The organism is [Clostridium] symbiosum, from assembly GCA_036419695.1.
GTDB lineage: Bacteria > Bacillota > Clostridia > Lachnospirales > Lachnospiraceae > Otoolea > Otoolea symbiosa_A.
The window spans coordinates 4,036,859-4,094,529 of sequence record CP143946.1 but is presented as its reverse complement, the minus strand read 5'-3'; the positions used below and the strand labels follow the sequence as shown (position 1 = coordinate 4,094,529).

49 protein-coding genes (2 of these 49 running past the window's edge) are annotated in these 57,671 nt (G+C 49.1%); 39 read left to right on the top strand and 10 right to left on the bottom strand.

Features of this window, described 5'->3' with window-relative positions; translation table 11 throughout:
• From V3C10_18460 to V3C10_18375, 18 genes are all read left to right on the top strand, one after another.
• On the top strand, window positions 1-660 hold the 3' portion of the coding sequence (locus V3C10_18460) for a ketose-bisphosphate aldolase (protein ID WVP64660.1). Its footprint begins 159 nt before the window's first position; the window shows 660 of its 819 coding nt (coding positions 160-819); its start codon lies beyond the left edge, outside the window; the stop codon is at window positions 658-660.
• 56 nt (window positions 661-716) lie between these two features.
• Entirely contained in the window at window positions 717-1,733 is a 1,017-nt protein-coding gene (gene iolC, locus V3C10_18455) for a 5-dehydro-2-deoxygluconokinase (GenBank protein WVP61269.1), read from the top strand.
• 31 nt (window positions 1,734-1,764) lie between these two features.
• Window positions 1,765-2,853: a TRAP transporter substrate-binding protein gene (locus tag V3C10_18450; GenBank protein WVP61268.1), complete on the top strand. Its 1,089-nt coding sequence runs from the start codon at window positions 1,765-1,767 to the stop codon at window positions 2,851-2,853.
• Between the two features lie 37 nt (window positions 2,854-2,890).
• Window positions 2,891-3,391, top strand: coding sequence for a TRAP transporter small permease (locus V3C10_18445; protein ID WVP61267.1), 501 nt, complete (start codon window positions 2,891-2,893; stop codon window positions 3,389-3,391).
• Window positions 3,385-4,659 (top strand): TRAP transporter large permease, encoded by a 1,275-nt coding sequence (locus tag V3C10_18440; protein ID WVP61266.1) that lies wholly within the window; start codon window positions 3,385-3,387, stop codon window positions 4,657-4,659. Before V3C10_18445 ends, V3C10_18440 begins: the two co-directional genes overlap by 7 nt.
• 31 nt (window positions 4,660-4,690) lie before the next feature.
• Window positions 4,691-5,539 (top strand): SDR family oxidoreductase, encoded by an 849-nt coding sequence (locus V3C10_18435; GenBank protein WVP61265.1) that lies wholly within the window; start codon window positions 4,691-4,693, stop codon window positions 5,537-5,539.
• A gap of 161 nt (window positions 5,540-5,700) precedes the next feature.
• Entirely contained in the window at window positions 5,701-6,720 is a 1,020-nt protein-coding gene (locus tag V3C10_18430) for an alcohol dehydrogenase catalytic domain-containing protein (GenBank protein ID WVP61264.1), read from the top strand.
• Window positions 6,717-7,370 carry an HAD family phosphatase gene (locus tag V3C10_18425; GenBank protein WVP61263.1) on the top strand — a complete coding sequence of 218 codons (654 nt, stop codon included), beginning with the start codon at window positions 6,717-6,719 and terminating at the stop codon, window positions 7,368-7,370. Before V3C10_18430 ends, V3C10_18425 begins: the two co-directional genes overlap by 4 nt.
• 889 nt (window positions 7,371-8,259) lie before the next feature.
• Window positions 8,260-9,378, top strand: a complete 1,119-nt coding sequence (locus V3C10_18420; GenBank protein WVP61262.1) for a response regulator — start codon at window positions 8,260-8,262, stop codon at window positions 9,376-9,378.
• Window positions 9,368-10,927 carry a sensor histidine kinase gene (locus V3C10_18415; protein WVP61261.1) on the top strand — a complete coding sequence of 520 codons (1,560 nt, stop codon included), beginning with the start codon at window positions 9,368-9,370 and terminating at the stop codon, window positions 10,925-10,927. The genes V3C10_18420 and V3C10_18415 overlap by 11 nt, the downstream gene beginning before the upstream one ends.
• A gap of 264 nt (window positions 10,928-11,191) precedes the next feature.
• Window positions 11,192-12,268, top strand: coding sequence for an ABC transporter substrate-binding protein (locus V3C10_18410; protein ID WVP61260.1), 1,077 nt, complete (start codon window positions 11,192-11,194; stop codon window positions 12,266-12,268).
• A 114-nt stretch (window positions 12,269-12,382) separates the two neighbouring features.
• Window positions 12,383-13,900, top strand: a complete 1,518-nt coding sequence (locus V3C10_18405; protein WVP61259.1) for a sugar ABC transporter ATP-binding protein — start codon at window positions 12,383-12,385, stop codon at window positions 13,898-13,900.
• A 1-nt stretch (window position 13,901) separates the two neighbouring features.
• The gene (locus V3C10_18400; protein ID WVP61258.1) at window positions 13,902-14,963 is read left to right on the top strand and encodes an ABC transporter permease; all 1,062 of its coding nucleotides are present in this window, start codon (window positions 13,902-13,904) and stop codon (window positions 14,961-14,963) included.
• A complete protein-coding gene (locus tag V3C10_18395; protein ID WVP61257.1) occupies window positions 14,963-15,976 on the top strand; it encodes a sugar ABC transporter permease YjfF in 1,014 nt (337 codons plus the stop codon). Before V3C10_18400 ends, V3C10_18395 begins: the two co-directional genes overlap by 1 nt.
• 343 nt (window positions 15,977-16,319) lie before the next feature.
• Window positions 16,320-17,825 (top strand): L-arabinose isomerase, encoded by a 1,506-nt coding sequence (gene araA / locus V3C10_18390; GenBank protein ID WVP61256.1) that lies wholly within the window; start codon window positions 16,320-16,322, stop codon window positions 17,823-17,825.
• Between the two features lie 85 nt (window positions 17,826-17,910).
• Window positions 17,911-19,524, top strand: coding sequence for an FGGY-family carbohydrate kinase (locus V3C10_18385; protein WVP61255.1), 1,614 nt, complete (start codon window positions 17,911-17,913; stop codon window positions 19,522-19,524).
• A 125-nt stretch (window positions 19,525-19,649) separates the two neighbouring features.
• The gene (locus V3C10_18380) at window positions 19,650-20,348 is read left to right on the top strand and encodes an L-ribulose-5-phosphate 4-epimerase (protein ID WVP61254.1); all 699 of its coding nucleotides are present in this window, start codon (window positions 19,650-19,652) and stop codon (window positions 20,346-20,348) included.
• Window positions 20,349-20,411: 63 nt separating this feature from the next.
• On the top strand, window positions 20,412-20,534 hold the full coding sequence (locus V3C10_18375) for a hypothetical protein (GenBank protein WVP61253.1): 123 nt from the start codon (window positions 20,412-20,414) through the stop codon (window positions 20,532-20,534).
• A 244-nt stretch (window positions 20,535-20,778) separates the two neighbouring features.
• Here the strand turns inward: V3C10_18375 and V3C10_18370 are convergent, their stop codons facing one another.
• Complete coding sequence (locus V3C10_18370) at window positions 20,779-22,056, bottom strand: IS110 family transposase (GenBank protein ID WVP61252.1); 1,278 nt, start codon at window positions 22,054-22,056, stop codon at window positions 20,779-20,781.
• A 1,160-nt stretch (window positions 22,057-23,216) separates the two neighbouring features.
• Between V3C10_18370 and fsa the strand changes: the two genes are divergently transcribed.
• The 4 genes from fsa (at window position 23,217) to V3C10_18350 (ending at window position 26,293) form a co-directional block, all read left to right on the top strand.
• Window positions 23,217-23,873 carry a fructose-6-phosphate aldolase gene (gene fsa / locus V3C10_18365; GenBank protein WVP61251.1) on the top strand — a complete coding sequence of 219 codons (657 nt, stop codon included), beginning with the start codon at window positions 23,217-23,219 and terminating at the stop codon, window positions 23,871-23,873.
• A gap of 32 nt (window positions 23,874-23,905) precedes the next feature.
• The gene (locus V3C10_18360) at window positions 23,906-24,799 is read left to right on the top strand and encodes a transketolase (protein ID WVP61250.1); all 894 of its coding nucleotides are present in this window, start codon (window positions 23,906-23,908) and stop codon (window positions 24,797-24,799) included.
• Entirely contained in the window at window positions 24,789-25,739 is a 951-nt protein-coding gene (locus V3C10_18355) for a transketolase family protein (protein WVP61249.1), read from the top strand. The genes V3C10_18360 and V3C10_18355 overlap by 11 nt, the downstream gene beginning before the upstream one ends.
• Window positions 25,740-26,041: 302 nt before the next feature.
• Window positions 26,042-26,293: a BCCT family transporter gene (locus tag V3C10_18350; GenBank protein ID WVP64659.1), complete on the top strand. Its 252-nt coding sequence runs from the start codon at window positions 26,042-26,044 to the stop codon at window positions 26,291-26,293.
• 792 nt (window positions 26,294-27,085) lie between these two features.
• Here V3C10_18350 and V3C10_18345 read toward each other — a convergent pair.
• Entirely contained in the window at window positions 27,086-27,973 is an 888-nt protein-coding gene (locus V3C10_18345) for a DUF6282 family protein (GenBank protein ID WVP61248.1), read from the bottom strand.
• 414 nt (window positions 27,974-28,387) lie between these two features.
• On the bottom strand, window positions 28,388-29,248 hold the full coding sequence (locus V3C10_18340) for a MurR/RpiR family transcriptional regulator (protein WVP61247.1): 861 nt from the start codon (window positions 29,246-29,248) through the stop codon (window positions 28,388-28,390).
• Between the two features lie 396 nt (window positions 29,249-29,644).
• Here V3C10_18340 and V3C10_18335 point away from each other — a divergent pair, with 396 nt between their 5' ends.
• The 5 genes from V3C10_18335 to V3C10_18315 all read left to right on the top strand — a co-directional run bounded on the left by V3C10_18335 (window position 29,645) and on the right by V3C10_18315 (window position 35,651).
• Window positions 29,645-30,655: a CocE/NonD family hydrolase gene (locus tag V3C10_18335; protein WVP61246.1), complete on the top strand. Its 1,011-nt coding sequence runs from the start codon at window positions 29,645-29,647 to the stop codon at window positions 30,653-30,655.
• A gap of 103 nt (window positions 30,656-30,758) precedes the next feature.
• Window positions 30,759-31,574 (top strand): nitrilase-related carbon-nitrogen hydrolase, encoded by an 816-nt coding sequence (locus tag V3C10_18330; protein ID WVP61245.1) that lies wholly within the window; start codon window positions 30,759-30,761, stop codon window positions 31,572-31,574.
• 22 nt (window positions 31,575-31,596) lie between these two features.
• Window positions 31,597-33,144, top strand: coding sequence for a BCCT family transporter (locus tag V3C10_18325; protein ID WVP61244.1), 1,548 nt, complete (start codon window positions 31,597-31,599; stop codon window positions 33,142-33,144).
• A gap of 1,322 nt (window positions 33,145-34,466) precedes the next feature.
• Window positions 34,467-34,775 (top strand): hypothetical protein, encoded by a 309-nt coding sequence (locus V3C10_18320; GenBank protein WVP61243.1) that lies wholly within the window; start codon window positions 34,467-34,469, stop codon window positions 34,773-34,775.
• A gap of 132 nt (window positions 34,776-34,907) precedes the next feature.
• Entirely contained in the window at window positions 34,908-35,651 is a 744-nt protein-coding gene (locus V3C10_18315; protein ID WVP61242.1) for an AAA family ATPase, read from the top strand.
• Window positions 35,652-35,750: 99 nt separating this feature from the next.
• On the opposite strand, the gene V3C10_18310 is transcribed toward V3C10_18315, so the two are convergent.
• From V3C10_18310 to V3C10_18300, 3 genes are all read right to left on the bottom strand, one after another.
• The gene (locus tag V3C10_18310; GenBank protein ID WVP61241.1) at window positions 35,751-36,425 is read right to left on the bottom strand and encodes a class I SAM-dependent methyltransferase; all 675 of its coding nucleotides are present in this window, start codon (window positions 36,423-36,425) and stop codon (window positions 35,751-35,753) included.
• Window positions 36,426-36,575: 150 nt separating this feature from the next.
• On the bottom strand, window positions 36,576-37,955 hold the full coding sequence (locus V3C10_18305) for a HAMP domain-containing sensor histidine kinase (GenBank protein ID WVP61240.1): 1,380 nt from the start codon (window positions 37,953-37,955) through the stop codon (window positions 36,576-36,578).
• A gap of 13 nt (window positions 37,956-37,968) precedes the next feature.
• Window positions 37,969-38,643 (bottom strand): response regulator transcription factor, encoded by a 675-nt coding sequence (locus V3C10_18300; protein WVP61239.1) that lies wholly within the window; start codon window positions 38,641-38,643, stop codon window positions 37,969-37,971.
• Between the two features lie 204 nt (window positions 38,644-38,847).
• Here V3C10_18300 and V3C10_18295 point away from each other — a divergent pair, with 204 nt between their 5' ends.
• From V3C10_18295 to V3C10_18265, 7 genes are all read left to right on the top strand, one after another.
• Complete coding sequence (locus tag V3C10_18295) at window positions 38,848-41,097, top strand: hypothetical protein (protein ID WVP61238.1); 2,250 nt, start codon at window positions 38,848-38,850, stop codon at window positions 41,095-41,097.
• On the top strand, window positions 41,078-41,926 hold the full coding sequence (locus V3C10_18290; GenBank protein WVP61237.1) for a sugar ABC transporter permease: 849 nt from the start codon (window positions 41,078-41,080) through the stop codon (window positions 41,924-41,926). The genes V3C10_18295 and V3C10_18290 overlap by 20 nt, the downstream gene beginning before the upstream one ends.
• 31 nt (window positions 41,927-41,957) lie before the next feature.
• Window positions 41,958-42,848, top strand: coding sequence for a carbohydrate ABC transporter permease (locus tag V3C10_18285; GenBank protein ID WVP61236.1), 891 nt, complete (start codon window positions 41,958-41,960; stop codon window positions 42,846-42,848).
• Between the two features lie 65 nt (window positions 42,849-42,913).
• Window positions 42,914-44,638 (top strand): hypothetical protein, encoded by a 1,725-nt coding sequence (locus tag V3C10_18280; GenBank protein WVP61235.1) that lies wholly within the window; start codon window positions 42,914-42,916, stop codon window positions 44,636-44,638.
• A gap of 26 nt (window positions 44,639-44,664) precedes the next feature.
• Window positions 44,665-45,252, top strand: a complete 588-nt coding sequence (locus tag V3C10_18275) for a hypothetical protein (GenBank protein WVP61234.1) — start codon at window positions 44,665-44,667, stop codon at window positions 45,250-45,252.
• Between the two features lie 375 nt (window positions 45,253-45,627).
• Complete coding sequence (locus V3C10_18270) at window positions 45,628-46,497, top strand: tyrosine-type recombinase/integrase (protein ID WVP61233.1); 870 nt, start codon at window positions 45,628-45,630, stop codon at window positions 46,495-46,497.
• Between the two features lie 407 nt (window positions 46,498-46,904).
• Entirely contained in the window at window positions 46,905-47,390 is a 486-nt protein-coding gene (locus V3C10_18265; protein WVP61232.1) for a hypothetical protein, read from the top strand.
• Window positions 47,391-47,478: 88 nt separating this feature from the next.
• Here V3C10_18265 and V3C10_18260 read toward each other — a convergent pair whose 3' ends face one another.
• Window positions 47,479-48,723 (bottom strand): 4Fe-4S dicluster domain-containing protein, encoded by a 1,245-nt coding sequence (locus tag V3C10_18260; protein WVP61231.1) that lies wholly within the window; start codon window positions 48,721-48,723, stop codon window positions 47,479-47,481.
• A gap of 382 nt (window positions 48,724-49,105) precedes the next feature.
• Between V3C10_18260 and V3C10_18255 the strand changes: the two genes are divergently transcribed.
• Both V3C10_18255 and V3C10_18250 read left to right on the top strand, forming a co-directional pair.
• Entirely contained in the window at window positions 49,106-50,446 is a 1,341-nt protein-coding gene (locus tag V3C10_18255; GenBank protein ID WVP61230.1) for an APC family permease, read from the top strand.
• Between the two features lie 201 nt (window positions 50,447-50,647).
• On the top strand, window positions 50,648-51,328 hold the full coding sequence (locus V3C10_18250) for a helix-turn-helix domain-containing protein (GenBank protein ID WVP61229.1): 681 nt from the start codon (window positions 50,648-50,650) through the stop codon (window positions 51,326-51,328).
• 123 nt (window positions 51,329-51,451) lie between these two features.
• On the opposite strand, the gene V3C10_18245 is transcribed toward V3C10_18250, so the two are convergent.
• Both V3C10_18245 and V3C10_18240 read right to left on the bottom strand, forming a co-directional pair.
• Window positions 51,452-52,216, bottom strand: a complete 765-nt coding sequence (locus V3C10_18245; GenBank protein ID WVP61228.1) for an IclR family transcriptional regulator — start codon at window positions 52,214-52,216, stop codon at window positions 51,452-51,454.
• An 18-nt stretch (window positions 52,217-52,234) separates the two neighbouring features.
• A complete protein-coding gene (locus V3C10_18240) occupies window positions 52,235-52,660 on the bottom strand; it encodes a hypothetical protein (GenBank protein WVP61227.1) in 426 nt (141 codons plus the stop codon).
• A 367-nt stretch (window positions 52,661-53,027) separates the two neighbouring features.
• Between V3C10_18240 and V3C10_18235 the strand changes: the two genes are divergently transcribed.
• Together V3C10_18235 and groL are read left to right on the top strand one after the other, a co-directional pair.
• Entirely contained in the window at window positions 53,028-53,312 is a 285-nt protein-coding gene (locus V3C10_18235; GenBank protein ID WVP61226.1) for a co-chaperone GroES, read from the top strand.
• A 44-nt stretch (window positions 53,313-53,356) separates the two neighbouring features.
• Window positions 53,357-54,976, top strand: coding sequence for a chaperonin GroEL (groL, locus tag V3C10_18230; GenBank protein ID WVP61225.1), 1,620 nt, complete (start codon window positions 53,357-53,359; stop codon window positions 54,974-54,976).
• Between the two features lie 213 nt (window positions 54,977-55,189).
• Here the strand turns inward: groL and V3C10_18225 are convergent, their stop codons facing one another.
• Complete coding sequence (locus V3C10_18225) at window positions 55,190-55,960, bottom strand: IclR family transcriptional regulator (protein ID WVP61224.1); 771 nt, start codon at window positions 55,958-55,960, stop codon at window positions 55,190-55,192.
• Between the two features lie 1,064 nt (window positions 55,961-57,024).
• Between V3C10_18225 and V3C10_18220 the strand changes: the two genes are divergently transcribed.
• On the top strand, window positions 57,025-57,671 hold the 5' portion of the coding sequence (locus V3C10_18220) for an L-serine ammonia-lyase, iron-sulfur-dependent, subunit alpha (GenBank protein WVP61223.1). The gene runs 634 nt beyond the window's last position; the window shows 647 of its 1,281 coding nt (coding positions 1-647); it begins with the start codon at window positions 57,025-57,027; its stop codon lies off the right edge, out of view.

Sequence of the window (57,671 nt, the reverse complement as noted above, 5' to 3'; positions counted from 1 at the left end):
GTCGAATACATTGCCCCCATGATGGTGGAGGCGGCCAGAACGGCCGGAGTCAGAATCGCCGTCCATCTGGATCACGGAAAGTCTCCGGAGATGATAAAGAAAACGCTGGATTACGGATTTACCTCCGTTATGTTTGACGGTTCCGACGGGCCGCTTGAAGAGAATATCCGTCTCACCAATCTGATAGCGGAGGCGGCCGGGCCATACGGCGCCACGGTGGAAGCGGAGCTGGGAGTGGTGGGAGGAAATGAGGGTAATGGAGAACATCAGGTTCTGTATACGGATGCGGCGGAGGCGGAGAGATTTGCCCATGAGGCGAAGATGGATGCCCTGGCGATCGCGATCGGCAATGCACACGGCCATTACAAAGGAATCCCAAAGCTGAATTTTGATGTGCTCCGTGACATTGCGGGCAGAGTGGATATCCCTCTGGTGCTGCATGGAGGCACGGGAATCACGGATGAGCAGTTCCGGGAAGCGATTCACTGCGGAATCCGTAAAATCAATATTGCCACGGCCAATTTTGACGCCATGACAAAAGGGGCGGCCGATTATCTGGCCGGAAACGGAGAACACAATTATTTTGAACTGAATGAACAGATGGTGCGCTATGTATACAACAATGTCAAAAAGTGTATCTCAGTATTTAATAACCAGTAAGCGGCGGCGCCGGATTCAGAGAGTTCAGGCGCGCCGGAAGGCGGGAGGAGAAGAAAATGAAGTATGTTACATTTGATGAGAGCAGGAAGTATGATTTGATCCTTTTAGGACGCGTTGCGATTGACTTTAACCCTCTGGATTATAACAAACCGCTTTATGAGAGTGAGACCTTCAAAAAGTACGTGGGAGGATCCCCTGCCAATATCGCGGTGGGGATGGCGAGGCTGGGAAAAAAGATTGGATTTTTCTCAAAGGTATCCGATGACCAGTTCGGCACTTTCGTAGAACGCTATTTTGAAAATGAGGGGATTGACACCTCCCATATTTCAAGGTGCCGGAATGGAGAAAAGCTGGGGCTTACGTTTACCGAGATTCTCAGCCCGACGGAAAGCAGTATTCTAATGTACCGCAACTGTATCGCGGATCTTCAACTCAGTGTGGAGGACATCGATGAAGAATACATAAAGAGCACAAAAGCGATTTTGATTTCCGGAACGGCGCTGGCGGCTTCACCTTCCCGGGAGGCGGCGTTAAAGGCGGTTTCCCTGGCTAAGAAAAATCAGGTTCCTGTTATTTTTGATATCGATTACAGGGCTTACAACTGGAAGAACCATGATGAAATCGCGATTTACTATTCGGCGGTTGCATCCCAGGCAGATATCATTCTCGGCTCACGCGAGGAATATGACCTGACGGAAAGCCTGATTGCCCCGGGGAGAACAGATGTGGAGACGGCCGAGGCCTGGTGTGCAAAAGGGGCAAGAATTGTCGTAATCAAACACGGCAGGGAAGGTTCCACGGCCTATGCCTACGATGGCAACAGCTATTCAATCAAACCGTTCCCGGTCAAGGCATTAAAAGGCTTTGGCGGCGGCGACGGCTATGCAGCGGCATTTTTGTACGGGCTTTTAGAGGGAAAGGAACTGATTGACTGCCTGGAGATGGGCAGTGCCGAAGCGGCCATGCTGGTGGCGAGCCATGCCTGCAGCGCTGATATGCCGAGCGCCGAAGCGCTCATGGCTTTTATCAGGAAATGCAAAGACGAGTACGGCGAGATGGTGGCGAGAGCCTAAAATAAAGAGTAAAAATAAAAGGAGAAAAAACATGAGAAAAATGAAAAAATTCACAGGCATTGTTTTGGCAGCGGCTATGGCGGTTTCTCTGACCGCGTGCGGAGGCAGCGCCGGGACATCCGGCAATGCAAAGACTACGGAACAGGATAAGGAAAAGACGGAAACGTCTCAAACGGGATCGGATGTAACGCCGGTGGACGGTGTGGAGGAGTTGACGTTGACCCTGTCCCATCACTGTTCCGAGGATGATTCCAACCATGTTTATGCGGAGGCATTTGCCGACGCGGTTAACCAGTTGAGCGGAGGAAAAATGAAGGTGGACATCTACGCCAACGGCCAGCTGTTCGGCCAGGCCGATGCGCTGTCGGCCCTGTCCCAGGGAACGCTTGACATTGCCCTTTCCGACACGGCTCTTTTTGCAAACTATGATCCGGCCGGCGCCCTGTTCGATATGCCGTATCTGATTGATTCAAGGGAACAGGCGGTTAAAATGGTAAAGGATGAGGAAGTACTTTCTTTTATCCGTGACAAGATGTCGGAAAAAGGCGGTTTCCACGTGCTGAGCATTCAGCCGCTGTATTTTAGGAGTTCCCTGGTAAAGGACAAGAATGTCAACAGTTTTGACGGATTTAAAGGACTGATTATGCGTACCCCGGAGGCACCCCATACAATCGCCGCCTTTGAAGCATTCGGTGCAAACCCGACGGTTATCCCATCCGGCGAGGCATATACCGCTGTTCAGACCGGCGTTGCCGACGGGCTGGAGGGACATCCGGAATACGTTTACTTACAGAAGTTCTATGAGGTTGCCCAGAACTACGTACAGACAAAGCATGTATTTACGTTTACCGCATACTCCATGAGCCAGAAGGTCTACGACGATCTCTCGGATGCCCAGAAACAGGTTATCGATGAAGTTTCCGTGATGGCTCAGGACAAATTCCTGGAGTACACAGACACATTGTTTGAGGATTCCATGAAGAAGCTGGAAGACGAGGGGGTTCAGATTACAGAGGTGGATCTGGCGCCGTTTAAAGAGGCGGCTGGCCCTTATCTTCAGAAGTTTATCGCAGATAACAGCCTGCAGGATGTTTATGATAAGATTCAGAGCCTGAAATAACAATCGGAAGGAAGTGTCGGGGAAAGGGGGAAACGCTGTGTTAAATAAAATTTCAGATGCAATGCGGAAAATTACCAATATTATCGTGACGTTTCTGTTTATGGTGGTGGTTGCAGTTGTGTTTGCCCAGGTAGTGGCCCGTTATGTCGCCGGATCTTCGATCCGGTGGGCAGACGAGCTGGCCAGGTTTGCATTTGTCTGGCTGGTTTATCTGGGAGGTTCCATCACAATCCGGGAAGGGAGAAACGTATGTTTTGATTTGCTGCTGGAATCATGTAAAGGGAAAAGCTGGAAGGTGATGTTTACCATTGTCTGCGCGGCGTCTGCGGTCTTTCTTATATGCATGACATATCTGGGCGTTCTGGTCTGCCAGACCCAGATGGCGGAGAGTTCCCCCATCATGCACTGGCCCATGGCTGTTGTGTGCGCGGCAATCCCGATTGGCGGCGTCCTGATGTTTTTTGAGCAGATAAGTTATTATCTGGTTCATCTGAATGGGACGCGCGAGGAAGAAGGAGAGGGGGCAGGCGTATGTTAGTAACGGCATTTATACTGTTTTTCGTGCTTTTAATGCTGGGAGTGCCGATTGCATTTTCACTCGGCCTCGGCTCTGTAGTTGCGATTTTCATGGATGATAAGATTTCATCGATGCTGGTGGCACAGAAACTGTTTTCTTCCATCAACTCATTCAGCCTGATGGCAATCCCCTTTTTCATGCTTTCCGGCGAACTGATGGAGGCGGGCGGCATCTCCAAACGCCTTGTAAATATTGCAAAGGCATTTGTAGGCCATATCACCGGCGGTATCGGTATGGTGGATATCGGCACCAGCGTATTGTTTGCCGGAGTGTCCGGCTCGGCCGCCGCCGATACGGCTGCTGTCGGTTCCATGCTGATTCCTTCGATGCTTAAAAACGGATATCCCCGCGGACTCGCGGCGGTAATCCAGGCCTGCGCCGGTTCCCTGGGACCGATTATCCCGCCCAGCCTGACGATGATTATCTACTGTTCTTTAACGGGCCTTTCCATCGGCGAGTGCTTTATGGCCGGCGTTATTCCGGGACTGATTATCGGCCTCGGCGTTGCGGTTGTGACATATTTTTATGCCAAACATCTGGGGATACAGGGAGGGGAACGCGTTCCCTTTAAGGAGAGGATGACGGCGATTAAAGACGGCGTCCTGGCAATTATCATGCCCCTCATTATTATCGGCGGAATTGTTTCAGGCGTATTCACCCCTACGGAGTCGGGAGCGATTGCAGTCGTGTATGCCCTTATCATCGGCATGTTTGTATACAAAGAATTTACTTACCGGGATCTTCCGAGGATTTTCCTTAAGGCGGCTTCAATGACGGGGATGGCCCTTCTGATTGTGGCGGGAGCTTCGATCTTCAGCTGGCTTGTGGCTTACGAGAAATTTCCGAAAATGATTATCACATTCCTCACCGGTTTGACGGATAATAAATACATCATCATGATACTTTTAGTTCTGTTTTTACTGTTTGTCGGGATGTTTATTGAGACATTGTCCGCGACGATCATCTGTGCGCCGATTCTGATGCCGGTAGCCGCACAGTATGGAATCGATTCTATCCAGTTTGCCCTGATTATGGTTATCACCCTTGTCTATGCGGGAGTGACTCCGCCGGTTGGAGGCGTGCTGTTTATTACCATGGGAATTGCAAAGGCGAAGATGAAGGATGCCCTTCAATATCTGGCGCCGTACCTGGGAATTATCTGTGTGGTAATTCTTCTGCTGATTTTCGTCCCCCAAATCTCACTGGCGCTTCCAAGGCTGCTGTTCTAATCACCGATGCAATGAAAGAGGAGGATAGAGAATGAAACTTACATTAAATGTATCGCTGTCAGGGAAAACTGCCGTCATTACGGGAGCCGGAGGCGTTATCTGCGGATATATGGCAAAGGTGCTGGCGGCGGCCGGTGCCAACGTGGCTGTGCTTGATATTAACGAGGCGGCCGCGGAAAAAGTGGCGGATGAGATAGCGGCCGAAGGCGGGACTGCGCTGGCAGTCGGATGCGATGTTTTGTCTGCGGACAGCTTAAAAGAGGCGCACGGGCTTGTAACGCGTGCCTTTGGCCCCTGCCGGATTCTGATCAACGGGGCGGGAGGCAACAATCCCAGGGCGACAACGGACAGCGAGGGATTCAGACCATGCCAGATGGGACATGAAAAGACGTTTTTTGATATAGATAAAGAGAGCTGGAAGTTTGTTTTCGACCTGAATTTTACGGGCGCATTTCTGACAACCCAGGAATTCGCGGCGGATATGCTTGGAGAAGAACCATGTAATATTATCAATATTGCATCGGTAAACACCTTCCTTCCTCTGACGAAAATCCCGGCCTATGCGGCGGCAAAAGAAGCGGTCGGCAACTTTACGAAGTGGCTTGCCACCTATTTTGCAGAGACATCGATACGCGTCAACGCCATTGCCCCCGGCTTTTTATCTACCAACCAGACACAGGCCCTGTTCTATGAAAAAGATGGGGTGACGCCGACTGCACGCCTTAATAAGATTATTGAGGGAACCCCGATGAAGCGTCTGGGGAAACCGGAAGAGCTGTCGGGAGCGCTGCTGTTTCTGTTGGATGATGAGGCCGCATCGTTTATTACCGGCGCCATTCTTCCGGTGGACGGGGGATATACGGCCTACAGCGGTGTATAAACTGCCGGGGCGGAGGAAACTTAAAACATATTTTGCCATGCACGGCAGCGCGTGTGATGATGCCGGACGGGAACTTCATGCCAGGCGAAAACTTCATGCCGGACGGGAAATTCAGCGGGACATTATGGTGAAATGGGCGATATAAAGGAAGGTAATATACAATGAAAGCAATCATGATTGATAAGCCGGGAGAAATCCGCGTGGCGGAAATTCAGGATGCAGAGTGGAGGGAAGGGTGTGCGGTCATCGAGGTGAAGGCTCTGGGGGTCTGCGGTTCCGATGTCCACGCCTATGCGGGAAAGAGTCCGAACGTATCATATCCTCTTGTGATAGGGCATGAAACGGCCGGGATTGTCACGGAGGTGGAGGAAGGAAATTCCTATGGGATCAGAAAGGGCGACCGGGTCGTCCTGGATCCGTATCTTTACTGCGGTTCCTGCTATCCCTGTTCCCAGGGAAGAACGAACTGCTGCGAATCCCTGAAAGTTCTGGGAGTGCAGACCGGGGGCAGTATGAGCAGATATTTTACACACCCTCTGAGCCATATGGTGAAGGTGCCGGACTCCATGACATGGGAGGAACTGGCCGTGACCGAGCCTCTTGTCATTGCACTCCATGCGGTTCACAGCCTGAAACTGAAAGAGGGCGAGCACATCGCAATTATCGGAGCCGGGGCCATCGGCATGCTGGTGGGGATGGCGGCTCTGGCTTACGGAGGAATCCCCATTATGGTGGATATTGTGGATCAGAGGCTGGAACTGGCAAAGACTTTGGGTATAACGCATACCGTGAATTCCATGACGGATGATGCGGTTTCTTATATCAAAGAGATAACCGGCGGACGGATGGCGGAATGTGTATCCGAGGTTTCGGGTTCTGCGGCCGGAGTCAGGAATGCGCTGGACTATGCAGCGTCCACGGGAAGAGTGGCGCTTACCGGCTGGCCGAATAAGCCGGTAGAACTTCCCACTGCAGTGGTTACAAGAAAAGAGCTGCAGATTATCGGTTCGCGGACCGGAGTGACAAAGGAATTTGTGGAGGCGGCAGAGCTGATTTCTTCCGGCAGGGTTCCGGCGGCCAACATCATTTCAAAAGCAGTTTCCTTTGAGGAACTGCCGGAGGCGATTGCCCACCTGGACGCCTGCCCGGGAGACTGGCTGAAGCTGATAGCATTATTATGATAATAGAAGGCGTAATATTTGATATGGACGGCCTGATGTTCGACACGGAACGGCTCGGACTGGAGGGCTGGAAAAAAGCCGGCAGGATACTTGGATATCCTGTCGGCGAAGAAATGGTGGCCGGAATCAGGGGCTGCAACCGTGAGGATGCAAAACGGAAATTCAAAGCGCGCTACGGCGGGAATTTCGACTACGAGCAGGCTCTTCAGATACGGCTTAAATATGCCGAAGACAGGATAAGAGAACTGGGAATACCGGTCAAACCGGGACTTTACCAGCTGTTGGAAATTCTGAAAAATAAGAGAATCCCCATGGGCGTCGCCACCGGAAGCAGCCGGCAGACGGCATTGTCCAATCTGGAAAACGCCGGTATCCGGGAGTATTTTAATGTGATAGTCTGCGGGGACGAGGTGGAGCACGCAAAGCCGTGGCCGGATATTTTCATCAGGACGGCGGAGTGCCTGGGCACGGATTGCAGCAGAACGATGGTCTTCGAGGACAGCTCAAATGGGATTGAGGCGGCGTCACGCGCAGGCTGTATTCCCGTTATGGTGCCGGATTTGACGTGGCCGGATGATGCGCTCAGGGCAAAATGTTACCGGGTGATTGGGAATCTGGGTGAGGCCGGGGGATTTTTTGAGAGGAGATGAGAACGCCGCCGGGACGGCCGGGGGGCGGGATGGTGAGGGGAGGTTGTGAGTCTTCAGTCCCGGGCTGTAGGTTGTGGTGAGGGGGAATCCAGGAGAAAAAATTCCTACGGGGACTCGCTCCCGCTTGTGGAATACGCAGCGGATGCTAGATTCGGTAAAACCTCATCAAGCACCGGCGGATTCCAAGGTCCCCTTCGGAAAGTTTTCTCCTTCCTTCCCCGGGCAGGTTTTCGACGGGACTGAAGACGCGAAGGTTTTCGCCATCCCGAACCCCGGCCTGCGGCCGCTGATTTGTTCTTATTCCTTCAAAGGGGGAGGTATTGTCGCTGCCACTACATTACCTCGAATTCAATCCGAAATACCTTCAAAAGGTAAAAGGTTCACGACTACATAGTGGCCGCGACAAGACCTCCCTCCGCACTTGACGGAAGAGACAGTCAGCCCCTGAAGCCGGCGGACGGGGCAATCTCCTTGGCTGAGTCTTCAGTCCCGTCGACAACCTGCCCGGGGAAGGAGGAGAAAAACTTTCCGAAGGGGACCTTGAAGCCCGCCGGTGCTTAGCGAGAATGCTTTTTCCGAGCTTAGCATCCGCTGCGCGCTTCACCAGCGGGAGCGAGTCCCCGCAGGAATTTTTTTCTCCGGATTCTCCCTCACGACAATCTACCAACCGGGACTGAAGACTCATACACACCCTCCCACTCCCCCGTCCGCCGTCTTACAGAGGCGTCCTCGCATCTCAATTAAATCCCTATTTCCTTATCTGGCAATTCCTCCCTTCATATGATATGATGTAAAAAATAATACATGCATCCAGACACATGGGACGCATTTATAACATCTGCTTAAACATCATACCAGGCCCCAGCCGGGCCTGCCACAGGGGGGAATTATGATAAAAGTATTCTTAGTAGAGGACGAGGCCATCATACGCCGCGGGATACGTGACAATATCGACTGGAATGCCAACGGATTCGAATTTGTGGGGGAAGCGGGGGATGGAGAGTATGCCTATCCTCTTATTTTAAAGACGGAACCGGACATTCTTGTGACCGACGTGAAGATGCCGTTCATGGACGGACTGGAACTCAGCCGTCTTGTGAAAAAGGCGCTGCCCCAGACGAAAATTATTATATTAAGCGGTTATAATGAATTCGACTATGCCAAAGAGGCGATTAAAATAGGCATCAGCGATTATCTTTTAAAACCTGTTACGTCGGTAAATCTGATTGATGCGCTTAAGAAGGTGGCGGAAACTGTCCGGGAGGAGCGGGAGAAGAGCAGGCTCCTGGAACGGTATTTTGTCAGCTATGAGAAGTATACGGAATTCCTGGACAAGACGGATTACAGCGGGGTGGACCGGAAGCTGATAGAAGATTTTCTGAAACTGGGTTCCCTGGACGAGTGCGATCTTTTCGTGGATGAATACTTCCAGGCCGTGGGAGAACACAATTATAAGTCCCTCCTGCTCCGGCAGTATATGGTGATGGATATCTTCTACTGCGTCCAGGAATTCATGAAAGGAATCAACGTCCAATTGGAGGATGTGCCGGAGGAGCGCAGGGATATTAAACTGATTCCCAAGGCGATTGTGAGTGTGGAGACGACGCTGATGTATCTGAAGGATCTCTTTGTTTTTGCGCTGACGATGCGGGACAGGGTTTCGAACGACCGGTACGGCACGCTGATCCGGGAGGCCAGGGATTATATTGCGGAAAACTATGGGAAAAGCGATTTTTCCCTGAATATGATAGCCAACCATATCGGAGTCAGCCCGAGCTATTTCAGTTCCATCTTCAAGCAGGAGACGGGCCAGTCGTTTATCGAATATCTCACAAAGGTCAGGATCGACAAGGCCTGCGAGCTCTTAAAATGCACGACGCTCAGGACGGCGGAGATTGGGGAACGCGTGGGATATAATGATCCCCACTATTTCAGTTCGACGTTTAAAAAGATAACGGGACAGTCGCCGAAGGAATTCAAAGCAAAGGAAGTTAAAAATGATAACTGAGAACAGCAGCCGGGAGACGGCGAGTCAGTCTGAGGACAGGAGAACGGGCCTTAGGAAGGTGACACTGAAGATGCGTCTGACCCTTCTTCTGTTTGTCATAGCAATCCCCCTGACCGGGATGGTGCTGGGAATTCTCGTCATGATCCGCAATTATTCCAATTCGTATAAAAATATCATGGCTAATGTGAAGGTTGCCAATGAGTATAATCTTAAATTCAAGGAAGAGATGGAATACTCCATGTACCGCGTTATGATTGGTCTGATCGATGCGGGTCAGTTTGAGAACGGTGATATTATAGAAGGAGAAAGCCGGTATGCGACCGTAGTCAAGAATCCGGTGAATCTGATTAATTCCGCCCGGTATGCCTTTTCCAATACGGTGGAGCGGACGCCGGGATCGGACAGTGATATTAAAATCAGGGGAATTTTATCATGCCTGGATTCGCTGGAAAAAGCGGTGAACAAGATGATCGGGAATTCCAAGCTGGCCGGAACCTACGATGAAAATTTTAACATTTGGGAAAATGATATCCAGGGGCTCTGTTCCATGATTCAGGACTACATTACCCAGTACAACTACTATGAAATTCTTAAAATGGAAGATTTGCAGAAGGAGCTGGAGTTACATACAAAACAGATTGTAGGAGGATTTCTGGCGCTCCTGGCCGGAGTCCTGGTGGTCGGTTTTACGCTTTCGGTGATGATCACAAAGTCGGTGACAAATCCCATCAACAATTTAAAGCAGACGGCCGAACGGCTGGGACGCGGAGAGCTGGAGGCCAGGGCAAAGATGTGCGGCCTGGAAGAAATCAATGTGCTCGGCAGGACGCTGAACAGGATGAGCGACGAGATTGCAGGGCTGATGGAGAAGACGAGGCAGGAGCAGAAGAACCTCAGGGAGGCAGAGCTGAAGCTTCACCAGGAACAGATTAACCCGCATTTTCTCTACAATACGCTGGATTCCATTGTCTGGATGGCGGAGGGCGGCAATAACCGGCAGGTGGTGGAGATGACCACCGATCTGAGTGATTTCTTCAGGACGGTGCTCTCGGGCGGCAATGATTTTATCACGATAGCCGAGGAAGAGTCCCATATCCGCAGCTATCTGAAAATCCAGAAGATCAGATATGAGGACATTCTGGACTACAGGATCAATATTGAACCGTCAATCAAGGACAAGATTGTCCTTAAAATGATTCTCCAGCCGATTGTGGAGAATGCCCTGTACCACGGGATAAAAAATAAACGGGGAGGCGGTTCCATTACCGTGCGCGGCTACGAGGACAGGAACGGAATCGTCTTTGAAGTGGAGGACAACGGAATCGGAATGGACGAAAAGATGCTCCGCAGCCTGAGACAGAAGCTTAAGGGCAACGGCAATATCGAGGTCAGCAAAAAAGGCGGTTTTGGCTTGAATAATGTGGCGCAGCGGATTAGGATGTATTATGGGGAGGGAGCCGACATCACGGTTGAGTCGGAACCCGACGTGGGAACCTGCATCAAAGTGTACCTGGGAAGCTTTTTAAAAGAAAATCGAAAAAAATCATAAACTTTTCGAAAAAAATCACAAGTTTTTTCTCTTGACCGGGGGAAAATCCGGAAAAAGGATGGAAAACAGTGAAAAAATTTTAACCTTTTTCAAAAGATGCTCTGTTTATAAATTGCAGGGCATCTTTTATAATATAAACATAAAGATGATAAGTAAAAAATACTTTTCACTTTGAAAAGACGATGGACAGACAAGATTCTTTCCACCGGACGCAATGGAAAACAGCGACAAAAAGTAACCCAAAAACAAGGAGGAAGAAGTACTATGAAAAAAAGATTTTTATCAGCAGCTCTTACCGTGGCAATGGCAGTGTCCATGACAGCATGCTCCAGCAAACCGGCTGAGACAGCACCGGCAACCGAGGCGGCAGCACCTGCAGAGACTGAAGCAGCAGCCGCAGAAACAGAAGCAAAAGAGGCAGCAGCAGAGACAGGTGACAAAGAGCTCATCACAGTCGGATACGCACAGGTTGGCGCCGAGTCTGACTGGAGAACCGCTAATACAGAGTCTTTCAAATCTACATTTACGGAAGAAAACGGCTACAAGCTCATTTTTGACGACGCTCAGCAGAAACAGGAAAACCAGATTAAGGCAATCCGTTCCTTTATCCAGCAGGATGTAGATTACATCGTAGTAGCTCCTGTAGTTGAGACAGGATGGGAGACCGTTCTTGAAGAAGCAAAAGAAGCAGGCATCCCGGTTATTCTTTCCGACCGTATGATGCAGGTATCTGACGATTCCCTCTTTGAAGCATGGGTAGGCGGAAACTTCGTTAAAGAAGGCGAGACATGCGGAAACTGGCTGGCTGATTACTTAAAAGCACAGGGACGCGAAGGCGAAGACATCAATATCGTAACAATCCAGGGTACAATCGGCGCATCCGCTCAGGTTGGCCGTACAGAAGGTTTTGCAAACATCCTCAAAGAGCATTCCAACTGGAAAATGCTTGATATGCAGACAGGTGAATTCACACAGGCTAAGGGACAGGAAGTTATGGAGTCCTTCTTAAAGAGCTATGACGACATCGATGTTGTAATCTGTGAGAACGACAATGAAGCATTCGGCGCAATCGATGCCATCAAGGCAGCAGGCAAAACATGCGGACCAGACGGCGACATTATCGTAGTTGGCTTCGATTCTGTTAAGGCAGCATTTGAATCCATGATCGCAGGCGACTTAAACGCAACGTTCGAGTGCAACCCACTTCACGGACCACGTGTAGCTGAAATCATCCAGAAACTGGAAAAAGGCGAGACAGTTGAGAAGATTCAGTACGTAGATGAAGCATACTTCGATACAAGCATGGATCTTGAGAACATCTTAAAAGAAAGAGCATACTAATTAAACATATCTACATAGGCCAATATTGATTTAGTAATCAGGAGGCGTGGGGCCGGAGGCTTAGGTTTCCTCCCTGCGTCTCCTTTTGTGTGTAAAAAAGGAGGCAAAGCTTTTATGGAAAAGGATTCCGTTCTTGAAATGAGGCATATATATAAGACATTCCCAGGTGTAAAAGCTCTGCAGAATGTGGATTTCACCCTCAAAAAAGGTGAGATACATGCCCTGATGGGTGAAAACGGCGCTGGCAAGTCCACGCTGATTAAAGTTCTGACAGGAGTAGAGGAGTTTGAAACGGGGGAAATCATGATCGACGGCTGTGATCACACCATCATCAACCGCAGCCCTCAGGAAGCGCAGCAGAAGGGTATCAGTACCGTTTATCAGGAGATCAACCTCTGTCCGAACCTGACGGTAGCGGAAAATCTCTTTATCGGCAGGGAACCGAGAAGAGGGGGGCTGATCGACTGGAAGACCATGAACAGGAAAGCAAGTGAGCTGTTAGACAGCCTTGATATAAATGCAGATGTTACGAAGACGATTGACAATTACTCCATCGCGATCCAGCAGATGATCGCAATTGCCCGCGCCGTGGATATGTCGGCCAAGGTCCTGATCCTGGATGAGCCGACATCCTCACTGGATGACGGAGAGGTGGAGAAGCTTTTTGACCTGATGAGGAAACTCAGGTCGGAGGGGGTCGGGATCATCTTCGTTACTCATTTCCTCGAGCAGGTATATGCGGTATGCGATAAAATTACGGTGCTCAGAAATGGCCAGCTCGTAGGCCAGTACACAACGGCGGAGCTTCCGAGGGTACAGCTTGTAGCCAAGATGATGGGCAAGGACTTCGACGACCTGGCGGCTATTAAGGAGGAAAAAGGAGCCGAGATCGTACATGGCGAGGACGATATTGTCATTAAGGCGGCCGGACTCGGAAAGAAAGGTTACATAAAACCGTTTGACCTTGTGATCCATAAAGGCGAGGTAATCGGCTTTACCGGGCTGCTCGGTTCGGGAAGATCGGAGACGGTCAGGGTGATTTACGGGGCGGAGCGTTCCGACGAGGGAGAACTTTCCATCAAGGGAAAGAAAATATCGGCGAAACATCCGATTGCTTCAATGAATGAAGGCATGGCTTACCTGCCGGAGGATCGGAAGAACGAGGGCATCATCGCGGATTTGTCCGTCAGGGAAAACCTGATTATGGCCCTTCAGGCAAAGCGCGGCATGTTCCGTCTGCTCAGCAGAAAACAACAGGAAGAATATACGGATAAATATATCGAAATGCTCCAGATTAAGACGGCCAGCCGGGAAACTCCGATTAAATCGCTGTCGGGCGGCAACCAGCAGAAGGTAATTATCGGAAGATGGCTCCTGACAAATCCGGATTTCCTGATTCTCGACGAGCCCACCAGAGGTATCGACGTCGGCACCAAGACGGAGATTCAGAAGCTGGTTGTGAAACTGGCGGAAGAGGGCATGGCTGTGGTATTTATCTCTTCTGAAATTGAGGAAATGCTCAGAACCTGCGACCGCATGGTGGTAATGCGTGACGGCGCAAAGGTCGGGGAGCTGGACGGGGAAGAAATGAACCAGTCAACGATTATGTCAACCATTGCAGGAGGTCAGTAATATGAAAAATGATACTTTAAAGAAAATAACATCACAGCGGCTGTTCCTGCCGATTTTCTGCCTCGCTCTGGTGCTGCTCGTCAATGTCGTAACGACTCCGAACTTCTTTGCCATTTCACTCAGGGACGGGGTGCTCTACGGATACATTATCGACATTATCAACCGTGCTTCGGAGCTTGTTATTCTGGCAATCGGCATGACTCTTGTCGTTTCCTCATCGGCCGGAACCGATATTTCCGTCGGCGCCATCATGGCGGTGAGCGCGGCGGTTTGCTGTAATATCTTATCGGGCGGCGAGAGGGCGGCGACGGAATTTGCCAACCCGTTGTTTCTGGGATTTATCGCTGCCATTGCGGTAGGAATCCTCATCGGCTGCTTTAACGGATTTCTCGTTTCCAAACTGAATATCCAGCCGATGGTTGCGACACTGATTATGTTCACGGCGGGCAGAGGTATCGCCCAGCTGATTACAGACGGACAGATTACTTATGTCCGCGTCGACAGCTACAAAATTCTCGGTGCTTCCTTCCCAGGAGTTCCGGTTCCGACGCCGTTTATCGTGGCAATCGTAGTTGTGGCCGTGACATCGATTATACTTAAGAAGACGGCCCTCGGCATGTATATCCAGTCGGTCGGCATCAACAAGAGAGCTTCCAGGCTGATTGGTATCAAATCAGTCATGATTATTTTCCTTACCTATGCGTACTGCGGCCTTTGTTCCGGCCTTGCAGGGCTGATTTCATCCAGCCGTATCTATTCGGCGGATGCCAACAACATCGGTCTTAACATGGAACTGGATGCCATCCTGGCTGTTGCCATCGGAGGCAACTCACTGGGCGGCGGTAAATTCTCCATCGCAGGTTCTGTAATCGGAGCTTATACCATCCAGGCGCTGACGACCACGCTCTACGCGATGCACGTTTCTTCCGACCAGGTACCGGTATATAAGGCGATTGTCGTAGTGATTATTGTAACGCTCCAGTCACCGGGATTTGAGAGATGGCGTAAATCTCTTGCCAAAAAGAAAGAATTAAGACTTGCATCGGAAAAGGAGGCAGCATAATGAAGAATAAGAAACAACTGAACCAGACCAGCTTCCTTCTCCTGATTACAATTGTGCTTTTCTTTGTGATGTATGGAATCGGATGCGTACTGTTTAAGGACCAGGGCTTTGCCAAGACACAGAACTTTTTAAATCTTTTCATTTCCAACGCCGGGCTGATTGTAATCGGCATCGGCATGACGATTGTCATGATTACGGGCGGAATTGATATCAGCGTCGGTTCCTTCGTAGCCATGGGCTGCATGATGCTTGCATGGATGATGGAAAAAGGCGGAATCGGAGCCGTTCCAGCCGTTATCATCGTATTGATTACGGGAATTGTGTTCGGCCTTGTACAGGGATTTTTAGTCGCCTATATGGATATCCAGCCATTTATCGTAACGCTGGCGGGCATGTTCTTTGCCAGAGGCATGACGGCGATTATTTCTAAAGATATGATCAGTATCACCAATGAAACTTTTATGGCATGGGCGAAAGCCAAGATATATCTTCCCTTCGGCGGATATCTGAATAAAAAAGGCATGTTGATTCAGCCGTATATCTATCCGACCGTTGTAATTGCCCTCGCGCTTCTCGTGCTTGCGTTTATCATGCTGAAATACACAAAGTTCGGCCGCAGCATTTACGCGGTGGGCGGAAACCAGCAGTCCTCCCTTATGCTTGGTTTAAATGTGCGCATGGTGAAACTGAAAGCCTATGTGTTAGACGGATTTTTATGCGGAATCGGAAGCGTTCTCTTCTGCCTTAACACACTGGGCGGATTCGTGGAACAGGCCAAAGGCTTTGAGATGGACGCCATCGCATCCTCCGTCATCGGCGGAACGCTCCTGACGGGCGGCGTCGGAAACGTGGTGGGTACGCTGTTCGGCGTTATGATTAAGGCGACGATTGAGGCGTTTATCACATTCCAGGGTACGCTGTCGTCCTGGTGGACCAGGATTACGATTGCGGCTCTGCTGTGCTTCTTTATTGTACTGCAGTCGGTGTTGGCGATGATGAAGAAGAAAAAGTAGTTGAGGAATGGTGGAAATTGGTTAGGATACTGCGGCGGTAGGGGTCGCGGGGCGGAGGGGGAGAGGTAGGGTGGCGGCCCTGCTTTGGCGGCTGGAGCCTGAGTGTGTTGAAGGGTGGAGCGTGAGTTTGTGTGGGCTTGGTATGAAAGGTTAGCGGAGAGAGTTGGCTGTTGATTGGCTATGAAAGGTTAGTAAAGGGAGTGTTCGCTGCTGATTGGCTATGAGAGGCTAGCAGAGTGAGTGTTTCGCCGCTGATTGGCAGTAAAAAGTTTGAAGTGCTGCTTTTTTATGATTGATGCTATTGTTGAGGTTATTTTAGGGTGAATATCAGGAGGATAAAGGAATGCTTGTAACAGGAAAGAATTATAAATTTTGGTTTTGCACCGGGTCTCAGGATCTTTATGGGGAGGAGTGTCTTGCGCATGTGGCGGAGCATTCCAGGGTGATTGTGGAGGAGCTTAATAAGAGTGGGAATCTGCCGTTTGAGGTGGTTTGGAAGCCTACTCTGATTACGAATGAGGTGATTCGCCGGACGTTTAATGAGGCGAATCAGGATCCGGAGTGTGCGGGCGTGATTACGTGGATGCATACGTTTTCACCGGCTAAGAGCTGGATTCTGGGACTTCAGGAGTACAGGAAACCTCTCTGCCATCTGCATACCCAGTTTAACAGGGAAATTCCCTATGATGCGATTGATATGGATTTTATGAATGAGAACCAGTCGGCGCATGGCGGCAGGGAATACGGACATATTGTCAGCAGGATGGGAATTGAGAGAAAGGTGATTGTAGGGTATTGGGCTGATGAGGAGGTTCAGGAAAGACTGGCGTCCTGGATGCGCACGGCGGTGGGCGTGATGGAGTCTTCCCACATCCGCGTGATGCGTGTGGCCGATAATATGAGAAATGTGGCTGTTACGGATGGCGATAAGGTGGAGGCACAGATTAAGTTTGGCTGGGAGATTGACGCTTATCCCGTCAATGAGATTGTGGACGCGGTAAATGCCGTTTCCAAGGCGGATACCGATACTCTGGTGGAAGAGTATTATGATAAATATGATATTCTGCTGGAGGGCAGGGATGAGAAGGAGTTCCGCAGCCATGTCGCGGTTCAGGCCCAGATTGAGATTGGGTTTGAACGTTTCCTGGAAGAGAAGAATTATCAGGCTATTGTAACTCATTTTGGGGATCTGGGAGGACTGAAACAGCTTCCGGGCCTTGCGATTCAGAGGCTGATGGAGAAGGGCTACGGCTTCGGCGCGGAGGGCGACTGGAAGACGGCGGCCATGGTGCGCCTGATGAAGATTATGGCGGCTAATACAAAGGATGCCAAGGGAACGACGTTTTTTGAGGACTATACATATAACCTTGTAAAAGGCCGCGAAGGAATTCTTCAGGCCCATATGCTGGAGGTTTGCCCGACGATTGCCGATGGAAAAATTGCAATCAAGGAGTGCCCGCTCTCCATGGGCGACAGGGAAGATCCGGCGAGACTTGTGTTCACATCAAAGGAGGGCCATGGCGTGGCGACATCGCTCATTGACCTGGGAGACCGTTTCCGTTTGATTATCAATGATGTGGAAGTTAAGAAGGCTGAGAAAGAAATGCCGAAGCTGCCGGTGGCAACCGCATTCTGGACGCCGGAACCAAACCTGGAAACAGGAGCGGCGGCATGGATTTACGCGGGCGGAGCACACCATACCGCATTCTCCTATGACCTGACTGCCGAGCAGATGGGTGACTGGGCTGCCTGCATGGGCATTGAGGCCGTTTATATTGATAAGGATACAAATATCCGCCAGTTCAGAAATGAGCTGAGATGGAACGAGGCATATTACAAATTCAGGTAACAGTTCGGGACGGCGGGGGCAAATCCATTCTGGAAGATGTCTCTGTCCGACCTGTTCCTACTATCAAAAATAAAGGATGATGAGAATGAGCCGCAGCATAGAGCAGATTAAATTGAGCATTGAAGAAGGAAAAACGGCGCTGGGTATTGAGTTTGGTTCCACGAGAATTAAGGCTGTGCTGACCGACGAAACCATGGCTCCTGTTGCACAGGGAAACCATGACTGGGAGAACCGTCTGGTAAATAATATCTGGACCTACACGATGGACGATATCATGACGGGACTTAAGGACTGCTACGGTGATCTGGCCCGCGATGTGAAAGAAAAATATGGGCTGGAACTTAAGACGGCCGGTTCCATCGGAGTCAGCGCCATGATGCACGGTTATATGGCATTTGATAAGAACGGGGAACTTCTTGTTCCCTTCCGGACATGGAGAAATACAATTACACAGGAGGCGTCGGAAAAGCTGACGGGGCTTTTCGGCTACAACATCCCCCAGCGCTGGAGCATTGCCCATCTTTACCAGGCAATTTTAAACGGTGAGGAACATCTTCCGGATATTGCTTATCTGACCACCCTGGCCGGTTTCATCCACTGGAAGCTGACGGGCAGAAAGGTTCTGGGAGTCGGAGACGCCTCCGGTATGTTCCCGATCGACACGGCGACGGGAAATTATAACCATATAATGACGGAGCAGTTTGACGCTCTGACTGCCCCGAAGGGGTATCCGTGGAAACTTTGCAGCATTCTTCCTGAGGTTCTGGCAGCCGGAGAAGAGGCTGGAACACTGACGAAAGAGGGAGCGGCGCTTTTGGATGCATCGGGCCTTCTGGAGGCCGGAATTCCTCTCTGCCCGCCGGAGGGCGACGCGGGAACCGGAATGACGGCGACCGACAGCGTGGCGGTCCGCACCGGAAACGTGTCGGCGGGAACATCCGTTTTCGCCATGGTAGTCCTGGAAAAAGAACTGTCCAAAGTCTACCCGGAGATCGATCTGGTAACGACACCGTCCGGGAACCTGGTCGGAATGGTCCACTGTAACAACTGCACCTCGGATTTAAATGCCTGGGTAAACCTGTTTAAAGAATATTCACAGTCAATGGGCATGAAGGTGGATATGAATGAACTGTTCGCCGCCTTATACAATAAGGCGCTGGAAGGAGATGCCGACTGCGGCGGCCTGCTTTCTTACTGCTATCTGTCGGGAGAGCCAATCACCGGATTTGAGGAGGGACGCCCCCTGTTCATGCGCACCCCGGACAGCCGCTTCAACCTGGCCAATTTCATGCGCACCCACCTTTACAGCTCCCTGGCAACCCTGAAAATCGGTCTTGATATCCTGTTCAGGGAGGAGGGCGTCACCCTCGACAACCTGATGGGCCACGGCGGCCTCTTCAAGACAAAAGGCGTAGGCCAGAAAATCATGGCCGACGCCGCCAGAGTACCGGTATCCGTAATGGAAACAGCCGGGGAAGGCGGCGCCTGGGGAATCGCCGTTCTTGCATCCTATATGCGGGACAAAGAAGAAAACGAGACACTGGATCACTTCCTGGATACAAAAGTATTCGCCGGTGAAAAAGCAGTCAGAATTGAACCGGACGAAGCAGGAGTAAAAGGATTCGACGCCTTTATCGCGCGCTACAAAGAAGGTCTCGCCACAGAACGTGCGGCAGTAGAAAGCATAAAAATGCAGTAATCCCGCGCCGCCAAAATGGCGGGCGATTAACCGGACGGCCGGAAAGGCAGCGGGGACAGTGTCGCAATGAGTGCAAAAAGGATGCAAAGTCCAGCATCAAAAAATCCAACTTAGAGGTGAAAATCATGCTGAAACATCTGAAAAAAAAAGTATACGAAGCCAACATGCAGCTTCCGCAGTATGGCCTGGTCACCTTCACCTGGGGAAATGTCTCAGGGATTGACCGTGATAGAGGCCTGTTTGTAATCAAGCCGTCCGGCGTCGATTACAGCGATTTAACTCCGGAAGACATGGTGGTGATGGATTTAAAAGGCAATAAAATAGAAGGGGATATGAACCCCTCCTCCGATACGAAAACACATCTGGAACTATACAACCGTTTCCCGCAGATAGGCGGAATTGTGCATACCCACAGCCCGTGGGCGACATCCTGGGCACAGGCGGGGAGGGATATTCCGTGTTACGGGACGACCCATGCCGACTACATCTACGGCAGCATCCCATGCGTCAGAAATCTGACGAAAGAAGAACTGGATGAGGACTATGAACGGAATACGGGCATCCTGATTGCGGACGCTTTCGAGGAAAGAAAGCTGGACTGTATGGCGGTTCCCTGTGTGCTTTGCAAAAATCACGGTCCCTTTACCTGGGGAACCGATGCGTTTAATGCGGTGCACAACGCAGTGGTTTTAGAAGAGGTGGCGAAGATGGCGGCGCGGTGCGAACAGATTAACACGCAGGTGGAGCCTGCCCCCCAGTGGCTCTTAGATAAGCATTACATGAGAAAACATGGGCCACATGCGTATTATGGACAAAATAAGTAGGGATTTAGTTGAGATGCGAGGACGCCTCTGTAAGACGGCGGACGGGGGAGTGGGAGGTTGTGTATGAGTCTTCAGTCCCGGTTTGTAGGTTGTGGTGAGGGGGAATCCAGGAGAAAAAATTCCTACGGGGACTCGCTCCCGCTTGCGGAATGCGCAGCGGATGCTAAGACGTCAAAGAACGTCTAAGCACCGGCGGATTCCAATGTCCCCTTCGGAAGTTTTTCTCCTTCCTTCCCCGGGCAGGTTGTCGACGGGACTGAAGACTCAGGGAAGGATATTGCCCCGTCCGCCGGCTTCAGGGGCTGATTGTCTCTTTCGTCAAGCAATTTGGTGAAATGTCAAGAGGTAAATGAAAAAGATTTTCTATAAGAAAGGTAACTTTAATAGACCTACGATTCAAAAGAAACGTAAGTTCGGTATATACTATGGATTACCTACTCTTTTCCACAGAGTAGAGTTGGCTTTTGTCCAGCAGTCCAAAAAGCATACGTATCAGTTTACGGGAAGTCAACGCGAGTGCTCGTTTGTGCCGATGGGTTCTCACCTCAGCAAATTTTTTGTCATGAAAGGCCTTGTATTCCGGACAGTGATTCATGACACTGCCTGCGGCCTCTATCATGTAATAACGCAGATAACGGTTGCCGGCTTTATTCATAGGCGTGTCTTCTGCATCAAATATCCCGGACTGGTTTTCCTTCCAGACAATGCCACAATACTTGGCAAGTGCATCGTTGTTTTTGAAACACTTGATTGTGCCGATTTCAGCAAGGATACCACTGGCATAAACCTTGCCGATTCCGGGAACGGAGTTGAGGATCTGGTACTCGGTAGGGTTCAGCCCCTTCACCGTCCTTAAAATGGCATCATCAATTGCTTTGAGTTCTTTTTCAAATGCATTGATACAGTTAAAAGAACACCCAATGGAGACCGTCAGCGGTTCATAAAGACACTTGTCCAGCCGGTAGGAATTAGTGGCCGCCTTTTGAAGCAGATAAGTGGTCTGCTCCGGATCGGAGATTCGTCCACGGCTCTTGGAGCTGATGAATGCAACCAGCTCATCGACCGAAGCATTTACAATGGCCTCGGTCGAAAGGTATTCCGTAAGGACTGCTTCTGCGGTGGCACCATATTTGTCAGAAAAAGGATGTTCCTCCTTGTTCAGCATGGCAAACTCACTGAATTTGAGGAAGATGTTGTTGAGCATGTAGGTTTTCTCCTTGGCCATACATTCCGTAATGTGAAGCCGGTGCCTGGTAAGGCGCTGGAGGGCAAGATACTGTGCCCCACGCCACGGCTGGGTTTTAATCCGCCCTACCCTGGCGAAATCGGCAATGACAAAGGAATCGATCCCATCGTTCTTATCAAGGGAATTGAAGGATCCTTTGTACTTTGCCACTTCCTTGGGGTTAAGGCAGTAAACCTTCGTGCCGAAAGGGGCCAGCCTTTCGCAGGTGGAAAGGTAATTGGCAATGTGGACGCCATAAAAACCGGTAGACTCCAAACCGATGATAACGGAAAGGAACTCATGGTGCTGTTCCAGAACTTCCACTATCATCTGCCCCATCCTCTCAGCGCCATACTGGGCGTTAGGGATGGGGACCATGCGGATAAGGAAGTCCTGCTCGAAATTCAAAGCAGAGATAACGTTTAAGCGGGAACCAATGTCGATTCCAACAAAAAGCGTTGACAGGTAATCGGTTTTCTTCATGTGTAATCACCACCTTTCATGTAAGAATGGGGAAACATAGCCAAAGCTTATCCCGATTCGGTGTACCGGCTGCAACCTCGCGATATCAGCATTGAACCAGTAGAAATACCCTGCTGGAGGCTGGAACTGGTGATGCAGCATTTGTGTAAGCAGTCATGGCACACCGTCTGGGCTGCAAGCTTGATAAGCAATAGCCAAAGGCTTTGCATGCGGGGGCAGCAGTGACCTTAGCTAAGATTCCACTGAGAACCATTATAGCACCGGGAGGCTTTGATAGAAAGTAACCAGTAAACAGTATAGATGAGAAAAGGATGGACCAGCACTCCTGGAGGAGACCCCTCCTGATATGACAACATAGAAATTCCTTACATCTATACTAGAAAAAAATAAGTTTACAGCCTATGTTAACTGGCTATAAACTTATTATACGAGTGCGGGAAGGGGATTGTCGCGGCCACTATGAAGCTGTGGTATCTGAATTGCTCCGGTATCACATTAACTACTGCTTTGAAGTGTATGAAAAACAGGATAGAACGTTGTTTTGCGCGGTTTTCACTCAGGGTTTCTATTACCTCATCCTAAGTAAAAGCCGGCTCTCTGACAACACAATTCTCACGTTTATAAAGAGACTGTTCCCGGGCATTTGAAGGCCCGTAGTGGCAGCGACAATACCCTCCCCCCTGAAGGGATAGAACAAATCAGCGGCCGCAGGCCGGTTTTCGGAATGTCGATCACCTTCGCGTCTTCAGTCCCGGTCATAACCTTCCCGTGGGGAATCCGGGAGAAAAAGATTCCGCAGGGAACCTGGAAGTCCATCAGTACTTAGGTGGCGTATTTTGGCACCTTAGTACTGTTATGCACTTCAAAGAGCGCAAGCGTTTCCCGAAGGAACTTTTTCTGCCCGGATTCCCCACCCGCGACAACCTGCAAGCCGGGACTGAAGACTCATACCCTTCCCCTCACCATTCCGAACCCCGACCTGACGGCGGCGTTCTCCTTCCTCAATTAACCCCTTTTTTAGGAATTTGTTGAAATATGATTGCATATAGGGAAAAATATAGTAAAATATGGTGGTAGGCAAGTGCTGCAAATCAGTCTGCAGCGAAACAAGCAGTAAACAGCAGCGAAATAAATATGGAGAATGAAAGGCGGAAGCAGAAATGAAATTTTTTATCGACACAGCGAATGTAGATGAAATCAGAGAAGCAAACGACATGGGAATTATCTGCGGCGTAACTACGAACCCATCCCTGATTGCAAAAGAGGGACGTGATTTTAACGAGGTAATAAAGGAGATCACAAGCATCGTAGACGGTCCGATTTCAGGCGAAGTTAAGGCTACTACGGTAAAAGCTGAAGATATGATCGCAGAAGGCCGCGAGATTGCAAAGATCCATCCGAATATGGTAGTGAAAATTCCAATGACGGCAGAGGGACTTAAGGCAGTTAAAGTGCTCTCATCCGAAGGAATTAAAACAAATGTTACCCTGATTTTCACGGCGAACCAGGCTCTTCTGGCGGCAAGGGCAGGCGCATCTTACGTTTCCCCATTCCTTGGAAGACTGGATGACATTTCTACAAGCGGAACCGATCTCATCTATGATATTGTTCAGATTTTCGATAATTACCCGGAGATTTCCACTGAAATTATCTGTGCTTCAACCAGACATCCTCTTCACATTACAGAGTGTGCGAAGGCCGGCGGAGATATCGCCACCGTTCCGTTCAAGGTTCTGATGCAGATGATAAAACATCCTCTGACCGATCAGGGAATTGAGAAATTCAAAGCTGATTATGAGGCTGTATTCGGCAAATAATTTGGGAATAAGCTCCAGGAAAGGAATCCGGAATGGAAATTTTAGAACTGAAGAAAAAAGCAAACGAGGTCCGCAAGGGAATCGTGACGGCTGTCCATGCAGCAAAGTCCGGCCATCCGGGCGGTTCCCTGTCTGCGGCAGATATTTTTACCTATCTCTATTTTGAGGAGATGAATATTGATCCAAAAGAACCGAAAAAGGCGGACCGGGATCGTTTTGTACTGTCCAAAGGCCATAATGCCCCCGGACTTTATTCGGTATTGGCCGAAAGAGGATATTTTCCCAAGGCGGATCTTTTAACACTCAGACATATCGGCTCCTACCTTCAGGGGCACCCGGACATGAAACATATTAATGGTGTGGATATGTCGAGCGGTTCCCTGGGACAGGGAATTTCCGCGGCGGTAGGTATGGCGGTGTCCGCTAAGATGAGCGGCGATTCCTATCACGTATACACTCTGCTCGGAGACGGAGAGATCCAGGAGGGACAGGTCTGGGAGGCGGCGATGTTTGCCGGACACAGAAAGCTGGATAATCTGACGGTTATCGTGGATAACAACAATCTTCAGATTGACGGATCCATTGAAGACATCTGCTCCCCGTATCCGATCGACAAGAAATTTGAGGCATTTAATTTCCATGTCATCTGCGTGGAAAATGGAAATGACATGGAGCAGCTTAAGAAAGCGTTCGATGAGGCAAAGACGGTCAAGGGCATGCCGACTGCCATCATAGCAAATACGCTCAAAGGAAAAGGCGTGTCCTTTATGGAAAACGTAGCTTCCTGGCATGGCAAAGCCCCGAATGATGAGGAATACAAAAAGGCCATGAAAGAACTCGAGGAGGCGGGAGCGGCTCTGGATGCTTCGGTTTCGGACGGGGCGGCATCAAATCAGGAAAAGGCGGGTGGCGCAGATGGAAAATAAGAAGAAAATCGCAACCCGGGAAAGCTATGGTAATGCTCTGGCAGAACTGGGAAGGAAACATGAAGATCTGGTAGTACTGGATGCCGATCTGGCAGAGGCTACAAAGACGGCAATATTTAAGAAGGAATTCCCGGAGCGTCATATTGACTGCGGAATTGCAGAGTGCAATATGATGGGAATTGCAGCGGGCATTGCAACGACGGGAAAGGTTCCGTTTGCCAGTACTTTCGCGATGTTTGCGGCAGGACGGGCGTTTGAGCAGATCCGCAACTCGATCGGTTATCCGCATCTGAACGTCAAGATAGCGGCAACCCATGCCGGAATCTCCGTCGGTGAGGACGGGGCAACCCACCAGTGTAACGAGGATATCGCTCTGATGCGTACCATTCCGGGAATGGTGGTGATAAACCCTTCCGATGATGTGGAAGCCAGGGCGGCTGTTGAGGCTGCTTATCAATATAACGGCCCGGTTTATCTGCGATTTGGACGTCTGGCGGTTCCGGTTATCAACGACAATGAAAACTACCGTTTTGAACTCGGAAGAGGCGTAGTCCTGAAACGGGGCAGGGATGTTACGATTGTGGCAACCGGCCTTTGTGTTTCGGCTGCCTTAGAGGCGGCGGAGCTTCTGAAAGAGGACGGAATCAGTGCAGAGGTAATTAACATCCATACAATCAAGCCAATCGACGAGGAACTTCTGATTGGCTCGGCCGGAATGACCGGCAGAGTTGTGACCGTGGAGGAACATTCCATTATCGGAGGCCTCGGAAGTGCGGTATGCGACGTGCTCTCCGAGCAGTTCCCAGTACCGGTATATAAAATCGGTATCCGCGATACGTTCGGTGAATCGGGCCCGGCCCAGGACCTTCTCCGTAAATACGGTCTGGACGCAGAGGGAATCAGAACCCAGGTTGCAGAGTGGATGAAAATCAGAATGTAAAACCGACGGCCGGCAAAAATCTGCCGGGATGTTACAGATTCGAGGATACGGTAAGAATAATGCGCAGTAACTGTGCAAAGATATAAGGGGAAATGAGTATGAGGGGCGGCCTGCAACGGCGCTCCGAAAAGCTTATGATATAAGGCGGCGAATTTTTGCCGCCGAATCAGGGCGGGATACGGCAGCCGCAAAAGGGCGCCGTTTCCCGCCCTTTTTGCCGGGGAAAATGTTCCGGGGGATGACGCTGCTGACAACGGAGAACAGACAGAGACGCCGTGATAATATAATTTCATCAGGGATCAATTGCCGGATGGAGAAATTGTGTAAGTGCACTCTGGATGATTCTCGTCGGTGGAAACTCATTATTTGACCAGTTCAGCGGAGCCGTTGATCTGGTCGGTGCATACAATAATGTCGGCGTGGAGGCAGTTCCTTATTCTATGCTGAGAAGTATGCCGTTCTCACAGATTATTATTCCACTGTTCCTGCTGCTCATTTTCTTATCCGTTGTAACGGCCTGCAATTCCAATATGACGGCTATGGCCCGGGACTGAAGACGCCGAGGTTTTCGCCATCCCGAACCTCGGCCTGCGGCCGCTGATTTGTTCTTATTCCTTCAAAGGGGGGGGGAGGGATTGTCGCTACCGCTACATTTCCTCGAATTACGGGAGAATGCCTCTGTATGGTATTCAATTAATGAATCTGAGCTTTGGCATCTGACCTATCCTTGAATAACCATTGAATTATTTGATTCATCATTAAATATAGCTTTGGATTTTTCTCTGAATCCAGCCCGAAATATCTTCATAAGGTAAAAGATTCACGACTACATAGTGGCCGAGACAATACCTCCCCCTTACTTGACGAAAGAGACAATCAGCCCTGAAGCCGGCGGACGGGGCAACAACCTTCGCTGAGTCTTCAGTCCCGTCGACAAACTGCCCGGGGAAGGAGGAGAAAAACTTTCCGAAGGGAGACCTTGAAGCCCGCCGGTGCTTAGCGAGGTCCTTTCGAGCTTAGCATCCGCTGTGCGCTTCACAAGCGGGAGCGTGTCCCCACAGGAAAGTCTTTCTCCGGATTCCCCCTCACCACAACCTATAAACCGGGACTGAAGACTCATCCATCCAACCCACTCCCCCGTCCGCCGTCTTACAGAGGCGTCCTCGCATCTCAACTAAATCCTCATCCGTTTGCCCTGAATAAAAACAATAAGGGATAGAATTCTCATTTTCACTGTACTATACTAATTTCAAAGCATATTATTTCTTAACATTTCAAGCGGAAAACCGCATCTTAAGTCAATTCTTAAACTTAGATTTTCAGGAAATCTTGATGCTTTTGGAGCATCAGCGGGCAGTCCTGTTTACAATATATCCGGGGACAGTGCAGAGCATGGTTTTAATCTCCTGTCCGGTAAAACCTTCGCCCAGCAGTGTTTCAATAAAGCGCAGCATTCCCTCAACGGGATGTTCGAAGCCGGACTGTCCGCGATCGGTTGCCAGATAGACGCGGCCGGTGCCTGCCTCTTTTATATTGGATGCCATCCTTTGAACGGAGACGGAGCCTTCGGCGATATTGAGCCAGTTTTTTTCAATCAGCACACCGGTATCGGCCAGCTCTTTCTGAACGGCTCCGGTGGACTGGGTGCGGTCCCATTCAGGGTGCGTCAATATCATATTGACACCGTACCGGCGCCCCTCTTTACATAATGCATAGGATTCCTCTGAATTCAGATGGCCAGTTGCAAGGTAAGCGCCATATTTTTTAACAATCTCGAAAATCTCAAAAATTTCTTTCTTTAGTTTCCCGTTTTCATCAAAAATTGTAATTCCGGGGCGTGAGAAAAAATCTCCCGGCATATCTCCATATTTCAGGCAGTTTTCTGAATCTCTGGTAGGCATCCAGATGATTACAGCCCCCATTTTCAATGAGTTTTCAACCGCATAGGGGTTCAGTCCGCCGACCGGATGATTCAGGACAAGTCCGCCGTATGCTTTGGCTGAACAGTGACTGTGAAGATTTACCAGTGCTGCCCGCGATGCCGTGCAGCCGTAATGGGCTTTTATCATGACGCCGGCCATTCCGGCATCTGCGGCCTCCTGTATCAACTCAAAATCATCCAGAGCCCGGTGAAAGGCTGAGGGTTCGGTATGAGTGTGAAGATCATAGCCGCCTTTAATAAGTTCTTTTGCTTTTTGACGATATAAATCTGAAATAAAGAATGATTGTTCCATAATGTCCCCTTTCGGAATTTGTATTCTTTTTGATTTGAATAGATGATATCACCTTTTTAGAGAATAGTAAATATCGAATACAAAAATAAAGCATAAAATATAATGTAAAAAAGAAAATTCATGTCTTTATAAAGGTAAAACGACAAATAAAGGAACAAATATGGCGAATGAAATTCTTTGGAAATGAAATGATATGAGTGGATGTTTGACGGAGCGCCGGAGTTTGAGTCTATGGCGGACCCGTTAGATTGATTTTTTCAAGAAGTATTTATAAGGTCAGACGTACCGGAGTTACAGGGACGGAGGGCATACCCCATTCGGCTTTCTCAAAAAGCTCCTGGCGGTATGCCCTCCGTTTTATGGCTGCAGGCCGTGCACGAAATGTACAGGCTGCACTTTATGAAAATGGCTCTTTTATCTGATAAAGATGTCGACTTTTTCCAGCTCTGTTTCAAGTTCTTCTAGTATCTTCATGGAATCCGGGCCGAGTCGGCGGACGAGACCCGCGGTAAGCGCTTCCGCAATAAACATGAAAGGAAGGATGCCGCAGCCTGCATTTACCGAATTTGTATCAATCATGATATCAGCATACCTGGCAATCGGATTCAGGGAAGTATTGGTAATCAGGATAATCGGTATGCCTTTGTCCCGGCATACGGCCGAGGCGTCGATGGTGCGCTTCGTACAGGGCCAGGCCGAGAAGATCACGATCACATCTTCTTCCGGCGTCAGGCGGAATATTTTATCGTATAAAAATTCACTTTCGTCGCTGAGCTGTCTCACATGAGGATAAAAACGGTCGATTGCCGACTCCAGATAAAGCGAAGCTGTCCGGGAAGAGCGCAAGCCCAGCAAATTAATGCGGGAACTCTGCATCATCAGGGAGAGGGCTTTATCGATCTGCTCGATATTCTTAGGTGTTATAAAATTTTCAACCGTATGGGTGGTGTCAAACCAGAGCGTGTGTAAAATATCGGAATCCGAGTGGCTGGATACGGTCTGAAAGCTGTTTTTAATCCCAATGTAGGAAGATGCATTGTTTTTCAGGGAAACATTCAGAAGTGCACGGCGAAAATCACTGTAGCTGTCAAACTGAAGCGTTTTTACAAGCCGCATTACCGTGGTAGGTCCCACGCCGGAGTGTTCGGCCAGTTCCGCCACAGTCATCATACCCGCATCTATATAATTTAAAACAATAAAATTGCATAAGGTTCTCTGCTTTTTAGGCAGTACATCTTTAATCTGGGTGATCGTGTCGATAATATTATTTTCCATAATCGATACCTCCATGGGATATTCTTGTGTTTATTAGTTACAGTTCATCCTTCGGTCAAACTGTAATAAAATGATACCCGGAAACGGTGAAAAACACCGTTGATTGTAATGAAAAGTCCGCATCGCGCACTTTTCGTTGCGCCGCGCCGCACAACCTGGGGTTTTCGCAAAAAAACGTGAAAATACACCGCGGAATACATCATGTCTGAATTGTTACGTTTATTATACGGCGGGGAGAAAACAGTGTCAAATGATTATGTATTAAAGTGAAATTAATTTTATTGAAAAAAGGAATTAGGAATTTATTTATGTGTAAAATGAACAAAAAAGATTATTTTAATTGTTAAAAAGGATGAAAAATAAATATTTTAAATAAAAAGGTTGAAATATTCTTTTATGAGGTGTATAGTGTTGTTACAGCAAGGAAATAAGGAAAAACAAAAAACATATTATGAGGAAAATCAAAAAGGAGAGAAAGTTATGAAAACAAGAGAAATCGTATTTTACAGCGAAGGCGACAAAATGGTAGGAACCGTTTATCTTCCCGACGATTATAAAGAGGGAGAGAAGAGACCGTGTATCATTGCCAACTCCGGCTGGACGGGACTGAACATGGTATATCCCGCTTTATTCTCAAGGGCAATGACAGCAAGAGGATATGTCTGCATGGGCTTTGATTACCGCGGTTTTAAACCGAGTGAGGGAACGGAGAAGTACACCACTCTGGAAAGAGAGGTGGAGGATGTCGCAGCAGCCGTAAACTTCATGAAAGCACAGCCTGAAATTGATCCGAAGAGGATCGGTTTAATCGGCTGGGGCGTCGGCGGAGCCGTCTGCGTGGAAGTAACGGCCAGGGAAGAGGCGGTCAAAGCGGTTGCCACCCTGAACTCTTTCGTAAACGGTGTACGCTGGATGCGCATGGGTATGGGAAATGATAAGTACAACAAGATGCTCAGGGCTCTTGAGCAGGATAAGATTAAGCGTGCCACGACAGGCGATCTGGTTCTGAGACATCCTTACGAGTTCTATCCGAACATTGACGAGAGTGGAGATTTCTACGTAGACCAGACCCTGAAAAAAATCAACGGAGGTGTTTCCGAGCAGGCCAATGAGGCAAACGGTGAGGAATTCCCAACTCCGATGTCCAGCGTATATGCAGAGTCCTTTATCCGTTTTAACATTGAAGCCACACTTCCAAAACTGGCGCCGAAGGCAGTTTTCGTAGGCCATGGAAGATACAATGAACTTCATGACAAGATCGAGGCAGAAGAGGCATACCGCCTTGCAAATGAGCCGAAGGAGCTTTACTATGTAGAGGGAAAACATAATGAGTGGATGTTTGACGGTGATCCGAAGTTTGAGGCTCTGGCGGATGCGTTAGGCGAATTTTTCAATAAGTACTTATAATCAGGAAGAAATATAAAAACTGTTACAAGATTTTAAAGGGGATACAAAAATAGGAGGCCGGATTTTCCCGGTCTCCTGGCTCATAAAGGAGGAGGGGAACAGGGTGAAACAATATAAGTTAGCAATGGTTCAGATGGACTGCAGTTTCCTGGATAAAGAAGCAAACATCGAAAAGGCTTCCCATATGGTCAGGGAGGCGGCCCAAAACGGAGCTTCGCTGGTTTGTCTGCCTGAGGCGTTCAATACGGGATATCTTGGAACGGATATTCCGGCCATGAAGGAAATGGCGGAAACACTGGAAGGACCGACCGTTACGCAGATGAGAAAACTGGCAAAGGAGCTTAAAATCTATCTGGTGGCGCCGATTATATTTGCAGCGGAAAACGGGGGAACGGAAAATACGGCGGTTCTGATCAGCGATGAGGGAATCATAGAGGGAACGTATTCCAAAACTCATCCGGTAGGGGATGAGCGGACTTATTTCCAGCGGGGGAAGGATTATCCTGTTTGGGACACGAAACTTGGGAAAATCGGTATTGTAATTTGTTATGACGTCTGCTTTCCGGAGACGAGCCGGATTCTGGCGCTAGAGGGAGCGCAGCTGATGCTTGTTCCCGCCGCATGGAGAGCCAGTCATTATTTTAAAGAGTGGTGGGATTTGAATCTGGCCTGCCGCGCTCTTGACAATCTGTTCTATGTAGCGGCTGTCAACCGGTGCGGCCAGAGCGGAGAAGAAATATTTGCAGGAAAAAGTCAGGTTATCAGCCCGGTAGGAGAGGTGCTGGCAGCCTTTGGGGTAGAGGAAGAAGGAATTTTATACCAGGAGATTGATTTGGACAGAGTCGGCAGAGAACGCGATTTTAATACGGTTTTGACTGACCGCCATCCGGAAGATTACAAAGTTCTGTCGGATCAATAGGGAGATGGAGGAGGAACGTTTCATGGAAAAGAATAAAAAGAGTACAATGCAGCTTCGGAAAATGACATTTTTCCCGCCATTCATATTGCTGCTTTTAATTGTTATTGTCAGCCTTGTCAGCAAGGATACATTTTTAAACCTGATTAATAACGTAAATAACTGGATTATTGCCAATGTGGGCTGGGTATTCAGCATTATCGCGGTGGGAACGGTTCTGGTAGCTATCGCAGCCGCTTTTTCAAAATTTGGTAATGTCAGGATAGGCGGTGAGGATGCCAAACCTGAGATATCTACTTTTTCATGGTTTACCATCGCCCTGACTACAACGATGGCGGCCGGAGTTCTCTTCTGGGGACCTGCAGAGCCAATCGCACATTTCAGCGCGCCTCCTACGGAACTGACCGGAATCGCTCCCATGAGCAGCGAGGCCCTCAAATTCTCCATGGAGACTATGTTTTTACACTGGACCTTTATTCCATACGCAATCTATACGGTACCTGCGGTTGTGTTTGGATTTATGTACTATAATGCAAAGAGACCATTCTCCATTACCTCCGAGATGGCTCCGGCACTGGGAAAATTTGCTGAAAATAAAAATACATCCAAAATTATCGATGCCATGACATTATTCTGTATTGGAGCAGGTATGGCTGGCTCACTGGGACAGGGTATTATGAATATGTCCGGCGGAATTGCCGAACTCACCGGTATTCCCAGCAATGCATCCATGTGGCTGATCGTTGCGGTTGTAATTGCTGCTATCTTTATTGCCACGGCTGTTTCCGGACTTCAGAAGGGCATCAAGCTCTGTGCCGATATTAATGTATACGGCTATGTTGTTTTCCTGCTTTTCCTGTTATTCTTTGGCGCTACGGCGTTTGTATTTAACCTGGGAACAGAGGCATTCGGCGGATTTATTGCCAATTTTTTTGAAAAATCCCTGCTGACAGGAGCTTCCGCCGACAGCCAGTGGCCGCAGTGGTGGACCACCTTCTACTGGGCAAGCTGGATGGCATGGGCGCCGACATCGGGAGCCTTCATGGGCCGTATCGCTTACGGAAGAACCGTAAAACAGACGCTGGCATTATACGTAGGCGTATGTGCAATGGTAAGTGCACTCTGGATGATTCTCGTCGGTGGAAACTCATTATTCGCACAGGTCAGCGGAGCCGTTGATCTGGTCGGTGTATACAATAATGTCGGTGTGGAGGCAGTTCCTTATTCTATGCTGAGAAGTATGCCGTTCTCACAGATTATTATTCCACTGTTTCTGCTGCTCATTTTCTTATCCGTTGTAACGGCCTGCAATTCCAATATGACGGCTATGGCAGGAATCTCCACACAGGGAATTACTCCGGACAGCCCGGAAGCGCCATCCTGGTTAAAAATTGCCTGGGGAATTATTGTTATGACACTTGCTTATATTATGATTGCAACGGTAGGCGTAAACGGAGTAAAGATCATTGCCAACTTTGGCGGCATGTTTGCCGGAATTATCATGCTGGGTACGACGGTAAGCTGCGCAATATTGATTTTCAACCATAAGAAATATGATAAGACGTTGAAATAAGGATTTAACTGAGGTGAGGAGGACGCGTCCGGAACGGACTATGTCCGGTGTGGTGAGGGGGCTGGCTGAGTCTTTTGTCCCCGATTGGAGGTTGTCGTGAGGGGGGAATCCGGCCGGAATGAATTGTTACGGGGACCGCTCGCGCTTTTTGGAGTGCGCAGCGGTGCCAGGCTCGAAAAGACCTGCCACCGCACGCTTTTGCACTAAGCTCGAAGAGACCTCGCTAAGTGCTCAATGTGTCGCCAGGCACCGGCGGACTCCCATATCCCCTTCACAATTGATTCCGCCTCCTTCCCCCGTCAGGTTATCGCCGGGGACAAAAGACTCAGGCGGAGGTTTTCGCGGCACCGGACATGGTCCGCTCCGGACGCTGATTGTCTCTAACCTTAAATGGGGAGGGCCCTGTCGCGGCCACTACGAAGCTGCGATACTTTTACGGTCTGACGGTATCTCACGATGAATTTGATAACAGATATTTTGAAGCATTCGGAGGAACATAGTGGTTGCGACGCTCCTCCTCCCCCCTTTGAAGGAATAAGAACAATTCAGCGGCCGCAGGCCGGGGTTCGGGATGGCGAAAACCTTCGCGTCTTCAGTCCCGGTCATAACCTTCCCGTGGGGAATCCGGGAGAAAAAGATTCCGGAGGGAACCTGGGAGTCCATCGGCACTTACCGAGGTTTTTTCGAGGTTAGTGTCCGTTATGTACTCCAAAGAGCGCAAGCGTTTCCCGCAGGAACTTTTTCTGCCCGGATTCCCCACCCGCGACCAAACTCAAACCGGGACTGAAGACTCACAACCTCCCCTCACCATCCCGCCCCCCGACAGTCCCGGCGGCGTTCTCATTCCTCAACTAAATCCCCATTCGTTTGCCCTGAATAAAAATAATAAGGGATAGAATTCTCATTTTCACTGTGCTATACTAAATTCAAAGCATATTATTTCTTAACATTTCAAGCGGAAAACCGCGTCTTAAGTCAATTCTTAAACTTAGATTTTCAGGAAATCTTGATGCTTTGCAGATCCCAATTTTATCATGCAGAGAGGTTTCCGGAATATCGATAAGCGGCGGAGGCCTCCTGCGGTTACAGAAGACGGTGTAAGGTTTACGGACAACCTTTCAGCGTTACAAAGGAGGTACGGAATGAGAAAAATGCAGAACAGGGAAAACACGATCACATCGGCGACTTACAGGAGATGAAACTGTCGGAAGCGTTTATCGTGTCGGAAGAAGAATATTCACTGGAACTGAGGGCGATCCTTCTCAATATCAATAAGGGACACAATAAGAGGCTTTTATCGGCCTGTAAAACGCTGGGTGACTATGCAGAGTATAACGGAGCGGGTGAGGACCTATGCGGGGACGATGAGCCTAAAGAACGCGGTAGAGCGAGCGGTGGAAGAGTGTATCCGGGACAATGTGCTGGCAGAGTTTCTGAGAAACAACAGAGCGGAGGCGATGAAAGTGAGTATTTATGAGTATGACGAAGAAAAGACGATGAGGCAGATGCGTGAAGAAGGTGAGATGTCCTTTGCCATACTGACAAAGAAACTGTTGGAAGATTCCCGTCAGGAGGATTTGCTCAGAGCGGCGGACGAGCAGGAATTCCGGGAAAAGCTTTACCGGGAATAGGGGTTGAAGGAATAAAGGAGTAACTGGCTAATACTGCAGTAAGATTTTCTGCCATGGGAATTTACGTATCAGGTATCAGCCTTGAAAGAAAAATTCCGGGATTTTCGTCAGGGAGCTGATGGAGGGTGCATAATGAATATGAACTTTATAAGGGAAGTGCAAGTACGGCAGGAGTGTCTTTCTGAGGATTCCTATATTTGGCAGATTCCGGCGCTCGCTGAATTACCGGAACTGGTCCTGGAAAATCCGATGACATTTCTGGTGGGGGAGAACGGGAGCGGTAAATCCACATTGCTGGAGGGGATTGCGGTGGCCTGGGGATTCAACCCGGAGGGCGGGACGAGAAACTTCAACTTTTCCACCCGTGACACCCATTCGGAGCTGGGACAGGCCATCCGGCTGGTCAAAGGCATAAGAAAACCCTCTGATGAATTTTTTCTGAGGGCGGAGAGTTTCTATAATGTGGCCAGCCAGATTGATGATTATGAGGAGGAGAGAAGCGGCTATCTCAAATATTACGGAGGAAAGTCTCTGCATTGCCAGTCGCATGGGGAAAGTTTTCTGGCTCTGGCGCAGAACAGATTCCGTCCGAGGGGGCTCTATCTTCTGGATGAGCCGGAGGCGGCGCTGTCTCCCCAGAGACAGCTCACACTCCTGCTTGCAATCCACAATTATTTGAAAAGCGGCGCTCAGTTTATTATAGCGACCCATTCCCCCATTCTGCTGGGAATTCCGGAGGCTGAGATCCTTTCGCTGGATGACGGTTATATTCATCCCATTTCTTACGAGGAAGCGGACTGTTTCCAGGTAATGGAGATGTTTATCAACAACAGGGAGGTCATGCTGAAACGCCTGCTCTCTGACAACAACAGATAACAACTGATAAGTTAACCAGCTCCTGACGATGAAAAAACGCTGCACGGATTGTATCAGTAACTCGTTGCTGTTTTCAGAAGAGCAGTAAGGAGCAGTATTTCAGGCATCCTTGTAGAGAATAAGAAATAATGAGGATTCATCCGTCTCATCGATTTCATAACGGCAGCCCGCAGATTCACCCAGAGCGGTTAAATAATCCCGGGAAAATGTGACTGCACAGAACCCGTCTTTACAGTAAATCATTCCGTCTTTCGTTTTCTCCTCATCCAATTCCCCGAGGAGTCCTTTTCGGGCCTGTTCCCGGAACCATTCAAGGCGGGTATCCCAGATTTTCTCACTGTAGGTGCTGAAATAAGCGGTGCCGTCCGGTTTCAGGGAGGACAGGCATCTGCTTATGAGTTCTGCCGGATTTCCTTTAACGGCGGACAGGCCGTTCTGCAGACAGACCACAATATCAAATTCTTCATGGAAGTCCAGCTTATAGGCATCCATCGGTAAAAGGCGGCAGTTATTGCAGTCCTGTAAGTAGAAGTTTCCGAACAGTACCGAATCCTCAGAAATCTCGATGCCTGTGACAAAGGCTGCGGCGGGAGCGAGTTCCCGCATAATGCGTCCGTATCCGGCGCCGATTTCAAGAATGTGTTCGGTTCCGGTCAGTCTTTTTTTGACATAGTCTGTCTCGGCCTTCAAATACTGTTCGATTCTTGGGATGCCGGTTTGATAAACCTGATACAATCCGTTTGCATTAAGGTTTTCCTGGTAATAATTTCCCATTTCCATTCTCCTTTCTCTTTGGTTAAACAAGAATTCTTTACATTAGAGCGTGTTTTTTATATTCGTACAAAATCCTTTCACTAATTCCTGTTTTTCACATTAATACAAAATCTTTTCCCTTATACAGAATTTTTTATGAAAGAGCAATGATTATGCCTGCTGCAAGGTCAGGGTGATAACAAATCGGCTTCCGCCTTCCGGATTATCATAGACGGCAATTGTGCCTCCATGCAGTTCCACCAGCTCTTTTGCGATACTTAATCCAAGTCCGAAATGTTTCTTGTCATTCCGGGAGGAGTCGCCGCGGTAAAAACGATCAAAAATCCGGGATTTCATCTCATCGGGGATACCTTTCCCGCTGTCGGATATCTCAATAACCGTCCGGAAAAGGCCTGAACTGATATGTCTGCCGCCCTCTTTTCTGTACATTTTAAGGGAGATAGATTTTCCATCCGGAGTATAAGAGACGGCGTTGTCGAGGAGGATGGCGATAACCTGTTCAAGCCTCTGCTTATCGGCCAGAAGAGGGGGCAGTGGTTCCTCGGGAAGCGCCAGGGTGAGGCTTATATTTTTCTCCCTGCATATGGGCAGGAACGCCTCATAGGCCTCGATCAGAAGCGTATCAGGTTCGGTCTCCATCCTGTGCAGGGCCCAGGTACCGGCGTCGGATGAAGCCAGGAGCAGCATGTCGCCGACCAGTCTTGCCATCCTCTGGCATTCACGGTCTGCATTGCCGATTAGCTGTTTCCATGTAATGTGCATGTGATCCGACTGGATTTCTGAGCCAGATTCCCGGTCTGGAAGTTTTTCCGACAGTTCGCCCTGGAGTGCAGAGAGGCTCCCGCGGATGACAGCCAGTGGGGAACGCAGTTCATGGGAAGCGGCGGCTACAAACTCGGTCTGCCTTTTCACACTCTCCCTGGCCGGCAAAAGAGCCCGGCCTGTCAGGAACCAGCTGATAATCAGGATCCCGAACAGTCCCACAACCCCGGATAGGGCGAAAAGAGGCAGACTCTGAAGAACAAGAGCCAGTCGCGGGGTTATATAGGAAAGGAGCATGAGACATTTTGCACCATGATCGGTTGTCACCACCATGACCCTTCCGTAGTAGGAATCACCCCGGCTCCCCCTTATACGCAGAAGGGAGGTCTGGTTCATGGATGAAGAAACGGGAGGGTGGCTGGGACTTACTCCCTCCGCACTGGCCGCGTCAAAAGCGGAGCGGATCAGGGAAGTTCTGTCGGTTGGAGGCGTCCAGGCGCCTGAAAAGAACAGAGGTAACCCATTTTCTTCTATATAAATGACGGAGCGGTTCATCACCTCGGTCAGCGCCAGATAGGAGTCGCTGATATAGGCGTCCGACTGGAGCCGGGCACTGGCGGAAAACCACAGGTTGTTAAAATCGGTGATCTCCTGCTGTTCCCGGACCGTGATATTGCGGTAGAAGATCAGGGCCAGGAGCAGCAGGAGAATGATGCCGGTAAGGGCGGTATAGAGTATGGTAAGCTGTTTTTGTGCCTTACGGAACATAATCCCATCCTTTCTAAGCTTTTTCCAGGCGGTATCCGACGCCGTGAACCGTTACAATCCGGACGGGAGCTTTTAAAGTCGAGAGTCTGCGCCGGATAAAATAAATATAATTGTCCAGATTTCCTTCTTCCACTTCACTGGAAGAACCCCAGACATAAGTCAGGATCATTTCACGGTTCAGTGTCCTGCCGGGATTCCTGAAAAAATACTCCACCAGGGAAGCTTCTTTTTTAGATAAGGTGACGGAAGAATTCTGATACCGGAGTTCACGCTGCTCTTTCATGAACACGAGTCCCTCAAAGCTAAGGGCGCGATTGTCTTCAATTCGTCCCGGCCTTCTGGTGACGGCACGGATTCTGGCAAGCAGTTCTTCCACGGCGTAAGGCTTTGCAATATAATCGTCGGCTCCCGCATCCAGTCCGTTGACGCGGTCGTTCAGCCCGTCCAGGGCAGTGGAAAAGATGGCGGGAGTCTGGATTCCCCGCCTTCTGAGCGCCTGCAGAAGCGTCAGCCCGTCCATCTCCGGCAGCATGCGGTCAATGATCAGGCAGTCGTAAGCGCTGGAACACGCAAAGAGCAGGCCGTCTGTCCCACTGTGGCAAATTTCCGTATCGTATCCGGCTTTTTCTAAGGAAAGCCTCAGAGTATCACATAAAACTTCATCGTCTTCTATCAGTAAAATCTTCATAATTTTAGTTCGCCTCATATTTCCATCTCGGTATTTTTCTTTGATATAATGTCCCTGTCTTTAGTCTAGCACATAATTCTCTAAAAAATCTCAAAAAAAAGAGGGCGTTTTTCCAGTATTTTTAGAGATGCGCTCTGTAAAATAAGAGATAACAGTTCGGATGATTCTGAACCGAAACAGATTCAGTGCAGGGAGGAGAGCCATATGAAGAATAGAGGAACAGGCAGGATAAAAAGAAAAGGGAGGACCGCGGCAGTGGCAGCCGGAATACTGGCTGTCGGTGCAATGTCGGTACTGTCTGCCTGCGGCAGCGGAAAAACCTCTACGGGTGTGAGCAGCCAGACTCAGAGTGAGAGCACGGCGCCGGGAGGACAGTCGGCCAAGGGCCGTTATATGGAGGAAGAAATCGCATTACCGGAAGAAATAGCCGGCAACGGCTTAGTGGGCGCTGTACAAAAAGAAGATAAAACCCTTGTTTTTTGTATTCCGGATGAGAACAGCAAGGCCAGACTTTACAGCCTGGACTCCAATTCCGAATGGACGGAGGGCGAAGCGATTGCAGCGCCTGATGGGATAAGGCCCTCGAAGATGATGCAGGATGAAAACGGAATATACTATTATGGAGGCTTTGATGAGAATTACATATTCCATCTGTGGACGACGCAGGAGGATGGAACAACCAGGGAATTGCTGTCGGATGTCTTTAAGGTGCAGGAGGGAAAAGATTACGGAATTATTCCTGACTTTATAGCGGCGCTTCCAGGAGAGAGCTTTCTGGTATCCCAGACATCACAGGCTGACGTATACCAGTCCGACGGAAGAATGCGTTCGTCCCTGGCCCAGGATTTTATCGGAATGGATATAAGAATTCCTGTTTCGGTTACAGGGGAAGAGTATTTGACATTAAACAACCAGAAGCTTGTCAGATATAATCTAGAAACGGGAACTCAGACCGGAAGCTATGACCTGCCCGACAAGGGGCGCGACGTATGGCAGATGCCTGTCTTTACCGATGATGAGGGTTACGTTTACGTTGCCAGCCAGACCGGCCTTTACCGGACCGGAAGGGACGGCACGGTTTGGGAACAGCTCATTGACGGCAGCCTGAATTCCATGGGACGTCAGGATATGTTTATGAGGAGCTTCTTCAAAGGTTCGGATAATGACTATTACGGAGTCTTTTCTACGGGAGACTCAAGGCTGAAAGTACTTCACTACTACTATGACGAGACGGTGGACACGGTTCCGCCGGAAACCCTGACCGTATATGCGCTGAGAGACAACGCCACGGTACGCCAGGCGGCGTCCATCCTTCAGAAAAATAACCCTCAGGTTAAGGTGGATTTCAGGATTGCAGTGGAGGATGAAGAAGAGGAAGTGACGGAGGACGTAATCCGCGCCCTGAATACGGAGCTTTTAAACGGAAAAGGCGCCGATGTGCTGATATTAGACGGATTGCCGATGCAGACCTATAAAAACAAGGGAATTCTTGCGGATATCACCAGCCTGTTTGAGGCGGATAAAGATGATTTGCTGGCCAATGTAAGGAGCAATTTCACGGCCGAGGACGGAAAAATCTATTACATGCCTGCCCGTATTGACGTACCGGTGATTTTTGGGGAAGAGGAAGCGGTAGCCGCATTCCAGGATATCGACAAAATGGCTGCATATGACAAGACCCCGTCCCTTTTCGCACCCGATATCTACGAAAATATAATCAACATGACGTCATACACCTGCTACAAGGAATTGTTCAATGAAAACGGAACCGTGGACGGCGATGTGCTGGCCCGTTATCTTGCGGCAGTGAAGAGCGCCGGGGAAAAAGGCAATGTCCAGGAAAGTTATGCACAGGCCGATATGGAACGCCTTAGGGTGAACAATACGGTAATTCCAAGAGGATTTGGAAGACAGAGCAGTTATAATGTAGTGGCAAAACGATGTGCGGCAGGCGCGGAGATCTTCAGTTCGATAGACAGCGCAATGCTTCCTCTGTCGGCGGCGGAGATTGTTAACAGTGAAATTGAATCACTCGGCGGAATATACATGCCGAACGTAGTGGCGGGTATCAACGCCTCCAGCCCGAACAGGGAGAACGCCGAAGCATTTATCAAAACCCTGTTTGACACCGAAGTGCAGGACGAATCTCTGAGAGACGGTTTCTCAGTGAGAAGCAGCAGCCTTGATAAATGGGCGAAGACGGAGAGTGGGAGCAGCGTTTCCATGAGCATGGGAGAGGAAATCCATTTAAGCGGGAGCTGGCCGGTACAGGCGGATCGCGATAAAATTATGGCAATCGTACGCACGGCAAGCATTCCGGCTCTGATTGATCAGCAGATTGTGGATATGATCGTGGACGGCTCCAAAGATTATCTGAATGGAAAAGAAACGGTGGAGGATGCGGTTCAGGCCATCGAAAATAAGATGAAGCTCTATGTCAATGAGAGAGAATAAAAAGGCAGTAAGCAGAAACGGGGCCTGGTTATTTCTGGCCCCCAGCCTGCTGGGAGTGACAGCCTTTGTCCTGCTCCCCTTTGCCGATGCTTTCAGGAGATCCTTTTTTGACAGCAGAGGCAAGACATTCGCGGGCCTGAGCGTATATCAGGGGGTTCTGGAAAACCAGGCGTTCCGCCTGGCGGCTGTCAATACAGTGCGGTTCATGGCAGTCGCGCTGCCGCTTCTGATGGCAGTTTCGTTTTTTCTGTCTCTGCTGGTTTACCAGTACAGCCGGAAAAAGAGTTTTTTCAAGACGGTTCTCGTGATGCCGGTGGCGGTGCCTTCGGCGGCGGTAATCCTCCTCTGGAGGATGGTCTTCTGTGAACAGGGAATTATGAACGGACTGTTTAAGCTCAATACAGACTGGATATACGGCCCTTCGTCCTTTACCGTTCTCGTATTTGCCTATCTGTGGAAAAATACAGGGTATCAGATGCTTCTCTGGCTGGCGGCCCTGGGAGGAATATCGGATGAGCTCTATGAGGCGGCGGAGGTGGACGGAGCCGGATGGCTGCAGAAACTTGTATATGTCACAATCCCACAGGTAAAAAAAGCCTCCGGCATGATTCTGTTCCTGGCCGTGATCAATTCTTTTAAAGTATTCAGGGAGGCCTATATTGTGGCTGGTTCCTATCCAAACGACAGGATTTATCTGCTGCAGCATCTGTTTAACCATTGGTTCCTCAATCTGGATATACAGAAGATGTGTGCGGCGGCAGTGCTGCTGACGATTATCATAGGCGCGTTTCTGATACCTTTCGTCGTCAGTGCGGGCCGGGACGAGTGAAAATTTTGATGAGAAGAGGAGGGAGGTAGAAATGAAAAAGACATCGGTTTTCAGCCGTGTGCATTTCCAGCGGAACCGTCCGGCAAAAGCCGTTACGGGAGCATTTCTGTTGTTTGTCTGTCTTCTTTTCGTCCTGTTTCCTCTTATATTAATGACGGCTGCATCCTTTATGCCGGAGGATGAGCTGGTGCGGAGGTACCTGGCGGTTCTGGATTTGGGAAAGGAGCCGGTACTCCCGGCCCTGATCCCAGACTTTCCGTCTCTGAAGCCATATGCCGATCTGCTTCTTCGATCGCCCGGCTTTTTTGTGATGTTCTGGAATTCCTGCCTGCAGGTTTTCAGCGTACTGGCCGGACAGCTGCTTATTGGAATGCCGGCGGCCTGGGCCTTTGCCCGGTACGAATTCCGCTTTAAAAAGCTTCTCTTCCTTCTTTATCTGATTCTGCTCGTCATGCCGTTTCAGGTCATGATGGTGCCGTCCTATCTCGTCCTGGACCGGTTTGGGATACTGGATACCCATCTGTCGGTGATACTGCCGGGAATATTTTCCACCTTTCCCGTGTATATCATGGAGAAGTTTTTCGAATCCATTCCAAAATCGTTTTTGGAGGCCGCCCGCATTGACGGAGGAGGAGAGTGGACTATTTTTTTCAGGATCGGCATTCCCATGGGATTTCCCGGAATCATGACGGCCGTACTCCTGGACTTTTTTGAATATTGGAATGCGCTTGAACAGCCGCTTACCTTCTTAAAGAACAGGCAGTTGTGGCCGCTGTCCCTTTATCTTCCGAATGTAACGGCGGATAAGGCATCCCTGGCCTTTGCGGCCGGGCTGATTACAATGGCGCCGCCGGTGCTTTTATATCTGAACGGGCAGACTTTCCTGGAGGAGGGAATTGCCTCGTCGGGCATCAAGGAATAGACAAAACACGGTTATCTATAAAAATACCAAAACTGCGCTGAGGCAAATCGGGGGAAGGAGGCCGTATGGAAGAAAATGAAAAACTGAAACGAAAAATATACCGCCGTCTTCTGATTGGCTTTTTTGCCTGCATGCTCATGTTCACGATTATTTCCAGAGTGATCGATGTTTATGAGACGCCAAAAGTCAGGACAGCCTATGCAAGCCAGGGAACCGTTATGAAGACGGTGGAGGGAAACGGAAGCGTGGAGGCCGGGGATACAAAAGAGGTTTCCCTGATGAAAGGCCTGAAAGCAGGAAAAATAGAGGCGATAGCCGGGACGGCGGTGAAGGAGGGGGATGTATTGTTCTCCTATTCCATGGATTCACTGGAGGCACGGCTGAAGGAGCTCTCAAAAGAGATAAAAAAAATGGAGTTGGAGATGGAAGGAGAGCGGATCGGGGCGGAAAGTTTTATGGGAGTTACCAGGGTGGAGGCCGCGTCCCAGGAGCTTGCCATGGCTGAGAAGGCGCTGGAACGCCAATATGGCAAGAAGGTGCAGGCGGAAGCGGAATATAACGCAAATCTCGAAAGAATCCGGGAGTATTACGAGATCCGTCTGGAGCTCTCGGATGATGAACTGCGGGAACAGAGCCGCAGCGATTACGATCAGAGTCAGACGGATTATGAGTCGGCAAAGCTGGAGCGCGACGCGCAGCTCCGCGAGATTAAAAGAAAAATAAAGGATACGGAGAAAAAGATCGAGAAGCTGGAGAAAAAGGAAGAACCGGACGAAGATGAATTAGAGGATTTGAGAGAAGATCTGGAACGCTATGAGGAGGATCTGGATACGGCGGAAGAAAGCTGGGAGCTGAAAGTCGACCGCGCCAGAGAAGAAATGAGTGATAAAGGCGATATTTACGATCGGGCGGGACGTCAGGCGGACAGTGCAAAACTGGCCTTAAAGGAAAACTATGAGTCTGCGGTTATCCAGGAGGAAAAGGCGCTGGAAGCGGCGGAGGATGCCAGGATCCAGGCAGAATGGGCGGCCGAAACGGCGCGTCAGGCGCTGCAAAACGCGGCGAGGGAAGACCAGGCCGCGGCGCTCACAAGGGAGCAGGCAAAACGGTTGTCGGAACTTCGAAATGAGGCAAAGCAGCTGGAACTGGAGGAACTGAAAGAAGAAAAAGAAAAAATCGGCAGACTGATGGAAAATCAGGGGATGGTCTATTCCCCATGCGACGGAACCGTCAGCGCCGTGGAGATAGAAGCAGGAAAAGAGGTGGCGGGAACGGAGCGTCTGACCCTCTCCGTAGGGGAACTGAGACTGCATGGAACCTTTGACCGCGAAGACGATAACAGCCTGAAGGCCGGAGATGAACTGCTGGTGAGGATGGAAGGAAGCGAAGAACGCGTGAAGGCGGTTGTCGGGCAGGTGGATCTTGTCAGCAGCCAGGACACGGGTGAATTTACGGCCAGTCTTCCCGCAGGCAAAGCGGTTTTGGGAGAAAAGGCTTATTTTGAATGCCAGAAGGGCGGAGATGTCTACCGGCAGCTGATCCCGGTAAAAGCCCTGAGAAAAGACGTCACCGGCTATTATTGTCTCGTGATGCGCAAACAGAAAACGATCCTCGGTGAGGAATATAAAGCAGCCAGAGTGGAACTGGATCTCCTTATCAGCGGTGATACGATGGCGGCTGTAGAGGGAGCGCTCAGCCCGGAGGAACCGGTGATAACCGAAAGCGACCGTGTAATCGGAGCGGGTGACCGGGTGCGCCTGATGGCGGAACTCGCAGATGTGGACGGTTAGAAAAGCGAAAGAAAGGAGGAGAAGAGGTGAAAATAAAATATGGAAAAAGAGTATTGCTTCTGGCGCTTCTTCTCCTGTCCGGAACGGGAACATTTGCAGCGGCGGCGGGAATCAGGGGAAGCTGTTCCCTGGTACGGGAAGAACGGGATTTGCAGCTTCGCAATGTCACGATGGAAGAGATAGAGGACATCAAGGAACGGGAAAAGGGTGGAATGACAGGTCTTGTCAATATAGCGGGCTGGCGCCATGGGGAGGCCGGAACTATAAAGGAACCCGTTTCCGGCAAGAAAGAAGGAGTGGGGACAGTCTATGTAAACGGCCCCGTCTCCCTGGCATTTCCCGGAAAAGTCCTGAGCGGCTCATTTGACGCGGTGATGGACAAAAAAGACTGTATTCTCACAAGGGAGGTCTCCTGGTCCCTGTTTGGTTCCGTCAATACGGCTGGCTGCCGGGTTACCTTCGGTGATAAAATGTATACTGTTTCCGCGGTAATCGACAGAGAGGAAAAGGCTGTTATTTTTACGGCGGATGAGGGCCCGGTAGAAAAAGCCGCATTTTCTTTTCAGGGAAGAGGGCGTCTGAAGGCCAGGATGGAGGCTCTTGGCTTCGAATAGCACCCTGGTTTTATTCAAAATGTTCGAAAAAAGTTTTGAAACTGGAAGATCTTTGTGCACACTTTTCGGAAAGAGTGTGATATTATAATACTCGTAACCCCCCCAATACATTATATAGTTTTTGCTACACCCCATAAGAACGAAATACCTTCTCCTTAAAGTGACCAGCTCCCCGGCTGGTCACTTTTTTTGGGTTGAGCGGCAATGAAAAGCTCAAAAGGAAAGTTCTCGAAACAGTGGATTCAGGTTCATTTGAGACGAAAAAACATCTAATTTCAGATAAAATTATAAAAAATAAGAAAATGGAATAAAATTCCAGATCCCTTTTCCGTATTTTTATATATAGTGTAAATATAAAAATACGGAGGACAGAGAATGGACAAGATAATCAGACTGGAAAACATCAAAAAATATGAAGGCAAATTGTATGAAGAAGAAAAATCGAAGCTGACAATTGAAAAGTATATCCGCGACATCAGGCATTTTTACAAATTTCTTCCCCAGGGAAAGCGGGTAAACAAAGAACAGGTTATAGCTTACAAGCAGTATTTGAAGGAGTATTACAGGGTGAGCAGCGCAAATTCGATGTTGGTGGCCCTGAACCGTTTTTTTGAATATCTGGGATGGAGCGACTGCAAGGTCCAGCAGTTTAAGGTACAGAAAACGTTTTTCTGCAGAAACGATTCCTTTATAAGCAAAAAGGAGTATGAGAGGCTGATTGAGAGCGCGGAGCGAAAAGGTGACTTTCAGTTAAATCTGATTATGCAGACGATATGCAGTACCGGTATCCGGGTCAGTGAACTCTCGGCGATTGATGTCAAGGCTGTTGCGGCTGGCTATGCCTATGTCAACAATAAGGGAAAATCCAGGGTCATTTTTCTGCCGAAAGCTCTGGTGCGGCTTTTGAAAACGTATCTTAACAGAAACGGCATTACATCTGGGCCGGTATTTGTATCCAGGAACGGAAGCGCCGTCGACCGCAGCGTCATTTGGCGCAGGATGAAGAAACTCTGCCAGGATGCGGGAATTGACGCGAAAAAAGTATTTCCGCATAATCTGCGCCATCTGTTTGCCCTTACGTTTTACCGGTTAAAAAAGGATCTTCTCCGCCTTGCCGAGGTGATGGGACACGCCAGTATCGAGACGACCAGAATTTACACAGCAACGACCGGTGAGGAACATAAAAAAATAATTTCGCAGCTTGGGCTTGTTCAGGGATGGGAAGGCGCCTGCGGCGCCACATAATTCAGATTATGTGACTGCTAAAGTAAACGGAATAATATTTAACCTGTTTGCTTCAAATCAAAACATATCCGGGGGGTATCGGAAGATTGTGAATTTGCACAAAAAGCAGCATGCCAAATTATTTTGTCATGCTTTTTTATATTTGACGCGTTCTATATGGTCTGGGCACCAAAAAAGATTTAATTTTAATTCAAAAAAAACAGGGAACAGTGGCCGGCCGGCGTTGAAAAAAGTCTGTTTATGTTTTACAATAAACATGTATTCCTTATATTTATCAATACATTTTCTAAAATGTCACATAATCTGAATTATGTGACCGGAATACATAATACCGTTTAGACGTAAAGCCTCCTGGAAAACATGATAAAGAGGCTGGGAAAAGAGAGAAGGAAGGAGGGACGGAACCGTTGAATACAGAAAAAAAGAGTATCTCATCAATGGCGGCATGCTCTGTCGTATATGTGGAAAAATATGAGGACGGCATCCTGTCGGGGAGAATCGTCAACTACTGTTTGAAGGAACCCGTCTTATTTCATGGAATGGGGGATTTTGCAATCAAGATGGATCGGATTTATGATTTTCTGGGTCTTGAGAGGCCGGATTCTTTACCCGTTTCATTTTTTGGGCAGAAAGAGAGTGGGAAGAACGGCTTCGTGCTCCGCGACAAGCCTGACGATGACGGCCGGGATACGTGGATGGGGCGGGAGAGCTATATAGCTCTTTTTGTGGTCCATACACGGTACCGTTATCATTCAAGCTGGCAGGGCAGCATTGCCTGGCCGGAGAAGAGTATCGAGAAACCTTATAACAGCACGCTTGACTGCATCCGTCTCATGACGGAGGCGGTTGAATATGAGACGGAACAGAAGCGGAAAGATAGAGAAACCGTATAGACAGATTTTCAGAGTGCCGATCTGACCGGCACTCTGTGGAATCTATGCGGCGTATAGGCTGTTGCGGCGTACGGACTATTGCTGAATCCTACCTGCAATTACACTCGATCGCCTGATTTGGGCAGGTCATGTAACAGCGGCCGCATTCGAGACAGCTATAATGGTCAATCCGGTACTTTCCATTTCCGTCGGGAGTAATTACATTTTTCATGCAGGCCTCTGCACAGGCGCCGCAGCCGGTACAGCTGCCGCCTATTTCATAGGCCCAGGGGCGTACGGACTGCTCACCAAAGGAAAAACGCACCCGCGTGACCTCATCATCCTCGGGCAGGTGGAAGATTTCCCCTTCCCCCCTGTCGAGAATAAAAATGCGGAACATATCCAGATCTTTGGCATACAGCGCCTTTGTGCCGGGATTTAACTGCCAGTATCTTTCATAGATTTCAGGGGCCTCCGCCGGTTCCAAAAGCTTCACGTGGGCATTGATGCGCACGGAGAGCGCCAGATCTTTTACGGTCATTTCCGTTACACATCCCGAGAGATAGGGGGAGCGCATCAGCTCGTAAAAGACGGGTTTTCCCTTCGCCACTCCAATATACATGTTTTCCTGCTCATCCAGGAAATGCAGCTCCAGGCCTCTGGTGGTCGGAGTGATACCGTCCGTGGAAACTGTGCCAAATATCATATATCCGCCGCGTCTGATAAAGCCGCAGGCGGCTTTTTTCTTTTCTTCGTTGGGACTCGATTCACTCAGACCGAATACGGGGAGCGGATCAAAGGGAACATGGCCCGGAGCGGGCGCCGCATCCCTTACCTCTTCGGAAGGGGCGTCCGCTACGGGTACATACTGTCCGTTAATAAGATCTACAACCTTGCCGTTTTCAATCCGTGTATATTTGTCCGTCATGAGGACGGTGAGGAAGCAGTTTGGTATATCAATACGGTTATAGATGATCGGTCCGTGTTTCAGGCCGGCCGGACAGTAGATGCAGGTGTTGTCCGTCACCGTATAAGGTTCCCCGTCCATATAAATAACGGCTTCTCCCCACTTCACATTGGTGTCGTCGCCTTTTTTCGTATAGGCAGGCATAAAGAAGATCAGTTCATCTACATCGTGTACGTGTTCCCCGACAAAGGGATTCTTTTCGGGTATTTCGTAAAACCAGGAAAGCCCCATATGAGCCTTACAGGATTCGAAGAGTTCATTGGAAGAATAAGTCTGCCCGCGGGTACGGCCGGTGTTCAGGTCACCCTCTTCATCATACAGATCATCCAGGAGGGGAGGTCTGTACGAGGGGGAGATGAAAAGATGTTCCCATTTCTTTTTTTTCATAGCGGTAATCTCCTTTAAGGTTTTATTATAAAACTGTTTCTGCTGTATTCGGTACAATCTCCTCAATACTGTTTTTAGAATACTATACATGTAAAGTAAAAACAATGGGTAAAATAAAAATAATTAAAAATCGTCAATATTAACGAATAATTCTTACTTTTTTCGGTGATAAAGACGATAAAAATACTGTTGACTTCGCTATACATGTATAGTATAGTGGAACCAGGGAATGAAACGCGTAAACATTTCAAAAATTCACACAAAACCTGAAACAGCGTTTTTCTGCGCGGCGGTGGTACCGGAAAAGTGCGCAGGACACGAAGGATTTGCTGTTTTAAAAGAAACGGCAAATGGCAAAAGAGGATTAGGAGGAGGTAGCAGTATGTCAGGTAAAGCGTCACATAGTGAGAAAATTCTGAGCAGGGCGGATTTGGTTATGTTGGCCGTGGGCAATGTAATCGGCGGGGGAATCATGGCAGTCACGGGAATTGCGATCGGTATGACCGGCCGGTCAGCGGTATGGGCATTCCTGTTTGCCTGTGTGCTCGTCTTATTTGAAGCAATTCCGCAGTTCTTTGCAGGCGGAACGATCCGTATGAACGGTGGTTTTTACACACAGGCGGCAATGTTCGGCGGTAAATATTTTGCGGGCCTTTATGCGGTAATATTTATCAGCTTCTTTTTCGGTGCATCGATGTATGCCCTGTCCTTTGCAGATTATGTGCTGGACTTTTTCCCGAATGTCAACGGAAGGCTGATTGCATTTGCCTGTCTGACCGTTTTTTATCTGATCAACCTGTTTGGCGTGAAAATCGCCGCTAAGGTCCAGTATGTGCTTGTGGTGGTCCTGATTATAGCGCTGAGTACTTTTATCGGATTCGGCGTGTCTGAAATCAAACCGGGCTTCTTCGGCGGAGATGATTTCTTTTTCGGTGGATTTAACGGATTCATGTCCGCGACGGCTCTTCTGAGTATGGCTCCCAGCGGTGCGGTATTTATCATTAACTTTGGAAAACAGTGTAAAAAACCGACGAAAGATATTCCGTTTGCAATTATTGTCGGAACGCTTGTCGTGAGCCTTCTTTACACAGGCATGGCATTTGTAGCCGCGGGCGTCCTGCCGGTAGAGGAAGTGGCAGGTAAGTCCCTGGGCCTTGTGGCGGCGGAGATTTTCCCGAGACCCATATATATCTTCTTCATGGTCGGCGGCGCCATGGTTGCGCTGGTAACCTCGCTGAATGCATTGTTTGGATGGATTACCCCTCCTCTGGCCCAGGCATGTGAGGACGGCTGGTTCCCGAGATTCCTGGCGGCCGAGAATAAGCGGTTTGGGACGAACCACTGGATCATGACAATTATTTACCTGCTGACCGCATCCATCATTATCTTTGGATGGGATATGTCAACCATTGCAAATGTCGGCAATTTCCTGGCAAGTGCGGCCACGGTTGTTATTTCACTCTGTCTGCTGACGCTTCCGAAAAAAATTCCGGATCTTTGGGAGAAATCGCCGTTCCACGTGTCACCGGGAGTTTACAAGGCGGGATGCATCGTCAGCGCCCTGGTGGATATCATGTTCTGTTATTTCCTGGCGATTGAGCTGACAAAGGCGGATGTTATCGGTCTGTTCATTTATCTGGGCGTGGCTCTGGTTTATCCGTATCTGATGCTGAAATACAGCAAATCGGGTGTAGAGATTGAGGTCAGCTACGAGGAGGCCTGAGTTTACCGGGTGCGGAGCGGGCGGCAACGGCCCGTGGCAGAAGCTGCTTCAGCGTTTTATAATCGATTACATAGTATGCCGGGCGGAGAATGGAGCCGCCCGGTTTTTTATCCCCATTTGATTTTTTCCCGGCCTTATCCTATAATAGTATCAGAGGCTCAGTCAGTCTGGGCAATGAGACCGGTTGAGAGGTATGATTTTATGAGAAACAGCGAAGAAGAAAATTCCAGAAAAGAAAAGGCGGAAGAATCAAAGAAGGAGATACTGAAGATTGCCTACGGACTTTTTCAGAAATACGGTTATACAAAGACCAGCATGCGCCAGATTGCGGCGGATGCCGGGGTCAGCCATGGGCTTATCACATATTATTTCAAAAACAAGCGGGAAGTGGCCATAGAGCTGGTAAAGGGAAAGATGAGTCAGTTTGCCGGGGCGGTCCACCGCTATGTGGACTGGGAGAATGAACCTGCACTTTATTCGGCGGTACTGGAGAGGCTGTCCTATACGGTTTTTTCCACTCCGATTTTTTTCGAATTCTATAAAGATGTCCTGAGGGAATATATCATGTTCGAAGTGCTGGCGGATTCCGGCATCGAGACGGATCTGCGCATCTGGAAGAAATACTGCCCCGAACTTTCCGAGGAGGATGCGATCCGCACTGCCACCTATGGAAACTATGTTTCTGCCTGTATGGAGAGCGCCATGGTCCTGTACGGAAAGGAAAAACTGTATTTAAAAGAGTCTATACCGGACAGCGTATTCCGTGTCTCCATCGGAATGTGGCATTTTCCGGACGAGCAGAAGATAATAGAGGAATGCTGCCGGAGAAGCCGCGAGATTGTGGAGCATATCCTGTGGGAGAACCCTGAACTTTACAAATGACGGTGGCGGCCGGTGCGTATGCTTCGGCCATCAATCGAAAAACCGGGAAAACATGCCCTGCAGAGGACGGTTTTTCCCGGTTTTTCATTGCTGTTTGGAACCGCGTTGTGCAGCCTGGAAGGCTCAGCAGTTCTTTTGGAACGTATGTCCCATATAATAAGATAATTCGGCGGCGCTATGCTTCACCTGTTCCTCCAGGTGATTCAGATGGGTATCGTCGGCAACCCTGGAATACGGGGCGATAATCCCGACCGATGCGGCAACCCTGCCCTCAATGCCGAAAATAGGAGCTCCGATTCCCACTGCATCGTGGACGTATTCACCGTGGGAGACCGCGATTCCGCGTTCACGGATTGTCCTGAGCTCGGAAGCCAGGGCGTTTCGGCTGATCTGCGGAAAAGATTCCGGGCGATCCAGGATGTTGTTCAGGTAATAGTCGATATATTTCTGATCCTGATAGGCCAGAAGAACCTTGCGGATGGCTCCGCAGTGAAGATCCATCTCATAACCGAATTCCTCCACCACCTTCAGATGGTTTGGACCGTCCATCTTATCCAGAACCAGGCCCTTATCCCCTACCTGAATGATCAGATAGGAATCTTCCCTTGTATTATAGGAAAGATTCTTTAAGATGGGAAGCGCGGCCTCCTGGATGCGGACGTTGTTGGCGGCGGCGCGCCCAAGGGAAATCAGGGCCGGGCCAAGCTGATAAGTGTGTGCATGTTCATCGCGCATCACGTATTTCTTCTCGCAGAAGGTCTGGAGAATACGGTGAATGGTGCTGGGCGGAAGATCGGTCGCCTCAGACAGTTCTGCGATGGAGTATTTATGGGTAGTCTCTTTTAAAAGCTCTAAAAGTTCCATGGAACGAAGGAGGCTCTGTATCATAAGTGCAGTCCCTCCACCTTATTCGGTCATCTCTTCAACGGTCACGGTGGTATCCGTCTGAGCGGTTTCCTTCTTATCTTCGGAAACATCAGCTTCTTTCTCTGCTTTCACTTCCTCCGGAGCTGCGGCCTGTTCTTCGGCCTCGGGCGTCTCGTCGGAGAGGGCGGAAACTTCTTCATCTGCCGCGTCGTCTGATTCTTCACCGACGTCCTCTTTCACTTCCTCCGCCTTCCTGTCTGGTGTCAGGGAAACATAATTGCGTGTTACTGGGCTGTCATTATCGTCTGTATCTTCAAATTCATCGAAATCATCTTCAAAATCATGGAACTCTTCGTCCAGTTCTTTATGGAAGGATTTGTACTGTAAAAAATAGGAAATTCCCGCTGCGGCCGCACCGGCGATTGCCGCAAAGGTTAAAAATTTTCCAATGTGTTTTTTTGCCATAATAAGACTCCTTTCTGTAATTAAGCTTATTGTAATACGGATTTACCAAAAAATAAAGGGATTCTAAGAATAAATTATAAAAGATGTAATAAAATAGGGTTGCACCCTTACAACAGGGCGGCGGCGGAAGACGCATGAAAAAGGCGGAATCCTTCCTTTCTTTGGACACCGCCTGATAAAAACAGGAAAGAATGTAAAAAAAGTATAAAATTAGCACTCAACTATTGACAGTGCTAACAAAGCGTGGTATAACTTGTTTTGTAAATGAAAAACACATTAAAGGCCTGAGTGCATAAGAGATGCACAACGCAAAGTACATTATGAAAAGCAAATAAAAACAAGACAAAACAGTAAGGAGGAGTCAGTAATGAAATTAGTGCCATTATTTGACAGAGTTGTTTTAAGACAGTTGGTTGCAGAAGAAACCACCAAATCCGGTATCGTTTTACCAGGCCAGGCAAAAGAAAAGCCACAGCAGGCTGAAGTAATCGCAGTAGGCCCGGGCGGAGTAGTAGACGGCAAGGAAGTAACAATGCAGGTTAAGGTAGGCGATAAAGTTATCTATTCCAAATATTCAGGAACAGACGTTGAACTGGACGAAGAAAAATATGTTGTCGTAAAACAGAATGATATCTTAGCTGTTATCGAGTAAATAGTTACAATAATAAGACAGAATAATTTGGAGGTTGATGAACCATGGCAAAAGAAATTAAATATGGCGTTGAAGCCAGAAAAGCTCTTGAATCAGGCGTAAATCAGTTAGCAAATACAGTCAGGGTAACACTTGGACCGAAAGGAAGAAACGTAGTTCTCGACAAATCCTTCGGCGCTCCGCTTATCACAAACGACGGTGTGACAATTGCAAAAGAAATCGAACTTGCAGATGCATTTGAGAACATGGGCGCTCAGCTGGTAAAAGAAGTTGCCACAAAGACAAATGATGTAGCCGGTGACGGTACAACGACAGCTACCGTCCTTGCACAGGCTATGATTAATGAAGGTATGAAGAACCTGGCAGCAGGCGCTAACCCAATCGTGTTAAGAAAAGGCATGAAGAAAGCCACAGATGTTGCCGTTGAAGCGATCAAGGGAATGAGCACACCGGTAAAGGGCCAGGCAGATATCGCAAGAGTTGCCGCTATCTCTTCCGCTGATGACGAAGTGGGCCAGATGGTAGCAGACGCTATGGAGAAAGTTTCCAAAGACGGCGTTATCACAATTGAAGAATCCAAGACCATGAAAACAGAACTTGACCTGGTTGAAGGAATGCAGTTCGACAGAGGTTACATCTCCGCATACATGGCAACAGACATGGAGAAGATGGAAGCAAACCTCGATGATCCATATATCTTAATCACAGACAAGAAGATTGCCAACATCCAGGAAATCCTTCCTCTGTTAGAGCAGGTTGTGCAGGCAGGCGCCAAGCTGTTAATCATCGCTGAGGATATCGAGGGCGAGGCTCTGACCACCCTGATTGTCAACAAATTGAGAGGAACCTTCACCGTAGTGGGCGTTAAAGCTCCGGGCTACGGCGACAGAAGAAAAGAGATGTTAAAAGATATCGCTATCCTTACAGGCGGTACGGTAATCTCAGAAGAATTAGGCCTTGACTTAAAAGACACAACCATGGATCAGTTAGGCCGTGCAAAATCTGTTAAGGTTCAGAAAGAAAACACAATTATCGTTGACGGTATCGGCGATAAGAATGAAATTTCCGATAGAATTGCCCAGATTAAGACTCAGATTGAAGAGACAACATCTGATTTCGACAGAGAGAAACTTCAGGAAAGACTTGCGAAACTGTCCGGCGGCGTTGCCGTTATCCGCGTAGGCGCAGCGACAGAGACAGAGATGAAGGAAGCAAAACTCCGTATGGAGGATGCCTTATCCGCAGCAAAGGCAGCCGTAGAAGAGGGTATCATTGCAGGCGGCGGTTCTGCATATATCCATGCAGCATCAGAAGTTGAGAAATTAGTTGCAGGCCTTGACGGAGACGAGAAGACAGGCGGACGCATTATCCTGAAAGCATTAGAGTCCCCACTGTTCCACATCGCAGCCAATGCAGGTCTGGAAGGCTCTGTTATCATCAACAAAGTAAAAGAATCCCCTGTTGGAAGAGGATTTGACGCATACAAAGAAGAGTATGTAGATATGATGGAAGCCGGTATCTTGGATCCGACTAAAGTAACAATCAGCGCTCTTCAGAACGCAACAAGCGTAGCTTCCACTCTGCTTACAACAGAAACCGTTGTAGCGAATATCAAGGAAGATGCTCCTGCTATGCCGGCAGGCGGCGGAATGGGAATGATGTAATCCCAGGCTCCCGTATCCCTGTAGGGTAAGGCAGTATCTGTAAAATAATGGAATCATTAATATAGAAAAGGAATGCGGAAAGCAGCCCGGACAGACCGGCGCTTTCCGCATTCCTTTTTTATTGGGTGGCAATGAAAAGTTCGCCAAGCATGCTTTTCGTTGATCGCCAGGAAGGTTTTCCGAACTCTCCTGAAAAATAAAAGCCCCCTCCAATTATGGGCGGATATTCTCTGAAATAAACTGTGCACAGTTCCTGAGCGGCTCAAGAGCCGAAGCCATTACGGCCGTGATAACGGAACTGGAGGCGATGATACTGACGGTTCCGAATAGGTTTTCCCCGTCCTTGAAGATAGGCACGGCAACACAGCTGACTCCCAGCCCAATCTCCTCAAATTCGGTGGCATATCCGTTGGCGCGGATTTTTGCAAGCTCTGCTTCCAGAGCTTCCCGGGTGAGCAGGGTATTGGCCGTATAGGGAATATATTCCATATGGGAAATATAATATTCTCTGAGGGGCTCGTCTATATAAGCCAGAAACAGCTTTCCTGATGCCGTGGAATTGAGATCATAGGTAAGGTTGACACGGCTGTTCAGGATGTAGTGGGAATTGTCGGGACTTATGTTCTCGATCGTGAAGATATTATTGTTTGTAATCACCTGTAACAGGCCTGAAACCTGAAAACGGTTTGCGATGTCCTTGAGGAGCGGGGCTGCCATTTTCTTCAGCCGCTTGATATTATTTCCTGTGGCCAGATCCGCCTTGTTGATGTAGACTAACCCCAGGGAATAAGTACTCTTTTCAGAATTGTATGCCAGATAACCGTTGGCGACCAGGGTATTTACGATGCCTCTGGTGGTGTTGATATGGAGCTTTACCTTTTCGCTGATCTGCGGCAGGGACAACTCGGTGTTGTCATTGTTGAAACAGTTAATAATGTTAAACGCCCTTTGGATTGATTGAATCAGGCGTACCTCTTTTTCCATATGAAAGTATCCTCCAAACTGTGATAACTTAATATTACCTGAAAATGTCATAAAATGCAATCTGGGGAGGGAGGTAATTGAGGAATGAGAACGCCGCCGGGACGGCCGGGGTTCGGGATGGTGAGAGGGGGTTATGAGTCTTCAGTCCCGGATTAAGTTTGATCGCAGGTGGGGAATCCGGGCAGAAAAAGTTCCTGCGGGAAACGCTCGCGCTCTTTGGAGTACATAGCGGACACTAACCTCGAAAAAACCTCGGTAAGTGCCGATGGACTCCCAGGTTCCCTCCGGAATCTTTTTCTCCCGGATTCCCCACGGGAAGGTTATGATCCGGGACTGAAGACGCGAAGGTTTTCGCCATCCCGTACCCCGGCCTGCGGCCGCTGATTTGTTCTTATTCCTTCAAAGGGGGGAGGTCTTGTCGCTGCCACTACATTTTCTCGAATTCCAGGAGAATGCCCCCTGTATGGTATTAAATTGATGAGTCTGAGCTTTAGCGCCTGACCTACCCTTGAATAACCATTGAATTTTTTGATTCATCATTAAATTCAGCTTTGGATTTTTCTCTGAATCCAGCCCGAAATACCTTCATAAGGTAAAAGTTCACGACTACATAGTGGCCGCGACAAGACCTCCCTCCGCACTTGACGAAAGAGACAATCAGCCCTGAAGCCGGCGGACGGGGCAGTCACCTTCCCTGAGTCTTCAGTCCCGTCGACAACCTGCCCGGGGAAGGAAGGAGAAAAGATTCCGAAGGGGACATTGGAGCCCGCCGGTGCTTAGACGGCGTTCTTTGACGTCTTAGCATCCGCTGTGCGCTCCACAAGCGGGAGCGGGTCCCCGTAGGAATTTTTTCTCCTGGATTCCCCCCTCACCACACCTTACAAACCGGGACTGAAGACTCATATCCACCCTCCCACTCCCCCGTCCGCCATCTTACAGAGGCGTCCTCGCATCTCAACTAATTCTCTCCTATATGAAAGAAAAGAATTGACAAGCCGCTAAAAAGAATATAAAATTATATTATAGTCAAAAAAACGATAATGTAGTCAAGAGAGGAGAGCGGGATGGAGCAGCACGTATATGATACCTATCTGAATATCCTGAAGTCGGAACTGGTACCAGCCCTTGGATGCACGGAGCCGATCACCATAGCATACGCTTCGGCCATTGCCAGAGAATGTCTTGGAGCGTTTCCGGATGTGATTCAGATTAAGGCCAGTGGAAATATTATTAAAAATGTAAAAAGCGTCGTAGTCCCCGGCACGAATGGGATGAAGGGGATTGAGGCGGCGGTGGCTGCAGGCCTGATAGGCGGAAAGTCGGAGAAAAAGCTGGAAGTGATCAGCGAGGTGACGGAAGAGGAAAAGAAAGAGATCAAGGCTCTTGTGGAAAAAAAGATCATAGAGGTGAACATCGCTGATTCCGACCTGATCCTGGATGTGCAGATCCTGCTGAAGAAAGCGGACGACTATGTTCTGGTCAGAATTGCCAATTCACATACGAATGTGGTCCTGGTGGAGAAAAACGGTGAGAAGCTGTTTGAAAAATCGCTGGACTGCGGCGGGGATGACGGAAGTCTGAGCGAAGAAAAGAAACTTTTATCGGTTGCTGGTATCCTGGAATTCGCCGACTGTGTTAAAATAGAAGATGTGAAGGAAGTCATCGCCCGGCAGATTGCCTACAATACGGCGATTGCTGAAGAGGGGCTTAC

Bases quoted from the DNA above. Each gene is read 5' to 3' on its own strand.
- iolC (WVP61269.1), top strand. From the start codon at position 717: ATGAAGTATGTTACATTTGATGAGAGCAGGAAGTATGATTTGATCCTT.
- V3C10_18450 (WVP61268.1), top strand. From the start codon at position 1,765: ATGAGAAAAATGAAAAAATTCACAGGCATTGTTTTGGCAGCGGCTATG.
- V3C10_18440 (WVP61266.1), top strand. From the start codon at position 3,385: ATGTTAGTAACGGCATTTATACTGTTTTTCGTGCTTTTAATGCTGGGA.
- V3C10_18435 (WVP61265.1), top strand. From the start codon at position 4,691: ATGAAACTTACATTAAATGTATCGCTGTCAGGGAAAACTGCCGTCATT.
- V3C10_18430 (WVP61264.1), top strand. From the start codon at position 5,701: ATGAAAGCAATCATGATTGATAAGCCGGGAGAAATCCGCGTGGCGGAA.
- V3C10_18425 (WVP61263.1), top strand. From the start codon at position 6,717: ATGATAATAGAAGGCGTAATATTTGATATGGACGGCCTGATGTTCGAC.
- V3C10_18420 (WVP61262.1), top strand. From the start codon at position 8,260: ATGATAAAAGTATTCTTAGTAGAGGACGAGGCCATCATACGCCGCGGG.
- V3C10_18415 (WVP61261.1), top strand. From the start codon at position 9,368: ATGATAACTGAGAACAGCAGCCGGGAGACGGCGAGTCAGTCTGAGGAC.
- V3C10_18410 (WVP61260.1), top strand. From the start codon at position 11,192: ATGAAAAAAAGATTTTTATCAGCAGCTCTTACCGTGGCAATGGCAGTG.
- V3C10_18405 (WVP61259.1), top strand. From the start codon at position 12,383: ATGGAAAAGGATTCCGTTCTTGAAATGAGGCATATATATAAGACATTC.
- V3C10_18400 (WVP61258.1), top strand. From the start codon at position 13,902: ATGAAAAATGATACTTTAAAGAAAATAACATCACAGCGGCTGTTCCTG.
- V3C10_18395 (WVP61257.1), top strand. From the start codon at position 14,963: ATGAAGAATAAGAAACAACTGAACCAGACCAGCTTCCTTCTCCTGATT.
- araA (WVP61256.1), top strand. From the start codon at position 16,320: ATGCTTGTAACAGGAAAGAATTATAAATTTTGGTTTTGCACCGGGTCT.
- V3C10_18385 (WVP61255.1), top strand. From the start codon at position 17,911: ATGAGCCGCAGCATAGAGCAGATTAAATTGAGCATTGAAGAAGGAAAA.
- V3C10_18380 (WVP61254.1), top strand. From the start codon at position 19,650: ATGCTGAAACATCTGAAAAAAAAAGTATACGAAGCCAACATGCAGCTT.
- V3C10_18375 (WVP61253.1), top strand. From the start codon at position 20,412: ATGAGTCTTCAGTCCCGGTTTGTAGGTTGTGGTGAGGGGGAATCCAGG.
- V3C10_18370 (WVP61252.1), bottom strand. From the start codon at position 22,056: ATGAAGAAAACCGATTACCTGTCAACGCTTTTTGTTGGAATCGACATT.
- fsa (WVP61251.1), top strand. From the start codon at position 23,217: ATGAAATTTTTTATCGACACAGCGAATGTAGATGAAATCAGAGAAGCA.
- V3C10_18360 (WVP61250.1), top strand. From the start codon at position 23,906: ATGGAAATTTTAGAACTGAAGAAAAAAGCAAACGAGGTCCGCAAGGGA.
- V3C10_18355 (WVP61249.1), top strand. From the start codon at position 24,789: ATGGAAAATAAGAAGAAAATCGCAACCCGGGAAAGCTATGGTAATGCT.
- V3C10_18345 (WVP61248.1), bottom strand. From the start codon at position 27,973: ATGGAACAATCATTCTTTATTTCAGATTTATATCGTCAAAAAGCAAAA.
- V3C10_18340 (WVP61247.1), bottom strand. From the start codon at position 29,248: ATGGAAAATAATATTATCGACACGATCACCCAGATTAAAGATGTACTG.
- V3C10_18335 (WVP61246.1), top strand. From the start codon at position 29,645: ATGAGGTGTATAGTGTTGTTACAGCAAGGAAATAAGGAAAAACAAAAA.
- V3C10_18325 (WVP61244.1), top strand. From the start codon at position 31,597: ATGGAAAAGAATAAAAAGAGTACAATGCAGCTTCGGAAAATGACATTT.
- V3C10_18320 (WVP61243.1), top strand. From the start codon at position 34,467: ATGCAGAGTATAACGGAGCGGGTGAGGACCTATGCGGGGACGATGAGC.
- V3C10_18315 (WVP61242.1), top strand. From the start codon at position 34,908: ATGAATATGAACTTTATAAGGGAAGTGCAAGTACGGCAGGAGTGTCTT.
- V3C10_18310 (WVP61241.1), bottom strand. From the start codon at position 36,425: ATGGGAAATTATTACCAGGAAAACCTTAATGCAAACGGATTGTATCAG.
- V3C10_18305 (WVP61240.1), bottom strand. From the start codon at position 37,955: ATGTTCCGTAAGGCACAAAAACAGCTTACCATACTCTATACCGCCCTT.
- V3C10_18300 (WVP61239.1), bottom strand. From the start codon at position 38,643: ATGAAGATTTTACTGATAGAAGACGATGAAGTTTTATGTGATACTCTG.
- V3C10_18295 (WVP61238.1), top strand. From the start codon at position 38,848: ATGAAGAATAGAGGAACAGGCAGGATAAAAAGAAAAGGGAGGACCGCG.
- V3C10_18290 (WVP61237.1), top strand. From the start codon at position 41,078: ATGTCAATGAGAGAGAATAAAAAGGCAGTAAGCAGAAACGGGGCCTGG.
- V3C10_18285 (WVP61236.1), top strand. From the start codon at position 41,958: ATGAAAAAGACATCGGTTTTCAGCCGTGTGCATTTCCAGCGGAACCGT.
- V3C10_18280 (WVP61235.1), top strand. From the start codon at position 42,914: ATGGAAGAAAATGAAAAACTGAAACGAAAAATATACCGCCGTCTTCTG.
- V3C10_18270 (WVP61233.1), top strand. From the start codon at position 45,628: ATGGACAAGATAATCAGACTGGAAAACATCAAAAAATATGAAGGCAAA.
- V3C10_18260 (WVP61231.1), bottom strand. From the start codon at position 48,723: ATGAAAAAAAAGAAATGGGAACATCTTTTCATCTCCCCCTCGTACAGA.
- V3C10_18255 (WVP61230.1), top strand. From the start codon at position 49,106: ATGTCAGGTAAAGCGTCACATAGTGAGAAAATTCTGAGCAGGGCGGAT.
- V3C10_18250 (WVP61229.1), top strand. From the start codon at position 50,648: ATGAGAAACAGCGAAGAAGAAAATTCCAGAAAAGAAAAGGCGGAAGAA.
- V3C10_18245 (WVP61228.1), bottom strand. From the start codon at position 52,216: ATGATACAGAGCCTCCTTCGTTCCATGGAACTTTTAGAGCTTTTAAAA.
- V3C10_18240 (WVP61227.1), bottom strand. From the start codon at position 52,660: ATGGCAAAAAAACACATTGGAAAATTTTTAACCTTTGCGGCAATCGCC.
- V3C10_18235 (WVP61226.1), top strand. From the start codon at position 53,028: ATGAAATTAGTGCCATTATTTGACAGAGTTGTTTTAAGACAGTTGGTT.
- groL (WVP61225.1), top strand. From the start codon at position 53,357: ATGGCAAAAGAAATTAAATATGGCGTTGAAGCCAGAAAAGCTCTTGAA.
- V3C10_18225 (WVP61224.1), bottom strand. From the start codon at position 55,960: ATGGAAAAAGAGGTACGCCTGATTCAATCAATCCAAAGGGCGTTTAAC.